45 protein-coding genes and 3 riboswitches (2 of these 48 only partly in view) are annotated in these 57,671 nt (G+C 47.0%); of the genes, 15 read left to right on the plus strand and 30 right to left on the minus strand.

Annotated features, from left to right (window positions below):
* Nucleotides 1-444, minus strand: partial view of a MerR family transcriptional regulator gene (locus PBN151_RS02565; RefSeq protein WP_072727512.1) — the 5' portion only. The gene continues 483 nt to the left of window position 1, outside the view; only the first 444 of its 927 coding nucleotides appear in the window; its start codon is at nt 442-444; the stop codon falls past the left edge of the window.
* Nucleotides 445-644: 200 nt separating this feature from the next.
* Nucleotides 645-747: riboswitch (TPP riboswitch) on the plus strand.
* 128 nt (nt 748-875) lie between these two features.
* Between PBN151_RS02565 and tenA the strand changes: the two genes are divergently transcribed.
* From tenA to thiE, 4 genes are read left to right on the plus strand one after another with little or no spacing between them, the layout of a single operon-like run.
* A complete protein-coding gene (gene tenA, locus PBN151_RS02570) occupies nt 876-1,577 on the plus strand; it encodes a thiaminase II (protein ID WP_072727759.1) in 702 nt (233 codons plus the stop codon).
* Nucleotides 1,574-2,419 (plus strand): hydroxyethylthiazole kinase, encoded by an 846-nt coding sequence (gene thiM / locus PBN151_RS02575; RefSeq protein ID WP_072727513.1) that lies wholly within the window; start codon nt 1,574-1,576, stop codon nt 2,417-2,419. The genes tenA and thiM overlap by 4 nt, the downstream gene beginning before the upstream one ends.
* Complete coding sequence (gene thiD, locus PBN151_RS02580; RefSeq protein ID WP_083544822.1) at nt 2,410-3,234, plus strand: bifunctional hydroxymethylpyrimidine kinase/phosphomethylpyrimidine kinase; 825 nt, start codon at nt 2,410-2,412, stop codon at nt 3,232-3,234. The genes thiM and thiD overlap by 10 nt, the downstream gene beginning before the upstream one ends.
* Entirely contained in the window at nt 3,231-3,914 is a 684-nt protein-coding gene (gene thiE, locus PBN151_RS02585) for a thiamine phosphate synthase (RefSeq protein ID WP_072727515.1), read from the plus strand. Before thiD ends, thiE begins: the two co-directional genes overlap by 4 nt.
* A gap of 274 nt (nt 3,915-4,188) precedes the next feature.
* Here the strand turns inward: thiE and PBN151_RS02590 are convergent, their stop codons facing one another.
* From PBN151_RS02590 to thrS, 4 genes are all read right to left on the minus strand, one after another.
* Complete coding sequence (locus tag PBN151_RS02590; protein WP_072727516.1) at nt 4,189-4,917, minus strand: polysaccharide deacetylase family protein; 729 nt, start codon at nt 4,915-4,917, stop codon at nt 4,189-4,191.
* A 10-nt stretch (nt 4,918-4,927) separates the two neighbouring features.
* A complete protein-coding gene (locus tag PBN151_RS02595) occupies nt 4,928-5,515 on the minus strand; it encodes a YkoP family protein (RefSeq protein ID WP_072727760.1) in 588 nt (195 codons plus the stop codon).
* Nucleotides 5,516-5,782: 267 nt separating this feature from the next.
* A complete protein-coding gene (locus PBN151_RS02600) occupies nt 5,783-6,718 on the minus strand; it encodes a GNAT family N-acetyltransferase (RefSeq protein ID WP_072727517.1) in 936 nt (311 codons plus the stop codon).
* A gap of 48 nt (nt 6,719-6,766) precedes the next feature.
* On the minus strand, nt 6,767-8,680 hold the full coding sequence (thrS, locus tag PBN151_RS02605; protein WP_072727518.1) for a threonine--tRNA ligase: 1,914 nt from the start codon (nt 8,678-8,680) through the stop codon (nt 6,767-6,769).
* Between the two features lie 576 nt (nt 8,681-9,256).
* On the opposite strand from thrS, the gene PBN151_RS02610 reads away from it, so the two are divergent.
* From PBN151_RS02610 to PBN151_RS02620, 3 genes are all read left to right on the plus strand, one after another.
* Entirely contained in the window at nt 9,257-10,705 is a 1,449-nt protein-coding gene (locus PBN151_RS02610; protein WP_072727519.1) for an FAD-dependent oxidoreductase, read from the plus strand.
* Between the two features lie 206 nt (nt 10,706-10,911).
* Nucleotides 10,912-11,433, plus strand: a complete 522-nt coding sequence (locus PBN151_RS02615; RefSeq protein WP_072727520.1) for a TetR/AcrR family transcriptional regulator — start codon at nt 10,912-10,914, stop codon at nt 11,431-11,433.
* A 106-nt stretch (nt 11,434-11,539) separates the two neighbouring features.
* The gene (locus tag PBN151_RS02620; protein ID WP_072727521.1) at nt 11,540-12,712 is read left to right on the plus strand and encodes a YhgE/Pip domain-containing protein; all 1,173 of its coding nucleotides are present in this window, start codon (nt 11,540-11,542) and stop codon (nt 12,710-12,712) included.
* Between the two features lie 111 nt (nt 12,713-12,823).
* Here PBN151_RS02620 and PBN151_RS02625 read toward each other — a convergent pair whose 3' ends face one another.
* The 6 genes from PBN151_RS02625 to PBN151_RS02650 all read right to left on the minus strand — a co-directional run bounded on the left by PBN151_RS02625 (nt 12,824) and on the right by PBN151_RS02650 (nt 17,631).
* Complete coding sequence (locus tag PBN151_RS02625) at nt 12,824-13,921, minus strand: iron-containing alcohol dehydrogenase family protein (protein ID WP_072727522.1); 1,098 nt, start codon at nt 13,919-13,921, stop codon at nt 12,824-12,826.
* Between the two features lie 5 nt (nt 13,922-13,926).
* Nucleotides 13,927-14,772, minus strand: coding sequence for a MetQ/NlpA family ABC transporter substrate-binding protein (locus tag PBN151_RS02630; protein WP_072727523.1), 846 nt, complete (start codon nt 14,770-14,772; stop codon nt 13,927-13,929).
* 167 nt (nt 14,773-14,939) lie between these two features.
* A complete protein-coding gene (locus tag PBN151_RS02635) occupies nt 14,940-15,605 on the minus strand; it encodes a methionine ABC transporter permease (RefSeq protein ID WP_072727524.1) in 666 nt (221 codons plus the stop codon).
* Nucleotides 15,595-16,608: a methionine ABC transporter ATP-binding protein gene (locus tag PBN151_RS02640; protein WP_072727525.1), complete on the minus strand. Its 1,014-nt coding sequence runs from the start codon at nt 16,606-16,608 to the stop codon at nt 15,595-15,597. The genes PBN151_RS02635 and PBN151_RS02640 overlap by 11 nt, the downstream gene beginning before the upstream one ends.
* 104 nt (nt 16,609-16,712) lie before the next feature.
* Nucleotides 16,713-16,820, minus strand: a riboswitch (SAM riboswitch).
* Between the two features lie 132 nt (nt 16,821-16,952).
* Nucleotides 16,953-17,435, minus strand: a complete 483-nt coding sequence (locus tag PBN151_RS02645; protein WP_072727526.1) for a DUF6773 family protein — start codon at nt 17,433-17,435, stop codon at nt 16,953-16,955.
* A 4-nt stretch (nt 17,436-17,439) separates the two neighbouring features.
* The gene (locus PBN151_RS02650; protein ID WP_072727527.1) at nt 17,440-17,631 is read right to left on the minus strand and encodes a helix-turn-helix transcriptional regulator; all 192 of its coding nucleotides are present in this window, start codon (nt 17,629-17,631) and stop codon (nt 17,440-17,442) included.
* Nucleotides 17,632-17,920: 289 nt separating this feature from the next.
* Here PBN151_RS02650 and gnd point away from each other — a divergent pair, with 289 nt between their 5' ends.
* From gnd to gntK, 4 genes are all read left to right on the plus strand, one after another.
* Entirely contained in the window at nt 17,921-18,820 is a 900-nt protein-coding gene (gnd, locus tag PBN151_RS02655; RefSeq protein ID WP_072727528.1) for a phosphogluconate dehydrogenase (NAD(+)-dependent, decarboxylating), read from the plus strand.
* A 140-nt stretch (nt 18,821-18,960) separates the two neighbouring features.
* Nucleotides 18,961-19,638 (plus strand): GntR family transcriptional regulator, encoded by a 678-nt coding sequence (locus PBN151_RS02660; protein WP_028532157.1) that lies wholly within the window; start codon nt 18,961-18,963, stop codon nt 19,636-19,638.
* A gap of 129 nt (nt 19,639-19,767) precedes the next feature.
* A complete protein-coding gene (locus PBN151_RS02665; protein WP_072727529.1) occupies nt 19,768-21,129 on the plus strand; it encodes a GntP family permease in 1,362 nt (453 codons plus the stop codon).
* Nucleotides 21,130-21,163: 34 nt separating this feature from the next.
* Entirely contained in the window at nt 21,164-22,711 is a 1,548-nt protein-coding gene (gntK, locus tag PBN151_RS02670; protein ID WP_072727530.1) for a gluconokinase, read from the plus strand.
* An 86-nt stretch (nt 22,712-22,797) separates the two neighbouring features.
* Here gntK and fabF read toward each other — a convergent pair whose 3' ends face one another.
* Nucleotides 22,798-24,033 (minus strand): beta-ketoacyl-ACP synthase II, encoded by a 1,236-nt coding sequence (gene fabF, locus PBN151_RS02675; RefSeq protein ID WP_072727531.1) that lies wholly within the window; start codon nt 24,031-24,033, stop codon nt 22,798-22,800.
* Between the two features lie 336 nt (nt 24,034-24,369).
* Between fabF and PBN151_RS02680 the strand changes: the two genes are divergently transcribed.
* The 3 genes from PBN151_RS02680 to PBN151_RS02690 all read left to right on the plus strand — a co-directional run bounded on the left by PBN151_RS02680 (nt 24,370) and on the right by PBN151_RS02690 (nt 26,799).
* A complete protein-coding gene (locus PBN151_RS02680; protein WP_072727532.1) occupies nt 24,370-24,978 on the plus strand; it encodes a class I SAM-dependent methyltransferase in 609 nt (202 codons plus the stop codon).
* Between the two features lie 183 nt (nt 24,979-25,161).
* Entirely contained in the window at nt 25,162-26,022 is an 861-nt protein-coding gene (locus PBN151_RS02685; RefSeq protein ID WP_072727533.1) for a helix-turn-helix transcriptional regulator, read from the plus strand.
* Nucleotides 26,023-26,367: 345 nt separating this feature from the next.
* A complete protein-coding gene (locus PBN151_RS02690) occupies nt 26,368-26,799 on the plus strand; it encodes a hypothetical protein (RefSeq protein ID WP_072727534.1) in 432 nt (143 codons plus the stop codon).
* A 259-nt stretch (nt 26,800-27,058) separates the two neighbouring features.
* On the opposite strand, the gene PBN151_RS02695 is transcribed toward PBN151_RS02690, so the two are convergent.
* The 11 genes from PBN151_RS02695 to PBN151_RS02745 form a co-directional block, all read right to left on the minus strand.
* Nucleotides 27,059-27,952: a DUF2268 domain-containing putative Zn-dependent protease gene (locus tag PBN151_RS02695; RefSeq protein ID WP_072727535.1), complete on the minus strand. Its 894-nt coding sequence runs from the start codon at nt 27,950-27,952 to the stop codon at nt 27,059-27,061.
* A gap of 130 nt (nt 27,953-28,082) precedes the next feature.
* Complete coding sequence (locus PBN151_RS02700) at nt 28,083-29,222, minus strand: Ger(x)C family spore germination protein (protein WP_072727536.1); 1,140 nt, start codon at nt 29,220-29,222, stop codon at nt 28,083-28,085.
* Nucleotides 29,219-30,328, minus strand: coding sequence for a GerAB/ArcD/ProY family transporter (locus PBN151_RS02705; protein ID WP_072727537.1), 1,110 nt, complete (start codon nt 30,326-30,328; stop codon nt 29,219-29,221). The genes PBN151_RS02700 and PBN151_RS02705 overlap by 4 nt, the downstream gene beginning before the upstream one ends.
* An 18-nt stretch (nt 30,329-30,346) precedes the next feature.
* Nucleotides 30,347-31,801 carry a spore germination protein gene (locus PBN151_RS02710; protein WP_072727538.1) on the minus strand — a complete coding sequence of 485 codons (1,455 nt, stop codon included), beginning with the start codon at nt 31,799-31,801 and terminating at the stop codon, nt 30,347-30,349.
* 170 nt (nt 31,802-31,971) lie between these two features.
* On the minus strand, nt 31,972-33,621 hold the full coding sequence (locus PBN151_RS02715) for a methyl-accepting chemotaxis protein (RefSeq protein WP_072727539.1): 1,650 nt from the start codon (nt 33,619-33,621) through the stop codon (nt 31,972-31,974).
* A gap of 167 nt (nt 33,622-33,788) precedes the next feature.
* Nucleotides 33,789-34,148, minus strand: a complete 360-nt coding sequence (locus PBN151_RS02720; protein WP_072727540.1) for a protein kinase — start codon at nt 34,146-34,148, stop codon at nt 33,789-33,791.
* A 243-nt stretch (nt 34,149-34,391) separates the two neighbouring features.
* Entirely contained in the window at nt 34,392-41,126 is a 6,735-nt protein-coding gene (locus tag PBN151_RS02725; RefSeq protein ID WP_227774352.1) for a non-ribosomal peptide synthetase, read from the minus strand.
* Nucleotides 41,117-41,809: a 4'-phosphopantetheinyl transferase family protein gene (locus tag PBN151_RS02730; RefSeq protein WP_227774312.1), complete on the minus strand. Its 693-nt coding sequence runs from the start codon at nt 41,807-41,809 to the stop codon at nt 41,117-41,119. The genes PBN151_RS02725 and PBN151_RS02730 overlap by 10 nt, the downstream gene beginning before the upstream one ends.
* Nucleotides 41,810-41,955: 146 nt before the next feature.
* Nucleotides 41,956-42,042: riboswitch (cyclic di-GMP riboswitch) on the minus strand.
* Nucleotides 42,043-42,648: 606 nt separating this feature from the next.
* On the minus strand, nt 42,649-45,741 hold the full coding sequence (locus tag PBN151_RS02735; protein ID WP_072727543.1) for a stalk domain-containing protein: 3,093 nt from the start codon (nt 45,739-45,741) through the stop codon (nt 42,649-42,651).
* Between the two features lie 222 nt (nt 45,742-45,963).
* Nucleotides 45,964-46,170 (minus strand): CatA-like O-acetyltransferase, encoded by a 207-nt coding sequence (locus PBN151_RS02740; RefSeq protein ID WP_072727544.1) that lies wholly within the window; start codon nt 46,168-46,170, stop codon nt 45,964-45,966.
* Nucleotides 46,171-46,194: 24 nt separating this feature from the next.
* On the minus strand, nt 46,195-47,223 hold the full coding sequence (locus tag PBN151_RS02745) for a LacI family DNA-binding transcriptional regulator (RefSeq protein WP_072727545.1): 1,029 nt from the start codon (nt 47,221-47,223) through the stop codon (nt 46,195-46,197).
* Between the two features lie 235 nt (nt 47,224-47,458).
* Between PBN151_RS02745 and PBN151_RS02750 the strand changes: the two genes are divergently transcribed.
* The gene (locus tag PBN151_RS02750; protein WP_072727546.1) at nt 47,459-48,508 is read left to right on the plus strand and encodes a 2,3-butanediol dehydrogenase; all 1,050 of its coding nucleotides are present in this window, start codon (nt 47,459-47,461) and stop codon (nt 48,506-48,508) included.
* A 108-nt stretch (nt 48,509-48,616) separates the two neighbouring features.
* Here PBN151_RS02750 and PBN151_RS02755 read toward each other — a convergent pair whose 3' ends face one another.
* The 7 genes from PBN151_RS02755 to PBN151_RS02785 form a co-directional block, all read right to left on the minus strand.
* Nucleotides 48,617-49,525 (minus strand): YdcF family protein, encoded by a 909-nt coding sequence (locus PBN151_RS02755; protein WP_227774314.1) that lies wholly within the window; start codon nt 49,523-49,525, stop codon nt 48,617-48,619.
* A gap of 288 nt (nt 49,526-49,813) precedes the next feature.
* Nucleotides 49,814-50,920 carry a hypothetical protein gene (locus PBN151_RS02760; protein WP_072727548.1) on the minus strand — a complete coding sequence of 369 codons (1,107 nt, stop codon included), beginning with the start codon at nt 50,918-50,920 and terminating at the stop codon, nt 49,814-49,816.
* Nucleotides 50,921-51,090: 170 nt separating this feature from the next.
* Nucleotides 51,091-52,674, minus strand: coding sequence for a response regulator transcription factor (locus PBN151_RS02765; protein ID WP_072727549.1), 1,584 nt, complete (start codon nt 52,672-52,674; stop codon nt 51,091-51,093).
* Nucleotides 52,675-52,694: 20 nt separating this feature from the next.
* Nucleotides 52,695-54,500 (minus strand): sensor histidine kinase, encoded by a 1,806-nt coding sequence (locus PBN151_RS02770; RefSeq protein WP_227774316.1) that lies wholly within the window; start codon nt 54,498-54,500, stop codon nt 52,695-52,697.
* Complete coding sequence (locus PBN151_RS02775) at nt 54,481-55,857, minus strand: extracellular solute-binding protein (RefSeq protein ID WP_227774318.1); 1,377 nt, start codon at nt 55,855-55,857, stop codon at nt 54,481-54,483. The genes PBN151_RS02770 and PBN151_RS02775 overlap by 20 nt, the downstream gene beginning before the upstream one ends.
* A 425-nt stretch (nt 55,858-56,282) precedes the next feature.
* On the minus strand, nt 56,283-57,038 hold the full coding sequence (locus tag PBN151_RS02780; protein WP_139295255.1) for a hypothetical protein: 756 nt from the start codon (nt 57,036-57,038) through the stop codon (nt 56,283-56,285).
* Between the two features lie 362 nt (nt 57,039-57,400).
* A protein-coding gene (locus PBN151_RS02785) for a hypothetical protein (RefSeq protein ID WP_072727552.1) crosses the window boundary here: on the minus strand, nt 57,401-57,671 show its 3' portion. 218 nt of this gene lie beyond the right edge of the window; 271 of the gene's 489 nt are visible here — the last part of the coding sequence; the start codon falls outside the window, past its right edge — the gene reads right to left on this strand; its stop codon occupies nt 57,401-57,403.

Here is a 57,671-nt window from a genome sequence, read left to right on the forward strand (position 1 = left end):
CTGATTACCCATCGGCATTGCCACCTCATGCTTCATATTTAAATGTAGGGACGGTACATGACTTAATTGCAACAGCAATCGAGCAGTAATCGGTTCATTGATGTACTTGTACGACTGCTCCAACCATTTCTTCAATGTTATTTCCTTCGATATGCACTCATTTTTGTGCTCAATCATCTCGTGTGCATACTGAGTCATTACCTGATGTGCGGTTCGGAACGTCATATCCGCCAACACCACTTTAATCTCTCTAATCCCAATATCGAACCCTCTTAACCAGGCTGTAATACGGATTGCAAGCACAGTCTGTTCATCATACATCCTCCAGCCAGAACAGGTATCGCGCTGACTTGCAAACAACCCCTGCGACTCCCAATGGCGCAGGGTACGGCTCGTCACACCGATTTCCTGCGATAATTTATCGATTCCTATCATGTTGCTCATCACTATCATCAACCTCTGTCACTTGACGTATCATAAGGCGCCTTATGAGGTTATTGTATCAGTTGTCGCAGCGTCAATTGCAATACGAAACTTCGCTCCAATCACTAACAAATTATCGTTTTGACCGAATGGTTCAGAAAACTTACGTTTTACAATTATCTCCATCAATGCTAAAGTAGTTCGTAAGATGAATATGACGTGAAATCCACTAGGGGAGCCGCATAGGCGGCTGAGACAAGAATTCTTGGACCCTTTGAACCTGATCCGGGTAATACCGGCGGAGGGAAGTGGAGCCGGCCTCATGGTCTTTTTGTATGGACATGATGAAGCCGCTCCATTTCGGGGCGGCTTTTTTTGGCTGCCGCGAAGTGCTCCTTGACCAGATTTCAGCATGCATTCATCCCCTATCCAATTATGCGGAGGTGCTGTTCATGCTTACATTTACGGAGGAACTGAGACACGAAGCGGAGCCGATATACGATGCCATTATGGAGCATCCGTTCGTTCGGGGAATTGCTAAGGGTACTGTCAAGAAAGAACAGTTGATTCACTACGTAAAGCAGGATTTTGAATATTTGAATGCCTTTATTCGGATTTATGGCATTGCGATTTCCAAATGCGACAACCGAGAGACAATGGCTCTTTTCAACGAGCAAATCTCATTCGTACTGAATAGCGAGACACACCCCCATCATAATTTTTGTAACGTGGCAGGCGTGACGTTCGAAGAACTGCAAGGCTACCCGCTCGCCCCTTCTGCGAGCCATTATGTGTCCCATATGCTTACCGTGGCCCATGAAGGTACCCTGGAAGATATTATTGCGGCTTTGCTGCCTTGCCCATGGACATATACGGAGATCGGACAACGTTTGCTAAAAGAAGTGAATCCAGATGAGACCCATCCGTTCTATGAGTGGATTCATTTCTATGGAGACCTCGGCGGCGGAGTTACGGACAAAATGCGCCGAATGCTGGATGAATGGGCAGAATCGCTGTCGCAAGCACGCAAGCAGCAGCTGAAGAAGCATTTTCTGACCAGCTGCCAGCTGGAATATATGTTTTGGGACATGGCTTATCAAGTAGAAGACTGGCCGGTAAGCTTGACGGAGAAGACAGAGGTGAAACAAGGATGAATGATATGCCTCTCTTCCCCCAACGTATTAAGGAACGGCGCCCCCTCATACACAATATGACGAATATCGTCGTCGCCAACTTTACCGCTAACGGTCTGCTAGCCATTGGAGCCTCCCCTGTGATGGCTTCAGCCAAGGAAGAGGTAGCGGACATGGCCAAGGCAGCAGATGCGCTCGTATTGAACCTTGGCACGCTCGATACTGACATGATAGAAGCTATGCTAATCGCAGGGCGGTCGGCGAATGTACATGGCATTCCCGTTATTCTCGATCCAGTAGGCGCAGGCGCAACGCCGTATCGGACGAAGGTATCTGTGAAGATGCTTAAGGAATTGCGCGTCTCGATCGTGCGCGGCAACGCCGCTGAAATTGCCCAGCTTATGGGGGAAGCAGGCGAGATCAAGGGCGTGGATTGCGTGGAGTCTGAAAGCTCCCTCCGCTCCCCTGAAGCGTTGTTCGATCTTGCTGCGCGGGCAGCCGATCGATTCGGCACCATCGTTGCCATTTCGGGAAAAGAAGATGTCATTACGGACGGCACAACCGGCTATATCATTGAGGGCGGTCATCCGATGTTAACGAACATTACAGGAAGCGGGTGCCTGCTGACATCGGTAATCGGCGCATTTGCTGCGATTGAATCTGATTTATTGCTGGCAGGAGCCGCAGCGATGTCTTATTATGGGTGCTCAGCCGTCCATGCCTATCGAACAGCGGGCCACCGAGGGCCTGGCAGCTTCCAAACCGCATTTCTTGATGCCTTGGCTGAGATCGACCAATTCGATACAGCAGCATCAACGATCACCCCTCGCCAAGCCTCCGTTAGAAGGAAGGTATGGCTATGACGGTTGCACGAGCATTGACGATTGCCGGTTCCGATAGCGGTGGCGGCGCCGGCATTCAAGCCGATATCAAGACATACCAAGAGCTGAACGTATTCGGCATGTCAGCGATTACGGCCGTGACTGTACAGAACACGCTTGGCGTTCATGGCGTTTACCCGCTATCTCCTGAAGCCGTTGCTGAACAGATAAATGCCGTCGTAGAAGATATTGGGGTTGATGCTGTCAAAACAGGGATGCTGTTCAGTGCAGGCATTATTGAGACAGTAGCGAATCGCCTTGAAGCATTCGGTTTGAACAACGTTGTCGTCGACCCAGTCATGATAGCCAAGGGAGGCGCAGAGCTGCTGCAGCAAGATGCCATAGAGGCCATGAAGAATCGCCTGCTGCCGCTTGCGCTGATTGTCACGCCGAACATCCCAGAGGCAGAAGCGCTTGCAGGAATGAAGATTGTCACCCTGCAAGATCGGTGCAAGGCTGCGATAAGAATTGCTGATTACGGCGCCAAAATGGTCATCATCAAGGGAGGCCACGACATGACGACCGAGCTTGCTGTTGACCTACTCTATGATGGGACTCGCTTCACACTGCTGGAAGACCGCAGAATCATGACCAAGCATACTCATGGCACGGGCTGCACTTACTCGGCAGCGATTACGGCAGAACTTGCGAAGGGCACTGCTCCCAATGAAGCGGTTCGTACTGCGCGGCATTATATTCAGGCAGCAATTGAGGAGACACTCGGGCTTGGCGGAGGCAACGGCCCGACAAACCACTGGGCATATCGGCAGCGGCAGATGGATGAGGTGATCAGATGATAAGTATAGATAGTCGCATTGAAGATGCCCGCATGCGTTCCTATTTGCAGCTGTACCTCGTGCTCGGCAGCGTCAATTGCAAGGCTGACCCTGCATCTGTTGTCGAAGAGGCCATTCGTGGAGGGGCGACGATGATACAATTTAGGGAAAAGGGCGCAAACGCGCTGAAGACTGCAGCTAAGAAAGAACTTGCAATGCGCATTCAGTCGGTGTGCAGAAGACACGACATCCCCTTCCTCGTGAACGATGATGTAGAGCTGGCGCTTGCCTTGAATGCGGACGGGGTTCATGTCGGCCAGAACGACGAGCCTGCGGCGCAAGTCAGGGATCGCATCGGCAATAAAATACTCGGCGTGTCCGTTCATTCGGCAGCTGAGGCTCTGCTGGCTGAGGAACAAGGAGCCGATTATCTCGGCGTTGGGCCGATATATTCGACTGCTTCCAAAGAGGATGCTCTAGAGCCGCAAGGCACTGCAATCATTCAACGGCTAACAGAGATAACATCACTGCCGATCGTAGGCATTGGCGGCATTACGGCAGAGCGTGCGCCACATGTGATTCGAGCTGGTGCAGACGGGATCGCTGTTATCTCTGCAATTACCCATGCGGAAGATAGGTATCAAGCTGCGAAAATGCTCGTTTCCCGTGTAACTGACTCGATTACGCGTAACTTTGCCTAAGTGTCGCACTCTCTCTCATCATATACTTACAACAAAACGAAATTGTACACTTTTACTAGAAATTTATGCGATGAACATGAAAAACAAGAGAAACCCTGTGTCTTTTAACAAAGACAGGGTTTCTCAACAATCTGAGAATCCGCTGAATAAGCGGATTCTTTATGCGTTTCTACTACTTGTTACCAAGCTGCTTCGCGGAAATATCGAAAGAGGCCTTACCCTGTTCACATTCACAAAATCTAGTGATAATACCGCACTTCATCCCATCCCCCCTCTACACCGCATGCTCCAGCTTCATCAGCTCATCCGTCCGCACACATTTCAATCCGCGCCGATGCGTCTCGGACAGTACGTCTCTCAGCACCATTATCATCTGCTTCGGAGCCTCTCGGTCAGCGCCGAACGTATCTCCGCTGTCATGCAGTACTATAACTGATCCGGGCTCGATTCGCTCTGACAACAGCTTGCGCAAGTTGCATTCTCCCGTATCCAGCTTCCAATCCCGCGCAATAATCGACCATAATACGAGCCGATACGATTTGCGCAGCAGGAACAGATCTCCCATATTCAATATCCCCCATGGAGGACGATAGAAGGTTGGCCGCTCCCCTGTAATGCGTTCAATAATGTCCGCAGAACGTTCCACATGCTCGCGCCTGATGTTCCGAGGCGTCATGACCCAATTCGGCATATGCGTATAATTGTGAATGCCAATCTGATGGCCCTCCTCATGCATGCGTTTCACAAGCTCAGGATACTTCTCAGCCTTGCTGCCCAGAACAAAAAAGGTAGCCTTTACGCCCCGCTCGCGCAATAAATCAAGCAGCTCAGGCGTGTAATCAGGATCCGGTCCATCATCGAACGTAAACGCAACATGACGATATGCCCGCTTCCGTCTCGCCTTGCGAAACACGCCCCATCCGCAGATTCGGGTCAATAAGAAAGGAAGCCCCATATAAATAGCGATCAGTACAATTAATATTCCTGCGATAATATTGTCCATGTTATCTCTCCTACTCCTTCACCCTATTCACATATCGATCCATTAACGTGGCACGAGACATCATCAGCATCTTCGGTACCAGCTTCGATCGCTGCTGCTTCAAGCGCTTGGCTCCCTCCGGATTCAGCATGCGGAGCAGCAAACGCAGATATATGGTAGATACTCGCTGCATCCACTTCGTCTCCAGAGGGTGCAGCTCGAAGCCTAATCCATAAGTGATGCCGCGATGAAGCAGTGTTATCCCAGTCAGCGCCTTCACCTTAGCCAATTCCGGATTCGTATTCACAGCATGGCCGACCAGCTTCAATGCATCACGCAGCCTGCGCGCCGTAACAAGTGCAGCCCGATCCGCACCAACGGAGCGAGACAGCTCCAGCACTTCCCGATTATCAAGGTGAATCTCGCATACATAGTCGCCTTTATGAATATAGCTTCCATCCTCACAGCGAATGGAGGTGCCTCGATGCGTCCGTACGACAACTTTACATATTCCGAACTGTGACTGATATACACTTCGAAGAGGCGTGATCAATTCAAATATAGCCTCCCACGTCATCCACAGTGATTGCAGCATTTTGTTGCCCAAGGTGGAGATCATGTACAATCAAATCCTTCCTGTATGAAAATCGTGATCTGCTTGACTTACTTTCATCGTACAGCCTGGAGTTCTCTTTTTTCTTACTCCATTCTTACGAGTTTCTTAAGTAATTGAGGTAAGCAGAGTCCTTTATATCCAGACCTTTCCTTTAGACAACAAAAAAGCAGTACAGCACTTCAAACTCTGTGCTGCACTGCTTATGCTAATTAACGAATCTCTTCGCTCTAACTTATCTAATGCTTCATTACGCTTCGGTTCCAGCGACTATTAGACCACAATATTGTCGGAAGCAGCTTGTTCCACTCTATCCGACGCTAGCTCTAGTACGTAATAGTCATTTATATTGCGCACGTGGAACCCACATGACGTGTATAACCCTAGTGCCCGCTCATTCTCAACTGCAACTTCTAATTCAATCTTGGCAGTTGGCTGCTGCTCCTTCATGCGCTCAATAATACTGCGAAGAATCCAGCGTCCGTATCCTCTGCCTCTGTGCTCAGGTTGAACACTGAAGCCGAATAGAAATGCACTGCCTTCTTCTCGCATAGCATGAATCTTCCCGATAGGCAGCCAATCTCCATTCTCCTGCTGGCAGTCTGCAATAAAAATATAATCCTGCTGCGAGAGCATCGCCGTCTCTACATACCCTCTTGCATCTTCCTCATTCATATCGAATCCGTCCATGTTCAATCGCGTGAGAAGAGCCACATCGCTGGTCTCTGCCTGACGTAATTCGATTTTCGCAGGGGGTTCACTAGCATCTTGCACATGCTCTCCAGTAAGTGTCATCCAATATTCGGAGAAGCTGCACTTCGAACCGATGCTCTCCAAATATTCCTTGCCGGATAAGGAAGGTCGAGCGCAAATGAAGATAAGTTTCTCCACCTGACGTCTCCCACACTCCTGCTGAGCTTCCTTAACAAGCTGACTGAATATGCCTTGACGCCGATAGTCGGGATGCACCATCCCGCTTATCTCTACCTCCGATGCACAGAACTGATAGATACCGAGAAATCCAACAATCTCACCATCTACAACATACACATAGTCGTTAGCGACATCACCCGTGCGTGCACGAAGTGAATCCCAGTTCAACTTCAAAATGATTTGATCGTGTTCATTGCAAATGTCTTCCAACCTGTGCAGTGCTTCAAGCTGGTCAGCATCCAATTGTGTATAGGTTCGCAAGCCTGTATTATTCATGGCTACTCATCTCCTTCGCTTTCAAATGCGAATTCATGAGATTGTATTCTACGCCTTGGCTATTATTTCCTTTGCAATCAGTTCAGCAAGTTGTTGAATTGGCTGCATTCCCAGATCACCCTCGCCCCGCTTGCGGACGGACACGCTTCCGCTCGCCTGCTCCTGCTCTCCTACAATGAGCATGTAAGGAACTTTGCTCTGCTGCGCTTCGCGTATTTTGAAGCCTAGACGCTCATTGCGCACATCCACTTGTACCCGAATGCCCGCCTGTTCCAGCGATTCCTTCACTTCATACGCGTAGTCGGCGAAGAGATCCGATACAGGCAGTACCGCCACCTGAACGGGCGCAAGCCATGTCGGGAATGCTCCTGCATAGTGCTCTGTCAAAATGCCAATGAACCGATCAATCGAACCGTACACCGCACGGTGAATAACAACAGGCCGATGCTTCAGGCTATCTTCTCCGATATAGGACAGGTCGAATTTCTCCGGCATCTGGAAGTCCAGCTGAATCGTGCCGCACTGCCAGCTCCGCTTAAGTGCATCCAGGATGTGAAAGTCAATCTTCGGCCCATAGAAGGCCCCGTCCCCTTCATTAACACGATATTCGACGCCGCGCTTATCCAACACGTGCTGCAATGCCTGCTCCGCCTCATTCCACAGCTCCTCTGAGCCCATCGAATCCTCCGGCCGCGTAGATAACTCGATCTTATACTCGAAGCCGAACACCTTATAGATGTGATCGATTAAGGCCATAACCTTGCCGATCTCCTCTTCGATCTGATCCGGACGGACGAACAGATGAGCATCATCCTGACAGAACGTACGAACCCGAAGCATACCGTTCAAGGCGCCGGACATTTCATGCCGATGTACTTGACCGAACTCGCCAAGTCGAATTGGAAGCTCACGATAGGAGTGCTGCCCATTTTTGTAAATGAGCATATGCCCTGGGCAGTTCATCGGCTTCAGTGCAAACGTCGTATCATCTACTTTCGTAAAATACATATTGTCCTTGTAGTGATCCCAGTGACCCGACTGCTCCCACAATCGGTTGTTCATCATAAGCGGTGTGCGCACCTCGTCATAGCCGCGTCTTCGTTGAAGTCCGCGCGCGAAATCCTCAAGCTCTGTGCGAATCGTCATCCCGTTCGGCAAGTAGAAAGGCATACCAGGCGCTTCCTCGGAGAACATGAACAGTCCAAGCTCTGTTCCAAGCTTGCGATGATCGCGCTTCTTCGCTTCTTCAAGCATATGCAAATATTCTTCCAGTTGATCCTTCTTCGCAAAGGCAGTTCCGTATACGCGCTGCAACATTTTGTTATTCGAATCCCCACGCCAATACGCGCCGGATACCTTCATCAGCTTGAAGGCCTTAATGCGGCCTGTGGACGGAACATGTGGGCCTCGGCATAAATCTACGAATTCGCCCTGCTTGTAAATGCTGATAACCGCGTCCTTCGCCAGGTCATGAATCAACTCCAGCTTCAATGGCTCATCCCGCTCGGTAAATAAGCGAATAGCCTCTTCCCGGCTGACAACCTCGCGCGTAATCGGCAGATTTTCTTGGATGACACGCGACATCTCTTGTTCAATCGCTGTCAGATCCTCTGTCGACAATGGCTTCGCGATATCAATGTCGTAATAGAATCCATCTTCAATGACTGGGCCGATTCCCAGCTTGACTGCATCGGCTCCATATATGCGTTGAATGGCTTGCGCCATTACATGTGCTGTACTGTGGCGAATGATGGAGAGACCATCCTTGCTGTCTGCTGTGACAATCTCGACGAGGCTGTCATGCTCGATCGCAGTGTCGACATCCACGAGCGTCCCGTCCATTTTCCCGGCAAGTGCTTGCTTCTTCAAGCTTGTGCTTATCGATGCTGCAACTTCTTCGATGGTCGTGCCTTGCAAATACCCCCTGTTCGATTCGTCTGGAAATGTTACCTTGATCTCCATGCTTCAGCCTCCCTTTCCTCATAGTCGCAAGTGAATGATGAACGCCATGAGAGAACGCAAAAAAACGCATCTCTCCCGAAAGGGACGAGTGCGTTCTGTCTCGTGGTTCCACCCTAATTCAATCCTGCATTGCGTGTTGGAACGGGATAAGCCGCCATTCGCTGCAATTGCAAGATCCTTCATTGGACATCCGGTAACGAGGATGGGTCGGTGATGCTTACTGCTGAGAAGCGGATTGTAATGGTACCAGTACCATTTCCAAATGCTCACCCTCAGGTTCAACATCACGGCTGCAAAGGGGTAATTCCACAACCGTAACTGAAGAAGCTTGCACCAATCGCTTCTCTCTCTGGACAGCTCGTACTGGAAATCATGTCTTTGGTCATCGCCTGATGAATATGGGAATAATGTTACACACATTCAGGAAGAAAAGTCAAGTTCAATTTTTCCAAAAATAAATTTCCCCTGCTTCGCTACAGGAACCATATTGATCTGCATATAGGGCTGTGCTAGCATGACGTCGTAGGTAATTTTTTCATGTTTTTACACTTTAAGAAGAGGAGGCATCCCGCCTTCATGAACTACGTACAGAAGGGAATACACGCCTTATTTTCCATCCTGATTGCAGCTCTTTTTACCCACACGATTACCCCCGCATCTTCCGCTCAAGCCTCTTTTCAATCCCATTGCGGTACTCTATGCAGCCACTACGATATTGTCGTTATCGGCAGCGAAATTCAAGGCATTCTGCTTGCCAAGGCAGCCCATGATCTTGGCTTGAATGTACTCATCCTGGATCCCCGCAGCAAGCCAGGCGGAGAGCTCATCGAAGGGGAAATGTGGTTCCTCGACGAACCCTTCGACAAGCATGGTCACAGCCTTGTACAAGGCAGCATTAAGACTCTCTTCGACGGGTACGATAAGGGCACGATTCGCAAGCCCGTGGAGTTCGAGAATTATTACGAACACCTCATCCAAGGCATCCCTCTCCGAAGCAGTATTGCGATTCAATCTGTACAATTTGAGCTGGAAAAAAAGGAAAAATCAATCCACTCCCTCACCTATGCTGCTGCAGACGGAAAAATCTATACGGTTCAGTCTAAATATTGGGTGGAGAACACCGACTTCAGTGCCCTCACCAGCAAGCTTGACGAGAAGCGAATTCCAGGCATGGAGAGCCTGTACGACGGCAAGAACAATAAGCCAGACTACATGGCCGCTACGCTGATGCTCAAGTTCAAGCACGTGAATTGGAGTATGCTTCACCAAGCCGTCCTTGCCAGTTACCCTCTCCAGAACCTCATCAAAAAGTACGGTCCCAACACCTATGTGGATGGGAGCGAAGCTACCGGATTCAGCAATATTATGCGTACCTACAAGCCGCACGACAATGGACTTATGCTCCGTGGGATGAACACGGTCTATCAGCGTAATGGCGAGGCCATTATGAACGCGCTGCTCGTATATAACGTTGATCCTGCCAATCCGGCATCTGTGCAAGCCGCCTTATACAGGGCGAAGACCGAAGCACCGTATATTTTGAATTTTCTGCGTCAACATATCTGGGGTTTCTCGAAGGCAGAGCTGAACGGCTTCCCTGATTATTTATACATTCGGGATTACAATCGATTCGAGACTAAATATGTGCTGAATGAACACGACGTCTTGAATGGCAACATGTTCTGGGACAATGTGAGCATCGGCGGGTACTCGCTTGACTTGCAAGGTACAACGCGCATTCGGGAAGGAATCGGATTCGGCCAACCTGATCGCTATGGCATCCCGCTTCGTTCCTTTCTGCTCAAGTCCTACGACAACGTCATCGTCGCGGGCAAAAATATTGGAGCCACCATTAAAGCTTATGGCAGCGCACGCATCATGCCCAACACCGCCCTTGCAGCTGAAGCGATTGGCATCATATTGGGCAAGGAACGGAGTAAACCACTGGCTGAGCTAACGCCTGATGATTTCAAGCGAATCCACTATTATTTACAGACAAAATATCACATTGTACTCGATAAATGAACCGGCTGAATATATGTAGATACTACGTTACGAGTTAACAAGAGACTATCACTTCTATGTGAACGGAAGGGCGAGCTACTAAAGGGATCTTACCTATAGGTTCGTCCTTCTTCGATTGCTTGTTAATACACACTTGACAAATAAACCCTCATGCATTAATTTATTGATTAATAAATAACAAAAATCTGACAAGGTGTTGAACCAACATGTCACCAAAAGACCCATCTCTATCTCGCAAGGATCAAATCATTGATGCTGCTGTCGCCTCCTTTGCGGAACATGGCTTTTACAAGACGACAACCGCCAAAATAGCCAAATCGGCTGGTGTAACGCAGCCATACGTGTTTCACTTTTTTAAATCCAAAGAGGAATTGTTCATCGCAGTTCTCGACCGCGCCACAGAGAAGATTGAAGAGGCCTTCTCCAGCGTGGATGCTCCTCCCGAACAGTTTGTAGAGACAATGGGACGCGCCTTCGGGAAGCTTATTGAGACCCATCGAGATGAGATGCTCGTGACGATGCAGGCATTTACAACTTCAGAGCCAGCAATTCGCAATTCGGTGCGCGACCATTTCACTGCGATACACCAGACGGTCATACGGCGCTTTGAACAAGCCGGGATTCCGAATGCCAAATTCGCAGCCAGCATGTTCATCGGCTCAGGTCTAATTATTACGATGTCAGAAGTGCTTGAAGCGCCTAACTTATCTCCGTGGCCATCTAAATAAAACATAGTGAAATCACTTTCATCTGCTGCCTTTTTGAGGTCGCACTTTTTTTGACATTGTATTTATTGATTAATAAATAAATATTAAAAATGAGGTGTGTTGATTCATGAACAAAATGTCTGTAAAATCCACTTTTCTTCACCTGTTACAGTCGTCGTCGGTCATTATCGGCCTTATTACTGCGCTTACTTTTCAAGTACTGTTCAGCCTGATCTGGCTGACCGGGTACGATCATTTGACAGACAATGTGAATCGGTTAGCCATTGCCGTAGTGAATGAGGATCAAGTGGTTGGCAAGCAAGCGGTGCAATCGATTATGGGGAAGCTGCCATTTCACATGAAAGAGGAATCGAGTCTTAACCAGGCGATGACACAGCTTGAAGAACGGAAGGTGCAAATGGTGATGCATATTCCAGGAAATTTCTCTAAGCAGCTGACGGATCCGACACAGAAAGCTATCATCACGTACGCTGTGAACGAATCCAATCCAAGCATGGTCAAAAGTATAATGCAATCTGTCTCCAGCCAAATTACGACTTCAATCAATGAACATGCGGTTCGTACGGGCATGACTCAAGTACTGGAGCAGGTACATGTTCCACAGTCGCAGGCAAGCATCCTATCCGAATCCATGTCTGCACGCGTCGTAGCCGAAATGAATAACGTTCATCCCATCTCGAACTTCTCGTGGACGATGGTTCCCATGATGATGCTGCTGGCTTCCTTCGTTGGCTGCATGCAGTTCACCATGGAAATGAATAAGGCTGCCAAAGCTATCAAACAAAAATGTGGCCAATGGACACTCCTGACAGTTCGCTCCCTGCTCAATATTGTCGCCTCCCTGATCATTACAACGGTTGGCACGGGAATGGTGGCGCTGATGGGGGTTCATTCCGAACAAGGCTTCGGTATGATGTGGCTGTTCCAACTCGCTTACGTCATTACGTTTCTATTTGTCGCTCAGCTGTCCTTTTACATCTTCAGCGATGCTGGTGCATGGGTCAATATTGCGCTGCTGTCGATCCAATTGATCACATCGGGAGCTCTGCTTCCGCGCGAGCTGCTGCCATCTTTCTATCAGAAAATCAGTGAATTCTCCCCTGGCACCTATGCCGTAACTGGCATTATGAACCTAGTGAACGGGGGCCCAGCCATATCGGATTCAATCCATGCGCTCTTGCTTATCTTGACTGTGGTCATCCTGCTGACGACTGTTATTGTTGGAGGGGTACAGTTATTGCCGCGCAAACCGAAAGAACATGGACAGCTAGCTTCGTAAGCAAACTTATTTATGATGCGTAGACACAACGAGATACCGCGTATTCGCATTACATGGCAATGAAGCGCCATCCGCCGCATTTTTACGGACAGATGGCGCTTTATTCCTTCCTCACGATACAATTTTCTCCAGCTTCACGATTGCCTCATATACCTCGTCCGAAGTTACGCCTTCTGGCCTCATCAGCTGTATGGATTCCTGTGGGAGAGTCGCTTGCCGCGCAATGCTCTCCAACGTTGGACGGTCTTCCGCAGATAATCCAAGGTCACCTAGTCGATAAGGTAAGCCCAAATCTTCGTAGAACGGCAGCAAATTCTTCACTTCCGCAACATTATCCTCCAGCACCAATTGAACGAGGATGCCGTACGCGACCTTGTCGCCGTGCAGCAAATGATGTGTCGCTGGCGCAGCAGTGAGACCATTATGAACCGAGTGTGCTCCAGCTATTCGACCAAGATGATCGCCGAAGCCGCCAACAAGGCCGCCTGTCATAATGATCGTCTCCGCTACCTCTACGAACGCATCGGATAGCTGCTTCTGCTCTGCGTCGTGAATGCTCTGCCGTCCATGCTCCAGAAGTGCAGTCTGGCATAGACGAGCCGTAAGATGCGCAACCTGCACAGCGGCTGAACGATGCTTCAAACCACGAATGAGTACATCCGCCTCATACCATTTCGCTAATGTATCGGCAATCCCTGCGCGCAGATAATCAACAGGTGCATGCAAGGCTATGCGTGGTTCAAGCAGCACCATAAGTGTGCTTTTCGGAAATACGGTATAGCGTGTGAATTGTCCTTCTTCGTTATAGAACACGCTGAGCGGCGTCCATGCTGCGCAATTCGAGGCGAGCGTCGGCACGAGAATCGTATCCAGCCCCGATGTATTGCCTGCTGCCTTGACCAAGTCCATTACCTTGCCGCCGCCGAGTCCAAGAATGGCATCCGCTCTTTCGGCCTGTGCATAGCATGCAATCCGATGCGCTTCCTGCAATGTGCATTCCCCTTGATAACGGAGATATAACAGCGTTGTGTTCGTCTCCTTCGGCCAATAGGGCTGCGCCGCCTTCAAGGAGCGATCGCCATGCACGACGATCACCCGTTTGTATTGATACGGTGCCAATAATGTATCTAGCTTGTCCAAGATGCCCGCTTTACAATGATAGATTGCCGGTGTGCCTCTAACGACGATAGATTGCTCTTCTTTCGTCATCGATGTCACTTCCTTTTCAGCATCCACTCTGGTTTGCCGAAGCCTTTGAACTGTTCATCTATTGTTTTCTCGAATTCGGCGGATTCAACAGCTTCCTTCAAGTCCTTTGCGAATTGCTTGTCCAAATCAGCTGTATTCACAACGACACGATTGCGGTAATCATCCGGCATATTTTCGAGCTTCAGAGCATCGAGCAGGTTCATTTTCGCAGCAAGTGCGAAGTTGCCCGGAACAAGAGACAGGTCAGCGCTGTCTACTGCGCGCGGAAGCTGAGCAGCCTCGATTGGCTGTAGAACAAGATGCTTCGGATTGTCCTTCACGTCCTTCTCCGATACACGCAGTGGATCGATGTCCTTGTTCACGGTAATGAGTCCTGCGTCTTGCAGCAAGCCCAATGTACGCGCCAGGTTCGTCGGATCGTTCGCAATCGCTATTGTACTTCCGTCAGCAACTTCATCCAAAGATTTGAACTTGGACGAGTAGATGCCCATTGGAGCCGTCGGTACGGAAATAAGCTCGGACAACTCAATTTTATTTTCTTTCGCGAAGTTCTCCATGTAGATTTTGTGCTGGAACAGGTTCGCATTCAAATCTCCATTCGACAATGCCAAGTTCGGCTGCACATAATCTCCGAATTCAACCAACTCAATGGAATAGCCTTTCTTCTCCAATATCGGCTTAATCGCCTTCGTTATCATATCGCTATAAGGGCCTGCTGTTGCGCCGATCTTGATTGCTTTGCTTTCTTCCTGCTTTGCGTCTCCTGAACCCGTTGATGCGTCTTTGCTGCCGCATCCAGCGAGCAAGCCAATTGCTAGAATAAGAGATAGGACGAGAGCTGCTTTCTTCATAAATGATGACCTCCGTATGGATAATATTTTTGTATCATTTCGGTGCATTAAGACTGGTTTTCAGCACCAAGTAGGTTGCAGGAACTCGAACCATGCTTTCGAAGTAAGTGCAAGATTCGATGCCGCGTTGCTTCCTAGGTATGACTTTTTGAACAAAAGCGAATGCATTATCGCTTGTCTACTTTCTTTGCAATAAAGTCTCCTCCGTACTGAATGATCTGCACCAAGCAGATTAGAATGATTACCGTGGTAAACATTACAGTGTTGTCGTAGCGATAGTAGCCGAACCGAATCGCCAAATCGCCGATTCCGCCTCCACCGACTGTACCAGCCATTGCCGAATAAGCGACAAGACTGATTGCCGTAATGTTCACGCCTTGAATGATGCCTGGCTTCGCTTCAGGGAGAAGTACATCCTTAATGATCATCCACGGTGTTGCACCAATGGAGATTGCCGCTTCGATGACACCTTTGTCAATCTCGCGCAGCGCCGTCTCTACCAAGCGGGCGAAGAACGGAATTGCCGCAATCGAGAGCGATACCGAAGCAGCCGTCGGGCCTATCGTTGAACCGACAATGAGCTTCGTCAGCGGCAGCAGTGTCACCAGCAAGATGATGAACGGAATTGAGCGAATCATGTTGACGATGAAGCCTAGCACATTTTTCGTAAACGCATTTTCGAGGAATAGCCCCTTATCGGTTACAAATAATAGAATTCCAATGGGAAGACCCAGAATTATGGCAGCAAACAGCGAAATTCCAACCATATAGAGCGTCTGGACAAATGCTTTGCCCAAGTCCGGCAGCAGTTGGATGATCGAATCACTCAGCATGATGGATGACCTCCAATCGATAGATTCGTTCTTTGATGTAGTCGAGTGCTTGCCGCAGCTCTGATACTTCTCCATTCAGCTCCAAGATCAGAATGCCTAGCGGGTTGTCATGGATGTATTCAATTTTGCCATGCAAAATATTTGCTCTAACCTTGAAGTTCGTCATTACATCAGTAATGATTGCTTCCTCCGCTTGCGGCGCCACGAAGTGAATCTTCACGATCATTCCTTTGCAATGCTGAATCAATCGTTCTGGAAGATTGAATTGGAACAGACTGCTGATGAACGAGCGCGTCATCGGATGCTGTGGATCAGAGAAAATGTTATATACCGGCCCCTCTTCTACCACATTGCCGTTCTGCATCACCGCCATCCGGTCACAGACGTCCTTCACCACTTCCATTTCGTGCGTAATCAATACAATCGTCAGGTTAAGCTCGCGATTGATTTTCTTCAGCAGCTCCAAGATTGACTGAGTCGTCTCAGGATCCAGCGCAGACGTTGCTTCATCACACAGCAGCACATGCGGTTCATTGGCCAGCGCTCTGGCGATACCTACTCTCTGCTTCTGCCCGCCGCTGAGCTGAGCAGGATATACATCTCGCTTGTCAGCCAAGCCGACCATTTCAAGCAATTCAAGGACACGCGGTTCAATCTCTGCCTTCGACTTGTTGTTGGCCTTCAGAGCAAATGCAATATTCTCAAATACCGTCTTGGAGCGGATAAGATGAAAGTGCTGAAAGATCATGCCGATCTTCAGTCTTGCCTGTCGCAAGCTCTCTCCTTGCAGCTTCGTCAAATCAACGCCATCGACGAGTATACTCCCAGATGTAGGTTCCTCCAGCAAGTTGATGCAGCGCAGCAACGAGCTTTTCCCAGCACCGCTTCGTCCGATAATCCCGTAAATTTCTCCCCTATTGATTCGAAGAGAGACGTTATTTACGCCGATGACGGTCGATGTCTTGCTTCGATACTCCTTAACCAAACTCCGAATTTCAATCATTTCACACACCCCGCCATTCTGTTGCTATCACCTGGATGAAAACTAAAAAAACTAAAAAGCCTCTTTCCCTAAGAGAGAAAGAGGCTGAATTGGCAGTATCGCCACACTTATCTCTCAGAATGGAATCATTCCGTAGGATTTAGCACCGTTTACTCACAGGTAAGGTTGCCGGACGTCATAGGGCCTAGTCCCTCAGTCGCTCTTGATAAGGTAGTATGAAGTTGTCGTTTGTTGTTGAAGATAATACATCTGAAAATATGAGTTGTCAACAATATTTTCATTTCATTTTCAAAAAAGGTAATGAAGCATGATCCATCATACTGCCTTACCTCACATTACAGCCTTTACTTCGTATCATCGAATATTTCCTTATTTTTCGCATACGACCTTCTCAAACTAAAGTAGTTGCCCGCGGCGAGAATAATCAAGAACAATACAGAAGGGCCAATGACGTCCATCCAAGGCTTGTCCGGTCTAAATAACAACTTCTGTCCAATCGTTACAATGAAAAAGATGCCGAATGCACTGAGTGAGATCATCAACACTTCTCGCCGCTTTTTGCGATACCCTCTATCTGTTGTTACATCCCGGTACTCCAATCCAGTGAATATATAGCGGAGCATAAAATAGATTGCATAGAAAAAGACAATTCCTAAACTCATCAGCACATTCTCTGAATAATCCCCCATGAGGATGCCACGAATCCCATTCAGAAGTAGCAAGCCGATAATCAGATAGAGCGCTTCAATTTTGAACTTATTTTTCTTCTGAATCACATACTCATCATTGCTCTGGTTGCTGGATGTAAACCATTTGTTGATTTTCATGCTGTTACCCCTCCCAGAAAAGTTCATCTAAAGTCTTGCCTAACGCCTTCGCAATCGCAATGCACAGCTGGAGAGATGGATTGAATTCCCCCTTCTCAATCAGACCAATCGTCTGCCGGCTCGCGTTGACTGCGTTCGCTAATTCCTGCTGTGTCATGTCTTTCTCCACACGCGCCATCTTTAACTTCTGATTCATGCTCGACCCTCGTCCTTCATCAATCTCGCCAATACAATGTAATATATATATGTCATTATGTAATGTATATTTTACAATTTAATTAATTTCTGTGCAACCTATTCGCAGATACATAATTCCCACCTCATGGAACCATTCTAAATGAGACTGCACTTGCTACGAACAATGATATAGCGCTTACAATTTCCACTTTACAGATAGGCAAGAAGACAGTAAGATAAGATCACACTAAGTTGTATACAAGTATACTTGTTGTACTTTACAGCATGATCACAGGAGTGAATACAGCATGAAATTAGGCATGATTGGCCTTGGAAAAATGGGTTTCAACCTCGTAGATAACATATTGCAGCACAAGCATCAGGTAGTCGCTTTTGATGTAAATGCTGAACAACGTCAAAAAGCAGCTGACCTAGGAGCAATTCCTACAGATACAATTGAAGAACTCGTATCGAAGCTGGATGCTCCAAAGATCATCTGGATGATGGTTCCAGCTGGAGAAATCGTGGATCAAGTGGTAGACACTCTGCTTCCTCTTCTCTCTCCAGGAGACATTGTCATTGACGGAGGAAATTCACATTATAAACAGTCCATCACTAGAGGCGAGAAAGTGCATGCACTGGGTGCCCATTACTTCGATATCGGAACATCCGGCGGAGTATCTGGCGCAGCTGAAGGCGGCTGCTTCATGATTGGCGGCAACCAAGAAGTATTCGCTACACTTGAGCCACTGTTCAAGGACATTGCGGTAGATCAAGGATATTTGTATGCAGGCAAGAGCGGAAGTGGACATTTCCTGAAAATGGTTCACAACGGTATTGAATATGGAATGATGCAGGCGATCGCGGAAGGCTTTGAAGTATTGGACAAGAGCGACTTCGATTTCGATTACGAACAAGTTGCACGCGTATGGTCCAACGGATCGGTAATCCGCAGCTGGTTGATGGATCTGACGCAAAATGCTTTCTCCAAAGATCCGAAGCTGGACAGCATTCGCGGCGTTATGCAAAGCTCTGGCGAAGGCAAATGGACAGTGGAAACTGCACTGGAGCTGCAAGCAAGCGCACCCGTTATCGCGATGTCCCTCTTCATGAGATATCGTTCGCTTGAGTCCGATTCCTTCCATGGTAAGGTAGTTGCTGCACTGCGTAATGAGTTCGGCGGACATCAAGTGGTAACGAAGGAATAGTCAGTTCCTATTTCGATAGCGAAGATAGAATCACCACAAGCCCGATGGTCGCGCCATGCAGCACTGTGGTACAATCAGAACCAAATCTCTAAAGTGAGATATGGGTTCAGGAAACCAATCATGAGGAGAGTTCACGCATGATACACTATCCGAAACAGTGGCTGCAGGGCGCATCCCTTGGGGAATCCATCGCCTGTGAGCTGCGATTGCAAATTATTAACGGCTCCATCAAGCCGGGCGAAATTATATCGGAGAATCGAGTGGCTGCCGACTTCGGCACCAGCCGCTCTCCCGTTCGCGAAGCATTGAAAACGCTCTCTAACGAAGGGCTTATCCGCTTGGAGCGCATGGGTGCTGTTGTCTTAGGGCTTAGTCTTATCGATGTCGAAGAGCTGTACGATGTTCGCTATCTCATTGAGAGCTTTGTCCAGCAGCGGCTCGCCATCGTGAACACAGATGGTCTGATTCTGACGCTTCTGCAGATTATCGACAAGATGGAACTCGCGGTTAAGTACAATGATGCCGTTGAATTCGCTTATCAGGATTTATCGTTCCATGAAGCGATCATTGCTGCAGCGGAGCATAAACGCATCATGCATCTGTGGACGAGCATTCGACTGATCGTGAAGACCGTCATGCTGATGACAACGGAAGAAATATTCTCTGAGGGAGAAGCGAAGCTGTTCACTGTAATTGAGAAGCACCGTACGATCGTAAGAGGACTCCAGTCGAAGGATACTCATACGATCCAGCAGGTTGTCTCAGCCTACTTCGCCGACTCGAACCGTACCTTGCATGTCAGCTTGCCGCATTCGTAACGGCAAGCTGCAAGGATACAAAGCTTTTTTAATTTTAAGTTGTCGACAAGTATTCAAGTTTGTTTTGGAAACGCTATATTTGGAATCATCCATAACAATCGGCACTTTTCAAAAGGAGGCTCGTACATCATGAGCACACTATTCGGAATGAGTCACAATGTGACATTACTATTTTGGACACTGCTTACCATCGTATTTCTCATTGTGTTCATTGCCAAGCTAAAATGGAATCCTTTCGTTACGTTGCTTATATCAGCATTAATGCTCGGTCTGTTAACAGGCATGAAACCGCAGGATGTTGTGCAATCGATTACACAAGGCCTTGGCGGCACGCTTGGCACGATAGCCATCGTCATTGCGCTCGGTACCATGCTGGGCAAGATGATGGCGGAATCCGGCGGTGCAGAGCAAATCGCCACTACCCTTATTGATAAATTCGGAGAATCACGCGTTCACTGGGCAATGCTCCTTGTTGGTTTTATTGTAGGTATCCCAGTATTTTTTGAAGTTGGCGTAATTTTATTAATTCCAATTGTGTTCACTGTAGCACGCAAAACAAACAAATCATTGCTGCAGATCGGCATTCCAATCTTGGCGGGGCTATCTACCGTACATGGACTCGTACCACCGCATCCGGCACCGATGATTGCCATCGACGCTTATCAAGCGGATCTCGGTCGTACGATTCTCTACTCTCTGCTCGTCGGAATACCAACAGCAATTATCGCAGGGCCGCTATTCGGCAAGTTCATTGGCAAGCGCATTCAATTACAGCCGCCAGCAAAGCTCGCTGAACAATTCGCGCAAAAGAGCGATCGGCCGCTCCCAAGCTTCGGCATTACGCTGTTCACCATTTTGCTGCCTGTCATTCTTATGCTGATTGGCTCCGTCGCAGACATTGTCGATCCTCAGGGCTTAAGCAGCTTAGCCGTACTGTGCAAATTCATCGGCCATGAAATTATCGCGCTTCTGATTGCAGTCGTCTTCTCCTTCTTCTCGCTCGGTTATGCGCGCGGCTTCAAGAAGGAAGAGATATCCCGCTTCACCAGCGAATGTCTCGCTCCTACCGCAACGATCATTCTTATCATTGGCGGTGGCGGTGCGTTCAAGCAAGTACTCATTAACAGTGGTGTTGGCGGTGCGATCGCAGAGCTTGCCACTCAAGCGAACATTAACGTCATACTATTCGCCTGGTTCGTCGCAGCATTGATTCGTGTCGCAACTGGTTCTGCAACCGTTGCCATGACGACCGCTGCTGGTATTGTTGCTCCAGTACTGGCGATGACTCCAGGTGTTCCTGTAGAATTGGTTGTACTGGCAACTGGCGCAGGCTCGATCGTTCTGTCCCACGTCAATGATGCAGGGTTCTGGATGGTGAAGGAATTTTTCAACATGTCCGTCCCAGAGACACTTAAGTCATGGACAGTGATGGAGACGATTCTATCTGTCGTCGGATTAGCATTGATTCTACTGTTGAGCACAGTAGTGTAACATATATGGCAATGAAAGAAAGAAGGTTAACCCTATGAATCATCCCAACTACATGATCGGAATCGATATGGGAACGACGAGCACGAAGGCAGTCGTATTCGAAGAGAATGGCAAAGTCATATCCACCGGCAGCCAAGGCTATCCACTGCATACACCGAACGCAACGATAGCCGAGCAGGATCCAGAACGGATATTCCAAGCCGTTGTCTCTTCTGTCAAGCAAGCGATGAGCGCTGCGCAAGCCCAGCCTGAGGATGTACTGTTCCTGTCCTTCAGTTCGGCGATGCATAGCCTCATCGCCGTCGATGCAGAAGGCCATCCGCTCACCCCTTGCATCACGTGGGCAGACAATCGGAGCAGCAAGTATGCAGCCCAGCTCAAGAAGGATCCGCAGGGACATGCCTTATATTTGCGGACAGGCACTCCCATCCATCCGATGTCCCCGCTTACGAAGTTGATGTGGATGCGGCATGAAGCTCCGGAATTGTTAAATAAGGCGGCTAAATTCATTTCTATTAAGGAATACGTACTCTTCAAGCTGTTCCATACGTATGTTGTCGATTACTCGATTGCGTCTGCTACCGGGATGATGAATTTGCAGCAGCTCGCTTGGGATGAAGAAGCGCTTGAACTTGCGGGCATATCGACTGACAAGCTATCCGAGCTCGTTCCTACTACGCATCAGCTAACAGGAATGGATGAAGTCTACGCGCGGGAGATGGGACTCTCCCGTGCTACCCCAACGATTGTGGGAGCCAGTGATGGTGTGCTCTCCAATCTTGGTGTAAATGCGATCGAGCCTGGTGTTGTTGCAGCAACAATTGGAACGAGCGGCGCAATCCGTACCGTTGTGGAGCAACCGCTTACCGATCCGAAGGGCAGAATCTTCTGCTATGCCCTGACAGACAAGCACTGGGTCATCGGCGGACCTGTGAACAATGGCGGCATGCTGTTCCGCTGGGTACGCGATGAACTGGCTGCTTCCGAGGTTGAAGCAGCGAAGCGGCTTGGCATTGATGTCTATGATCTGCTTACTCGCATTGCCGAGCAGGTTCAGCCGGGGGCAGATGGACTGCTCTTCCATCCTTATCTAACTGGCGAACGAGCTCCGCTCTGGAATGCAGACGCGCGCGGCTCCTTCTTCGGCCTCACTATGCATCACAAGAAGGAACATATGATTCGTGCCGTGCTGGAAGGCGTCATCTTCAATATGTACACGGTGTTGCTTGCAATGGAAGAGCAGATGGGACGCCCTAGCAAGATTCACGCTACTGGCGGATTCGCTCGTTCACCGCTCTGGCGGCAGATGATGGCCGATATCTTCGATCAAGAAGTTGTCGTCCCTGAGAGCTATGAGAGCTCCTGCCTTGGTGCTGTCGTGCTTGGTCTATACGCAACTGGAAGAGCCGATTCACTCCGTATCGTATCTGATATGGTAGGCGCTACGCACAAGCATGAACCTAATCCAGAGCATGCAGCGATTTATCATGAGCTGCTTCCGATCTATATCTCGATATTCCGCAAGCTGGATGAAGAATACGAAGCGATTGCCCGCTTCCAACGTAAGCGTCTTGAATCCTAAGCCTGCTGATAAACGCCAAGCCCCTGAATTTGCGGATATGCCGCAAGTCAGGGGCTATTTTGTACCGAACCGATTATGCGTCTCAATCACTCATACTTCTTCAACACGATCACGGCATTATGACCGCCAAAGCCGAAAGAATTAGATAGTCCCACCTTCACATTGGCCTTGCGTGCTTCATTCGGCACATAATCCAGATCACAGTGCGGGTCAGGGTTCTCAAGGTTAATCGTCGGCGGAATCATTCCCTCCTGTAAGCTCTTCACGAGCGAAATGGCCTCTACTCCCCCAGCAGCACCTAGCATGTGACCCGTAATGGACTTATTTGCTGTTATCGGAATCCGATAAGCATGCTCGCCGAACATTCTTTTAATCGCCGTTGTCTCTGCCAGATCGCCAACCTCCGTACTCGTTGCATGCGCGTTAATGACATCTACATCCTCGGTAGACACAGATGCATCCTGCAGAGCCGTTCTCATCGCAAGATAGGCACCTCGCCCTTCAGGATGGGTCGCAACAATATGGTAAGCATCCGAGCTTATCCCATATCCAATAACCTCCGCATAGATTCGTGCCTTTCTACGCAAGGCATGCGACAATGATTCCAGAATGAGTATGCCCGCGCCCTCAGACATGACAAATCCATCCCGCTCAGCATCGAAGGGCCGACTGGCCTTCGTCGGATCATCATTCCTTGTTGATAATGCCGTTGCATTACCGAAGCTGGCTAGCGATAAGTCGGTAATAGCAGCTTCCGTTCCGCCTGCAAATACAATGTCTGCTCCTCCCGAGCGAATGAGCCGGAACGCCTCGCCAATCGCAGTATTGCCGATCGCACAAGCAGAGACATGGGACATCGTAGGGCCCAGCGCTCCCCATTTGATACTGATCTGTGCAGACGCTGCATTAGCCATCATGGCTGGCACCAAGGTCGGACTGACCCTCCCTGGACCCCTGCTTCGCAAAATATCGACATTTTCAATCAAGGATTCAATACCGCCAATGCCTGACCCCACGTAGACCCCTAAGCGCTCAGGGTCAATCTGATCCAGCACCAGCCCAGAATCCGTCCATGCCTGCTCTGCGGCAGCAAGTGCAAATTGAGTAAAGCGATCCAGCCGTCTTGCCTCTTTGCGTCCAAGAAGTCCATCTGCATCGAACTCGCGCACAAGACCGGCAATTTTCGTTTTATGACCACTCACGTCAAATGTATCAATAGAGGATATTCCTGATTGTCCAGCAACTAAGTTCCTCCAAAACGTCTCTACATCATTTCCTATCGGGGAGATAACCCCCATTCCTGTAATCACTACGGGTTCCAACTCTAATTCCTCCTCACAGATCGTGATCGCACAAGCCTCTATAACGACACTGTCTTCATTGTGAAATATGAATCTACCTAGCTAATTGGATCATCCATGAGTCGCCTCATGCTTATTCATTGGTTTACGATATTGTCACACAGGATTTATCCTATTACAAGTTGTTGGTTATACTAGTATAATTACTACCTGACTCCAGCAGTACACAATAAATATCAGCCATATCGAGCACTCCTCTGCCGCTCTCTTGCATCATTCGTTTACATAATTAAGAATCCTTTTCTATAATAAAGAAAACAAATGTTCGTAATATACTAGCAAAAAGGAGCAGATTTCATGTCCAACTTCAAAGCTGCACTAGCCCAATCGTATGATCAGGATGCCCAGAGGAGATCCAGCAGATCCTTGTCTTCTTGGAAAATAGACGAAAGAAAGAAATTTCGTGAGCTGATAAGCCGTGAGGGGAAAACAACTATACTAGAAATCGGTGCGGGAACAGGGATCGACGGCGTTTATTTTCAACAAAGCGGAATGCAGACAACCTGCATCGATCTATCCAGTGAATCGGTGAAGAAGTGCATCGAAAGAGGCTTGAATGCGAAAGTAATGGATTTTTATCAGTTGGACTTTGCCGATCATAGCTTTCAAGCTGTCTATGCGCTAAATTGCTTGCTGCACGCGCCGAAGAAGGATCTGGATCAGGTCTTGCAAGAAATGCATCGAGTGCTCGCTCCGAATGGACTACTTTTTATTGGATTATATGGTGGATACGACTCAGAAGGAGTATGGGAGGCGGATTGGTGCAAACCGCAGCGATTCTTTTCCTTTCACGCGGACAGTTCCATTCAGAAGACCTTATCCCGCTGGTTCCAAATCGTAGATTTCCACACTGTCCCATTGGATGATGACAACTTGCACTTCCAATCGATTACGCTGCGGAAATGATATACTAGATAAGGCAATGGACCCATGCTTCGGCATGCAAGTTGGGAATCACAAACAACCATGTAACCTTTCACAATTATTCCTGATCCGTTGTGAATCCTCTGCTGATCTGGTTATTCACTCTACATAGTCGATATAAACAAAACTAAATGTACAACTGGCTTGCAGATAGGAGGAATAGCCATGTCCAACCAGACGAGATTAGAAGCCCTGTCCACCTTCCTAAAGTCCAAGCGCTCAAGCATTCAACCGCAGTCCGTAGGGCTGCCTGCCGGTACTAGACGTCGAACACCTGGCCTGCGCCGAGAAGAGGTAGCGCAATTGGCAGGAGTCAGTACGACTTGGTATACCTGGTTGGAGCAAGGGCGTGACATCACCGTGTCTCCATCTGTTCTGGACGCGGTAGCTGCCGCTCTGCAACTGAATCAGGATGAACGGAAATATGTGTACGACCTTGCACTTGAGAAGCATATTAGTCCACCACAGCAGGAAATGAGCATTGCGAAAATTCCGCCATCGCTTGGGAAAATATTGAATGAGCTAACGCATTGCCCAACCATCATTACAGATAGGCACTTCCACATTGTTGGCTGGAATGCCGCTGCGGCATATGTATTTCTCGATTTCGATCAGGTTCCATTAGAGCAGCGGAACTTGATTCGACTTGTCTTCGTCAGAAAAGAGCTGCGCTCATTAGCCGTCAATTGGGAACACTTCGTCAGAGGCTTCCTCGCGATGTTCCGCGCCTACTATGGTCAGTACGTGGGAGATGAATGGTATACAGACTTCGTAGTCGAAATGTCAGCGCTTCATCCCGAATTCCATGCACTATGGGAAGCAAGCCAAGTCAGCATTGCCCCCGACGTTACGATCGAATTCCGTCACGCGAAGGCAGGCAAGATGCTGTTCAACCTTACCTCGCTTCTCTTGCAGGGGAACATGGACTTGCGGTGCAGTGTATTCACCCCAATTGAACACTCCTCTACCGAGGAGAAGCTAGTCCGTTTTATGAGAAGAGATGAACTACTGAATGAAACTGAATAAATAGCCCTGCCGTAACTAAATTCCAGCAACGAAAGCAACAATAAACCGAATAAATATCGAACGAAAGACCCCAAGCAGATTTCTGCCGCTGCTCAGGGTCTTGCCTCATCCGAATATCGGAACTTTATTTTTCAGGTAGAGATCTGGCAGTAGTTATTATACATAACGTATAAGGGACAGCAATTAATGCTGTCTTTTTTTACGTAGAACTAGTCATTTTACCACTAGAAACAGTAATGATACTCCCCTGTTTATTTGATTTGTTTATAGCTACAATAAACTCAACTTCAATAGTTCACTTCAAACTTATTGACTCAAATAACATTAAATTAGGAGGAACAGTTAATGAAAAAGTCATTAATTCTTATGACTGCGGCTGCTACGCTCTTGATGGCTATCCCAGCATATGCACAACCATCTATTTCAAATGTGGCTCATGCTAAAAGCTCTGTTACCCCCGTAAATTACACGTGGGGTTTTGAAGTCAGAGTACGTAAAACACAGTCTTCTGGCTCATTCTATCCAACTGGTGACAGATTAACTTTAAAGGCGACGCAATCCAGTGACGGAAACACAAAAATTGAATATACGCTTTATGAAGAAACAAATCGTAATAATGATACTGAAATAGCCAGTAAGACAGTGCGGGGAGACCATGATGAGAAACTTGTATTTGATGATGTTCCAGTTAATAAAAATAAGAAACACTATGTAGTGGCTCACAACTTAGGTGATGAAACAACAAAAGGAGTAGCATACATCTCCCGCTCAAATTAATTCTATTGAAGCCCGTTATCCCCTTTTGTGGGAAGTGGGCTTTTTATTGGTTCATTATGCAATAAGGGGTGTTCAATGTAATGACATAGCCAATTGGGAGTAGCGAGTGTAAGATAAAAGCATTTGTTCACGAACCGCGTGTAGTGCAGTAGTTGTACAGAGAAAATAAAGTACTATATTTTCTCTGTATCAAATTTATTTTTCAGTCGAGTACTTTATTTCTTTTAACATTAAGAGCCTTACAAATCAATCGATAATCCTACACCATGCCGCTCCCCTGTATGATGGTCTCCGTCGGCAGCAGGGTCGCTTCATAAATAGATACATGGTTCCTCTTCAAGAAGGACTGTACAACATGATAGCCAACCGCATACCCGGCCCCCGCAGGTAATCCGACTGCCGGATAACCATCACGCGCAGCAGCTTCATCGCCGAACATATAGCTGCTCACCTCAGCGAATCCCTTCGTATCCAATGCTCCTCGGATTACCTCCAAGCAATAATCCAGCTCCTTGCCCTGTATATTCGCCACCCATGGACCAAGCAGCTTCTCTCCATACATCTCAGTTGCAAAAGAATCTGCCAAGCCCTCAATGATAATATAGTCGCCCAGTGTTACATTTCCATGGTTCCAATCGAAATAGGAGAAGCGAACGTTATGGTGGAACTCATGAGCGATCAGCGCCGGCAGTCGCGGAATATTGTAGCTGTTCGGATCCAGGATAATGAGGATATATCCTGGAATACCGCCAAATCCGGTATAACCCTGATAACTGCTTAACTTGTCAGGATCAGCAAGATACGCGCCAAATATCAATTCCTCTGCCTTGACTGCCAGCCCCGCTGAGTCTATTCGGTGGATACATCCCAACAAAGTCTCCTTCGCGAGTTCCAGAATGCGAATATCCTGCAGACGCTTCCCCGCCTTCTCGATTCCTTCCTGATGTTGAAGCGGAAGGAAGCCCATCATTTGAGTGGCCATTACCACATCATAGCCGTTCGGCTGCTGCGCTGTTATAGGTACATGAATGGTCTCCCACATCGATCGAAACGGCTTCATCATTGTATGCCTGAAATAGTCATTTCTCTGCTCATTTGGCATGGTCAACAATGCTTCATACTGACGTAACGTGTCTTCCATGTGAATGTTCATTAGGTTCACCTGCATTTCTTCATGGTAAGTTCCTCTCCGACAAAGTCGGAATACCATTAGGCTACACGATCACGTTACGTGAGAGTCAACCGGTCAACGTATATTAACTCACACAAAATTGTGAGTCCGATTACTCAATTGTACCTGTTCGGACAATGTTCACCTCGACCTGAGATTGAATGCTTGCCTCAGGGAACATCTTCTTCCACTTGTCAGCTGTCAGTTTGGAGTGCCTTACCGAGCTGCGGTAGACCTCGCCGAAGCCAATCGGATCCGAACCGAGGTGCTGGAGCTTTTTAATAAGCGCTTCGGTTTCCTTTGTTAATGTCTCCCCTATTTTCTGTTGAAGCAGCTTACTGGACTGCGGTTGGCTGAAATCATATTCATCTGTAATTTCCTGCAGCTCCACATTGATATGTAAATTGGTTTGGAATTTCAGTGGAGATGCCGAGAGGAGACGGATATGCTTCTTGCTTCCAAGGGTCGAGATGACCACCCGCACACGACCATCTGCCTTTCGATTCTCATGCAAATAAGGACGAAGCTCCTCACGATCGATTATAAGCTCTTTTAAAGTTGCTAGTTTCCCAAGAAGCAGCTTGAGCAAATAACTCTCCCCCGCCCCGATCGTTCCGACTACCCTATCTTCCTGAAATAAGGCCAGACTATAAATTTCAACTCCATTAGACAGCTTGCGCAGCATTGGCAGCACCGGATCTCTACCGGCACTATAAAAGGCGCTTCGATAATCATGAACTGTACAAGAAGGCACCCAATCATCCTGAATATGCTGCTGCAGCATTTGATACAAATACGTTCCGATATTCGGAATTTGCTCATAATTGTGATGCAGCAGTTCATGAGACGGCCCTTCACTTACAGCCAGAAAAATCATATCTCCGAAGAACGGATCCCGAGTCAAGTTCTCGACGACATCTGTTATTCCTTGCTTGCCCAGCTTATCATCAAAAACAACGACGCGAACCTGCCCGTTTACAAGTGTATGGGACAATTGGCGGTTATTATTAATCCGAGCCCCCTTGCTGCTGCTCGCGATACAAGATACTATCTTGGTTTTCTTCTTCGCCTCAGGCTCAGGGTTTGTAAGAACTGAAGTTACTTTTAGCTTGCCTTCAGGCAATGCATCGTACCCGATCGCCACGCTTAGCCCCAGCTTCTCCAGTACGCTAGTCTGTACACAGCTAGTAAGAAGCACCAGCATGGTGAGCGCACACACCGCCTTGAACAAGTATTGAAATAACAGCTTCACTGAGCATCACTCCCCTTCCCTCGTTTTCGCCACTGTACAACATACGTCATGACGTACAAGAGGAGAGGATAACAATACGAGACAAGAACAGAGTACAGTCCAATATAATCGTTCAGCTGATTTACTTCACCCCGATTATGCAAGAGGTTGGATACCGCTATGACAATGGCGGCCGTGGCATACAACGTCAGCTTCTCATTCCAGCCGAATAGCTGGACAGTGCCGCGAAGTATATTCCAAGCCAGCTGCATAATGCCAGGCAGTACAACCAGCATCCAGAAGGGAATGGCGATGAACTCAATCCGCTCCAAGAAGGGATATTTAATAATTTTCAACAGATTAATGGAGCCCCAGATCGTGCGAAGCATCTGATTCTCACTGAAGTAGATAATCGACACGACCATAATAAACAAGTACAGTATGTTAGTGAAAAGCACACTCGCTTGAGCGTAGCGCATCACATTGTCTTTATCCTTCACATGACGGTAGAGCATATAAATAACCTCGAACCCAGTAATCGAAAAGCCCATTTTAATAGCCCCTACCGCAATATGCTGAACAGTTGTATCATAAATCGGCAGTATCCGGCTCCACTCGACATATCGGATTGGATAATTGAACAAGAGTGAGGTAGCAATAATCAAGAAAAAGCTGATAAAGCTCATCTGCAAAATAATCCGAATCCCCCCCAAGCTGCCATACACCATAAGCACAAGCAATATGAGCGAGAGCAGCCATGTCGGAAAGTCAGGGAAAATCCAAGACTGAATGGCTTCAATATACGTCCTGACAATTGTTATCATATTAGTAAGAAAATAGAGCATCATGCAAATACCCAATACTCCGCCAATCCACTTGCCAAACAACATCTGCTGGATGCCGTACAGGTCGAGTGTTTGATGCATATCCAAGGTTTTGACCATAATCCAAACAATCAAGTGAGTGGCGATCCCTACAAGCAGAACAGACATCCAGGCATCATGTCCAGCCTCCTTATATATGTACCGTTGAAATCCGAATATCCCTACACCAATCTGCACGTTGCATACGAGGAACAGCAGCATGTAGGCCTTGAATTGATATTTGTGGGGTGTTCCGCTATTCATCTTATCACCTCCAAATGACTAATCATCGATTTTCCCCGTCCACAACGAACGGATGGAGATGGATCGGATATATTTGCGAAGCTTGTGCCCTGTTGAAGTCAAGCCATCCGGTTCAGGAAGCAGTACCTCATCATAGGCTAAGTCAGAATGCTTAATAGGGTGAACTGGTGAGAAATAAGGTCTTCCTAAGCTCGTCTGACGGATCAAGTGTATCATTACCAAAGCTGTTACAAACACAATGCCTATGCTGCCCCAAATGCCTGCAAAGAGAACCATCGGGTATCGGACAAGCCGTAAGCCGCTGCTCATCAAATAATCTGGAGTTGCAAAAGAGCCCAGTGCCGCAAGTGCTACCAGCATAATTAGTATATTGCTCGTAAATCCAGCTTGAACTGCTGCTTGCCCAATGACGATACCGCCAACAATCCCCATCGTCTGTCCAACCTTAGTCGGCAGCCGGGCACCGGCTTCCCGCAGCAGCTCCATCGTCACTTCCAGGATCAACGTTTCAAATAAAGGAGGAAACGGGACTCTGGATCGTGATTCAATCAAGGACACGAGCAAGGAGGAAGGAATCATTTCATAATGAAAAGTGAGTGCTGCAACATAGGCCGGTGTCAAAAATACAGAGAGGATTAACGCAACCATTCGCAGTGCACGAATAAATGTCCCGATTCCCCATCCTAAATAGCGATCTTCCATCGACAAAAAGAAATCAATGAATTCGCTCGGACCTACGATTACCAGCGGACTCCCGTCCAACAGAATGATGATTTTGCCTTCAAGCAGAGAATGGCTCGCTAAATCAATACGTTCTGTCAGCATCAATTGCGGAAAGACACTCAAATCATTATCTTGGATCATATGCAAAAGCTCTGAGCTGCCCGTCACATCATTGAGGCGAAGCCGCTTAATGCGATGACGTACCAGTTCAAGCCGCGCCTGGCTCACTCGATCTGCCATGAACATGAGATTGACCTGTGTATTGCGCTTGTTGCCAATTTTAAATTCCTCGCTGCACAGATCTGTGTCCGGAATGGAATTCCTCAGTAGAGTCGTATTCGTTCCAATTGACTCTGTAAAGGCAAGCATTGGTCCTAATATGGTCGTTTCATTCTCTGGTGAGGTAAGAGAACGCTTGGGTAGGTTCGCCACATTCGCCATAATGCCAGCCTGAGGCGTCGCAATATAGACCCATCCCTTCACAATCAGAGGTGCGCAATCCGGGATAGACGAAATATCCTTGATTTCTCCGATAGGAAGCGAACTGCGAAGATCCTCGATCGTCGGTGTCTGCCCCAACTGCTGCAGCGGAGATAGAATAGAGGTGTGAAGCTGCTTCGTATCGACATGCTGGGGCATATAGCATATGGCAACTGACGGCGAAATACTTCTTACCACAAGATGGACGCGATGATGAAACAATGCCGATATTTGTTCTTGCAGGGAAGCTGCGAAATCAAAGTCCGCCATAAGTCAACCCCTCCTGTAATCACTTTGAAGATGACAAACATGTTGGATGATCAGACAAATTATTCCCTGCTGCACGCAAATTCATGCGAGAATCGCCATGACATAAAAAAACCGATACCTAAGTCAGGTATCGGTTCAAGTACGGTATAATCTAGTTGTTAAAATAAATTTTAAAATTTAAATTTCGTCAATGAATCCTGCAATCCCATTGCCATGCGCTTAAATTCCTCGGCTGAGCTTGCCAGCTCTTCCATAACCGCATTCTGCTCTTCAGTAGCAGCGGCAATCGATTGTACACTTGAGGCGGATTCCTCCGAAATGGCCACAACCCCCTGAACACGCTCAAGCATGTCTTGAGAGCTAATATTGACCTCCTGGACGATCGCCTCGACCATGCTGGCTAGATTGGATATTTCCTGCATCATCGCCACAATGGCATGGAAGACGTCCCCCGTATCATTTACACTTTGAATGCCGGATTGGACGAAATGATGGCTCTTCTCCATTGTCTCGACTGCATTGCCCGTCTCGGATTGAACTTCTGCAATAATCTGCTGAATTTCGAGAGCGGCCTGATTCGATTGATCAGCCAGCTTGCGAACTTCATTCGCCACAACCGCGAAGCCTCTGCCATGTTCCCCTGCCCGAGCAGCTTCAATCGCGGCATTCAGTGCAAGCAGATTTGTTTGCCCCGCAATATCCGTAATAATCGCTAGAATTTCGCCGACCTTATCGGATTTTTGCTGCAGGCTGCTCATCATGCCAGCACTTGCTTCCACATTATCAGATAGCTGTCTCATATGGGTGATCGTTTTATTGACGATTTCATTGCCATGCACAACCTTATCATTGGCCTTCGTGAATTCGCCTGTAATCGTCTTCACCGTTTGATCCACTTCGCCAATTGCCATCGTCACATCCTCGATCATTTGACCAACTTCAGCAAGCTTCTTGGCCTGCTCGTCCACGCCCATTGATATATCCTGCAGCGAGATTGTAATCTGTTCCGATGATTTACTTGTTTCCTGCGAGCTGATTGCAAAGTCATTCGAAGTTGTATTAATGTTCTCGCTCGTATCGACAACTTGATCGACCAATTCCTTCAGATTGCTATGCATGCTCGAAAAGCTGCGGGCTACATTTCCCCAAATATCCTTGCGCTGCTCAGCTATTCCAACACGATGGGTAAAGTCCCCAGACCCTATATGCTCAACGGTACGTGAAACCTTGTGGATTGGTTTGACAAACAGACGATTCACAAGCATCCAAGTCACACTCGTGATAATGAGCAAGGATCCAATGGTAACCGCCCACATCAGCCAATTGTAAGAATCAAGACTGCTGTCAAAATCATCAAATCGCGAGATTACTACTGCGGTATAATCTCCAGACTTCGCTGCGTATGCGTATCCACCGAGTCCAATGTCCAACTTCATTTCATTCTGCTCGCCAGTGTAAAGTGCATGCAGACTATCTTCGATCTCACTGGACAGCTCCTTACCAAATCGGGCTATCACCTTGCCATCTTTCACAAGCAATGAAGTGCTGTTATCCTTGTATGCAACCATATTCAATACAGCCTTTGGATCGTCCTTGCCGTGCTGCACTACGAATTTCCCAATTTGCCGAACTGCCGTCTGTGTGTCTTCGATCATCATGTCAGTAACGACACTTCGAATAAAGCTGGCATTCACCATGCTGGTCGTTATAATGACAAGCAGAGTAATAAGACTGATAGGCAATAATATCCGCGCTAACAGTGATTGAAAACAGTGATTCCATAACGCCCGTATTCGTTCGTTGATAGATTGAGATTTCATTCCTGTCACACCTTTTATGTAATAGGGTATCTTCCGATACCACGCGTTGTCCTTCATTGCACTTGCTCAAGCTTGCTCGTCACAAAAAAAAGACCTGCCCGTCCGGGAACGGGCAGGTCATATCATTCAGTATCCTTCAATAAGATGAAAAGATAAGAACTATAAGACTACAAGCTGTCCAAGTAGCGATCTGCTTCTTCGTAGCTTTGAGCTACGCCGTATGCACCGCCGAGATCTTTAACCAAGCGAGACAATTGCAGCTTCGTCAGAGCGGAGCTTACGATCATAGAAGATCCCTTTGTTTTTTTGTTTGCCATGTAGTCGCGCAATCCTGACAAATAATCGTTCACATCAGCTGGTGCTGGTTGCGCCTTCGCCATATCGATGCAGAATGTGTAGCCTTCCTTCGCTTTATCAACTTCACGACGAACAGCTTGATCGTATTCTTTGGCCTCTTCAATTGTCATCATACCTTCAAGCTTAACATACACACGGTTTTTAGATGCTTCGTATTTCGTTTCGAACATGGAAAATCTCCTCCTAGATGTAATAAATTCATAAGTATGGTGTTACTGATTGTCTACTTCACATACTGAATATTACCCAATATGTCGTTTCATGCCAATGCTTTTTGGTCTTTTTGCTGATTGACGTATGCCTATCAAGTTATGATAGGGCGCTCTTCGAGCTGCATATAAACCGCAATCAACCCTCTTCTGCCATTCTCGATGCCATCCCCCCTGCACATAATATCGCTCAGAATTGCTGGCCTACTTGTTCGTAAGAGTTAGGAAGCCAACTTCGAACCCGTGTCGCAGCATATTCGTGACTTGAGCTTCACCAGGTACAGTCCAGGAAAAGCCTAATGCAGCAAGCGTAGATACCGTCCGTTCTGCAGTTAGCTCGAACGCTGTCAGCGCAGCGCCTTCATCCATCCACCCGTTATGCAGCATCACATTCTCGACTGCCTCAAGCTTCGCCCCCTGTTCATACTGCTCGAACAGATAGGATAGGAACTTCTCCATTGGCAGCTTCGCAACCTGAACATCATTCCGCCCAGCCAGCATTTCGGACATGCTGATCAGATGAGGATTATAGATATGGTAGATCTCATCATGCAGGGCAGGCTTGTCATGCAGTGTAATAATCGCACGGCTCACCTGATCTACGAAGGATAAGTCTGTATCCTGACCGGAATCAGGAACGGCCCCCAATTGGATGAAGGACTTCATCGTCTTGTAGAACGCATTGTCCTGGATATTCTCCTGGAACTGACCGCTCTCTGAGTGACATACAATGTTACCAACTCGGTAAATGTTCGTATGCAGCCCCTGCAGACGCGCCTGTTCTACCAACTGCTCCGCTTGGAATTTCGTCTTTACATAATAGTTGTCATGCACTTGTCCGATGTCCAAGTCATCCTCCGTGAAGAGAACGGCTTCCTTGCCTTCAATCGTTCCCATCCCGACCGACATTGTAGAGACGTGGTGGAATCCCTTCTTCGTGCCGGTTGCTGCCAATTCCAACAAGCGCTCCGTCGCCGTAACATTGTTCAGTACGAATTCAGAATAGTGGCCATAATGCTTCACATTGGCCGCAGCATGGATGATGCATTCCACTTCATCTGCCAGCTTAGCATATTCGTGTTCAGCGAGTCCGAGATGTTCGTCACTCAAGTTCGCGTTAACGACTTCGATTCGATGTCCGTGCGTGTCTGTCAGTGCTGCACCGAAATAATAGGCCAGCTTCTCGTACAATCTGTGTCGAGCCTGCTCCGGAGATGTCCCGCGAACAATAGCAACCACCTTGCTGTCAGTGCAATGCAGAAGATCGCGAAGCAGGTAAGCACCCAAGTATCCTGTTGCACCTGTAAGGAGAACCTTAGCATAGTTCAACTGCTGCGATAGCTCTCGATTGTGATAAGCTTCGTTGCGGCTGCGATACTGCTTCCAAGCTTCCGTTACAGCCTTATCCTCCACGACCGCTACTTCCTCTGCATACATGGCACGAATCCGCTCCAGCTTATCCTTCATATGGTTCGGACGATACTTCATCCGCAATGCCAATTCTCGAATTGTCGGATATGCGAATACATCGCTGACGTCGACCTCGTATTCCTGCTTCAACTGCGCAACAAGTGTAATTGCCTTCAAGGAATGGCCGCCTAGCTCGAAGAAGTTGTCGCACACGCCGACCGTTGTTAGGCCAAGCAGCTCCTGCCATAGCTCGGCAAGCTTCATCTCCGTCTCACTGTCAGGCGCTACATAACCGGCTCCTGTCCACTCTTGCTTCGATGGCGCAGGGAGCTTCGCGCGATCGATCTTGCCGTTCGTTGTCAGCGGCATCTGATCGAGGAACGCATAGTAAGTCGGGATCATATAATCCGGCAAATGATCAAGCAGATGCTGACGAATATCTGCAGCTGTCACCGTACCTTCCGTTACAATGTACGCACAGAGCGCCTTTTGTCCTGGCGATTCCTCAATATCGGTAACGAGTGTTTCCTTCACGAGCTCATGAGTTCGGATTTGCGCTTCAATTTCACCAAGCTCCATGCGATATCCGCGAATTTTCACTTGATGGTCTTTGCGTCCTAAGAACTCAACTGTTCCGTCCGGCAGCCAGCGAACAAGGTCGCCTGTCTTATACAGCTTCTCTCCAGCCTTGAACGGACTGTCGATGAACTTCTCGTTCGTCAAGTCCTCGCGATTCAAGTAACCACGCGCCACGCCATCGCCACCGACCCACAGCTCGCCCGCTACGCCAATCGGCTGCAGCTTGCCATAGTTGTTCACGACATAGGCTGTCGAGTTCGCAATCGGCGCCCCGATTGGGATCGATCCGTCCTGCTCCGCTGCAATATGGTGGCAGCAGGAGAAGGTCGTATTCTCTGTCGGTCCATATCCGTTCACGATTTGAATTGGCGCACAGGCATGAAGCACCCGGTAGATATGCTTCGGAGACAATACATCTCCGCCAACGAGCAATGTTCGCACAGGTTCGAATAAGCGCTCATTTTTCTCAACTAGCTGTGTGAATAACGGTGAAGTCAACCACATCATAGTGATGCCATGCCGCATAATCGCTTGTTCTAACTGCTCAGCATCCAAAATTGTCGGCTTGTCAACGAGTACAAGTCGAAGTCCGTTCAGAAGGGCTCCCCATATTTCAAATGTCGAAGCATCGAATACGAGAGAACCAGTCTGCAAAATGCGATCATCCTCTTGGAATGATACGAAATTCGTATTCTTCACAAGGCGAATCACGTTGCGATGGGTGACCATAACTCCCTTCGGCTTCCCTGTCGATCCCGATGTGTACATTAAGTACGCGATATGCTCAGGATTATTGAGATCATCTATGTTTTCCGTTGAATGTACAGCTAGTTCCGAATCCGTGAAACTGATGCTGCTCAGTCCTTCAGGCAATCGTTCAGCCAAATGGTCGCTTGCGAGTACGATATTAACACGGCTGTCCTCCAGCATATATTGAATCCGTTCCTGCGGATAATCTGGATCGATCGGCACGTAAGCACCGCCAGCCTTCAAGATTGCGAGTACACCGATAATCATTTCTGGTGTGCGCTCTGTGAACAGACCAACCGGCTGTTCAGCCTTCGTCCCATGCTTCTGCAAATAATGCGCCAAACGATTGGCCTCCGCATTCAGCTCCGCATAGGTAATTTCACGTTCACCAGACACAAGCGCAACGCGATCAGGCGTTACACGCACCTGTTCCTCGAACAGACTGTGTACAGTCGCATGGCGAGGATAGTCGGCAACCGTATTATTGAAGTGGTGCACGATTTCTTCCCGTTCCCGATCCGTAATCAGTTCAAGTTCTCCAATGCTGCATGACGGCTGCTGTGCCGCCTGCATAGCAAGCTGCTCGAAATGCCCTGCCATTCGTTCAACAGTTGCCCGTTTGAACAGCTTCGAACAGAATTCAAAGTTGCATTCGAGTTCCTCTTCACGCTCGATTGCCTCCAGCGTCAGGTCGAACTTCGATGTGCCGTTATGATAAGGCAGCTGTGTGAAGCTGGCATCTCCTGCTTGAAGCGAAAGATCCCCCATATTCTGCATGACGAATACGGTATCGAACAATGGATTGCGGCTTACATCCCGCTTCAGCTGCAAGCGTTCAACCAGGCTGTCGAGCGGGTAATCCTGATGCTCATAGGCAAGCAGAAGCGTATCCTTCATCTCATTCAAATAAGCAGCAAAGGCCTTGCCGCCCTCAGGGAAGCTGCGAATCGGCAAGGTGTTGACGAACATGCCCATCATTCGATCTACATCAGTATGTGTTCGAGCAGCAATCGCACAGCCGACAATCATATCCTCCTTGTCCACATATTTGGACAAGAGCACATTATATACCGACAACAGCACCATATAGAGTGTAGTTCCTTGACGGAGAGCCAGTTGCTTCAAGCCTTCCACCGTCTTGGCAGACAATGCTATACGCACCATATCGCCTTCAAATGACTGCACATTCGGACGAATATAATCGTACGGAAGATCCAGCAGTGGGATGTCCCCTTCAAGCACACTCAGCCAATACTGTTCATGTGCTTGTTCATCTTGTACACGCGTGGACTGCCATTCCGCATAGTCCTTATATTGCAGCTTGATTGGAGCCAGCTCCTCGCCCTTATAGAGTGCAGCCAGTTCTTCAGCAAACACACTGAGCGAGGTTCCGTCGAAGACGATATGGTGAATATCCAGCATCAGTATGTAGCTGTCTGCTGCCACTTTCGCAATCGCAGCACGTAGAAGCGATTGCTCCTCCAACTGGAATGGACGGACGAATTCATTCGCCAGTTCAGCAGCAGTACGGCCCTCGGCCTCTATAATCGGCACATCGAATGCAACTGTCTCATGCACCTTCTGTACGATCTGTTCCTCTTCCCAATGGAATGAAGTACGGAATGCTTCATGGCGCTCTACGATTTGGTGTAGAGCCTTCTTCAGGCGGCCGGTATCCAATTGGCCATTCACTTCGTACACGAGTGGAATGTTGTAGGCCATGCCAACTCCGCCCCGCTGTTGCAGCGCGAACATACGCGTCTGTGCTGGCGCGAGATGATAATGCGCCTTCTTCTCGGCTGGCGTTATCGATTCGTATTGTTCTTGCGCTCCTTCGTCGATAATTGCAGCAAGCTTGCCGACATATGGATTCGAGAACAATTCCTTGAAGGACAACGAGATATGGAAGTCAGCTGCGATGCGTGCTTGCAGCTGTGCCAGCTTCAACGAATGCCCGCCAATCTCGAAGAAGTGATCCGCTGTGCCAATTGGAGAGATGCCAAGCAGTTCCTCCCAAATCGCCGCAAGCTTTTTCTCCGTATCCGTTACTGGAGCTTGATATTCGGTAGATATGCGCTCCTGCTTCTCCGGCTGAGGCAGCTTGGCCCGATCAATCTTGCCGTTGATCGTAAGCGGCATGCGCTCCAAGAACATGAAGTATGCCGGCACCATGAACTCAGGCAAATGCGAAGACAAGTACTCGCGCATTGCACTCGCTGTCATGCCTTCTTCCGCTACTATATAAGCACAAAGGGCCTTCTGGCCAGGAGACTCTTCAAAAGCTGCAACCAGCGCTTCCGTTACTTGCTCGTGCGTATGAATCTGCGCTTCAATCTCACCGAGCTCCATGCGATAGCCGCGAATCTTCACTTGATGATCTTTGCGTCCGACGAATTCCAAGTTGCCATCTGGCAGCATGCGCACAAGGTCACCTGTTTTATAGATTCGTTCGCCAGCTACGAATGGACTATCCGCGAACTTCTCACGCGTCATCTCATCCTTATTCAAGTATCCGCGTGCTACGCCTTCACCGCCGACCCACAGCTCTCCTACAGCGCCAATCGGCTGCAGCATGCCGTAATCATTGACAACATAAGCGGTTGAGTTCGTAATTGGCGTACCGATAGGAATTGTCCCGTCTCCCTCTTCCTTCATCAGATAAGAAGTAGAGAAGGTTGTATTTTCAGTAGGACCATAAATATTCGAAATCTCAATCGGTGCACAGTCCTTAGCCGCTCGATAGAAGTGCTTTGGCGACATCAGCTCTCCACCGACGAGCAATTGGCGAAGCGGCGCAAATATGCGCGGATTGCGATCAACCAATTGAATGAACAGCGCCGTCGTCAAGAACATAATCGTTACCTGATGGCGGATGAGCGCTTGCTCCAGCTGCTCAGCGTCTAGTATCGTCGTCTTATCGATGAGCACGAGCCCTAAGCCATTCAACAAGGAGCCCCAGATTTCAAAGGTTGAGGCATCGAAGACAAGCGATCCCGTCTGCAAAATACGGTCGCCTTCGCCAAACTTCACATAATTCGTGCGCTTTACTAGGCGAATGACATTGCGATGAGTAACCATGACGCCCTTAGGTCTTCCTGTCGAACCGGACGTGTAAATGATATATATAAGATCTTCTGGCTGATTCACAGATACCAGATTATCGCTAGATTCATCAGCAAGGCTCGGGTCATCCATATGAACCTGCTCGATGGTATTCGGCAAATCTATATCTGACGATCTGCTAGTCAGTACCAGCTTCGTACGACTGTCTTCCAGGACATATTGAATGCGATCCTGAGGGTGATCGGGATCAAGTGGAACATAAGCTCCTCCCGCCTTGAGAATCGCTAAGATACCGACAACCATCTCTGCACTTCGCTCTGCCATAATACCAACAGACTGTTCCCGATTGATGCCAAGCTTCCGCAGCCTGCGCGCCAATTGATTCGCACGAGCATTCAACTCGCAATAGGTCAACTCGCGATCATCTTCGATAACAGCTACTCGATCCGGATGCAGCTGAGCCTGTTCCTCGAACAGCGCCTGAACCGTGAATGTATGAGGATATTCAGCTCGCGTCTGATTCATCCCCTCAATTAACTGGCGCTTGTCCTGCTCTGTCAGCATTTCCAGCTCGCCAATACGCTTCTGAGGATGCTTCACAGCTTCATCCAGCAGCTGCAAGAAGTACTCACCCAGCTTTTCTACTGTCGATAACTGGAACTGATTTTCCTTGTAATACATTGTGAACATCGGTAATGCGCCCGTTCCAGCAGCATGCTGAATGCAGCCGTGCAGGTCACATACCTGCTCTCCCTCTGGAAGCACGGGCCGAACATCTTCTCCGTACCAGCAATACGTTGCCACATCACTGTCAGAAGCTATTTCAGAGCAAGTCAGGTTACGTCCTTCTGCGCAAGCCGACAAGCTGTTATGAATGCTCATAATTCCTTGCAAGGTTACGTCATCCTGACTGACTACGGTATGGTTTGCATTGCCGTGTCCCGCTTGAACGGCATGAAGAGTTACTTGCTGCGAGTTGTAGAACCGGGACAACAGCGTTGCCCACGCACTGAACATGACGGATTCCAACTTGACCGAATGCTCGGCCGAATGCTTCTTCAGAAGACGCATTGTCTCCTCAGGCAGCTCGATAGAATGTACGTCATAGCCTGCCAATCGTTCTACTGTTAATTCCATGAAAGCCAATTCTCGTCCTCTCCTTTATACGATCCAACCCATTTCGTAAACCTATGAGTCAACTGCTCCCATGTGATGTACTCTATTTGCTTGGCAAATTCCATATGCTGTGCGCACACAGTCATACTATAGCCTGTTACAGGAACGACATATTGCTTTACATAATTATGATCAACATTCCATAATTGATTATCCTGTATAGGTACAGCTGTCTCCTGCACAATCTCGAATGTGCTAGGAGGCAGGCTGAGACCTGTTCCTAATGCCTTCAGAACACTTTCCTTAGCCGTCCATATGTAAAAAAACAATTCCTGCCGCGCACGACTGTCGTTCGTATTTGCAAGCAATTCCAACTCACGCGGCGAGCATATCAGCCTAGCCACGTCCATGTTCCATTCTCCTGCTTGCTCTATATCAATCCCGATTGGCGCTTCATCCAATGCCACTGCTATGAACGCACCGGCGTGAGAGATGTTGAAAAATACTGGATCACCCTCCACATATGGCTTGCCGAAGGGATGAGTGTGAATAACAAGTTCGTTATTCGAACATTTCAAGGTTCGACATAGCAGCATGCGGGCCAATATGTCAGCCGCAACCGTGCAATAAAGATCTTCACGGTTCCGAAGTCTATCTAACCTTTTGTATTTTTCAGGTGTAACGAACGGGATAAATCGATCCATCAATGAATCTATGTCTTCGTAGGAAGTACACTCGTCCCATTTTAGCAACACAATTTCCATCATTTACCCCAGCTTCTGTGCGCAAAAAAAAGGCCATTCTGCATAGCCTTGTCACCGAATAACCGTTGTGTAGTTACCGCAACATTAATGGCAACCCGGCCGCCGTAATCCGTGAAGATGTTAGGCCCGCGGCTTTGCGTCCTCATCTTTCGAAGAGTTTGCCTTTCAATCCTGATGTTGTTCTTCTTGATGTATCCATTGCGTGTTGCAGATCGATTATCAGGCAAGAATGTCATAGCAATGTTACGCACTAGTTCTTGTGACATGTATCGCGTGAATAGGTCTAAAGTACATATTACATATCAGCATGTTGGACGGTCGCATCCCCTATCCAACTCAAGACCCATATTTTATATCGGTTGCTCGAATGAAAAGATTAATACTTTTTCATAACACTTTTCAATTTTTCGACACGAAAAATCATTTTTTGTCATTTTATAGTCATCTTCAAGGTTGTTTCACCCTATTTCCGACAAAAACATCCCTATCCTCTCCATCCTTGCTCCCATAGATTCGTGCAATCCCCTCCAACTGCTCGACACATTTGTCGATTTTCCTATAGAGCCACTACTGCTTAGCCCCCCCTCTCCCCTACCAATTACCTAATAGACAGCACTGAAGTCATTTCTTACTCATTACACAACTCTCTTGTACTCTTGGTGATACATAAAAAGCCTCGGAAATCATTCCGAGGCTCTTATTGAATGCCATCTATCTATCTATCTATCTATCTATCTATCTATCTATCTATCTATCTTCTCTATTTCACATCATGGGGATTAATATCCGTCACCAACTGTCATTTCATTGGATGCGGTGGACAGTGCATTCACTGTTGCATTGCGCCCATCCGCTACGGACATAACGAATACTTTATAGGCAACGCCGCTGCGAATTGGATTTCCATATGCATCATTATCTGACAGCGAGAACATTCTAGATTCTTCGCCAATTACGCTTACTCCTCTTAAACGATTCGCCTGATCCAGGTTGAAGGAGTTCGCTGAGCTAGAAGGAACGACCATCAATGCATAATAGGCAATCCCGCTGTCGTTGCTTGGCTTCGAGAAGGAGGCCTTGAAGTTATTCCCCCCTTCTCTTGTCAAAAACACATTCGTAGGTGCCTGCACGAATTGATCTACCAAGGCAAATTCACCAGAAGGCGAAGACAAGGCATTTGAGGAGCCGCTTCTATTGTCAGCTACCGTAAGCACAAATACCCGGTAAGCAACACCTTTTTGAATGTCGTTGCCTTGAACATCCCGCAAGCCGCTTGTTAGCGATTGTCTTACATAGCCACTCTGATTCCCAACCCGAATGTAGCTGGATGATCTCACCTGTCCCGCACTATATGCGTCGAATGCATAGGACTGATCTGCGCGGACAACCATAATACGGTATTCATTTACGTACGAATTACTGGATGGTGCATTAAAGCCTACTTCAATGTCGCTGGCATTACCGTTTTTGCCAATAATCTTCGCTTCTACATTCGTCACGACATCAACCGAGGCATTGCCTTTAAGCGTCACCTCTGGAGATGGAGCAGACAACGCATTGTTCGCTTGACTATTGGAGCTTACAGACAGAACAAATACCCGGTAGCTGTTGCCGTTGCGAATCGGTGCTCCATCTACATCTCTTGCATCCGCATCGAATACATACGACAAGCTGCTGCCACTCCGATACACGACAGATGAGTTCCAATTGTTAACTCGATTGGCCTCTGTTAGATTAAAACGGCTTGCATTGGAAGACTTCACAACCATGACGCGATAATGGTTCACGTTCGATTCATCTGCAGCACGGTTGAATGTTACACTCAGGTTCCGTCCATCATTGTAGTTTCCACCCAAACTGCTTGCCGATACGTTCGTTGCAGGGTACACCGTCGAATTGTTAGACAACGTAATCGTATCTGAGGAGCTGGACAGGGAATTCACATAACTACCGCGTCCAACAGAAAGCACATATACTTGGTAGCTGGTTCCGTTACGGATTAGGTCCCCATCTACGTCTCTCGCAGTAGAGCTCAGCTTGAGGCTAACGTCTCTGCCATTCGGGTTCATCGACGTATAATTGTAGCTGGATACGTTGTTCGCTTCGGATATATCAAAGCGGTACGATCTGCTCGTCTTCACAACCATTATTCGATACTGGCTAATATTCGATTCGTCCGATGCCCGGTTGAAGGTAACCATCATATCGCGGCCGTCATTATAATCTCCGACATCGCTTACTCTTACATTGGAAGCACTGTACACCGTTGAGTTATTCGAAATATTGATGGAATCAGATGCGCCCGACAATGCATTGTAATCAGAGTTGCTATTCGAAACTGACATGACGAACAGACGGTACGTTTCCCCTCTGCGGATTAGTGAGCCATTCACATCACGCATATTAGATGGCAATGTTGAAGTAATGCTATAGCCATTCTTCGAGACATCATAATAATTGCTAGATGAAACCCGGTTTGCTTCAGTCAAATCAAAGCGATAAGCATCCGAATATTTCACTGCAAAAATCCGGTAGTAGCTTACGCGCGATTCATCGGAGGAGCGATTAAAGCTGATCTGAATATCGCGTCCATCTCCATAATTGCCCACTTGGCTAACCTTCGTAATCACTGGAACACCAGCTGATTGTCCAAGCGTGATCGAAGATGAGCTGGAGGATAGCTTATTAGCATACGAGCTCGTATTGCTGACAGCTACGACAAATACGGTATAAGGTACGCCATTGCGAATTAAGTCACCCGCTGTATCTCTAGTTGTCGAACTCAAGGTTGTCGTCAACGTCGAGTTGCTGGACTTCGGTACGGTCGTATAATTATTGCTGGATACGCGGTCTGCTTCATAAGCATCGAAACGAGATGCATCCTTCGTTTTGACGACCATAATCCGATAATTTTGAATTGGGCTGTCGTTAGAAGGACGGGAGAAGCTGACCTGCATATCACGGCCGTCGTTATAATTCGCCACATTGCGCACTTGCACATTCGTTGCCGCTGCAACCGCGTTGTCGCCTAACGTAAAGGTTGAAGATGGGTTCGAGAGCACCTGTTGGTTGCTCGTTCTGCCCACTGACAATACATAAGCTTCATACTTCACATTCGTACGGATGTAGTCTCCATCTACGTCACGTGCTCGGGAATCCAATCTGACTACAGGATCGTCACCGCTCTTGTTCACTACGGTATAATTGTTGGAAGATACCGAACGAGCCTTGTTCAAATTAAAGGAGTTCGACGCTTTAACAATCATGACGCGATATTGATCAAGGTTATTTTCATACTGTTCCTTGGAGAAGCTGACACGAATATCGCTTGCATCTCCGGATTGGCCTGAGATCTGTGTTGTCACATAATTGACGCCTCTAAGATCGCCGGAGTAGTCGGGCTCATCTGGATATGTCGGACGATCCGGATATGTTGGTGTGTTGCCTGAAGTCACACGCACGACTTTTGCATTATTATCATAGTTAATTGTTGCGCCCAACGATTCACTAACGAAGCGTACCGGAACCATCGTTCTGCCCTGCATTGTATTGGCTGGAACATCCATATAGACAGTTTTGCCATTGACCGTTGCCGCTGAGGAGCCTAGTTTCAGAATTACTGAGGTGCTCCCTTTGTAAGCTGATACCTTCTTCGTTTTGTAATCGTAGCTTACACTGGCGCCAAGCGACTGGAAAATAACTGCCATCGGCAACAACACACGACCCTGCGTGTATACCGGTGGCTGATCGGTACTAATTTTGCTTCCGTTCACATATACGGTGTAAGTTGCAGGCGCTGCTTGCACAGCTGTGGGCGTTACCACCGTAAAGCCAAGTGCCGCAGCAACAAAACCTGATACTAGTTTCTTCACTTTTTCATCCTCCTAAGTTGCATTCATATCCAAGTATAAAATTACCACCTTCAACTTAGATGCATCAAATGAGGAAAATGTTTCATACTCCTTTATAAAATTTATTGGATTGTGACAAAATTGTGTCAGATCATCATTTACCGATTCCACATCAATGAAAAAAGCCGTTGGAACAACGGCTAATTATGGCCTTCTTTCCAACGGCTTCATTACTTTGCTCAATCATGTGTATTCCTTCGGATCATTTATCCATTCCTTGCTATAATCAGCCAATCGCTGCAGCTCGCCAACTAATAAGCCTGCATGATACCCGCCGCACACCGCATGATGCAGCTGCAAGGATACGGGCAGCAGGACTCGACCCGTTTGCCCGAAATACTGTCCAAATGTGATGATCGGCAAATACGTTCCCTCATTGAACACATTCAAATTGAATGTACATCAAGATATAGATCAGTCCAACTGCTGCGAGCTGCGCGTCATCGCCACACTAGAATCCCTAACAATGAGACGAGGCTCAAACTGCACTCGTTCATATACACCGCGCTTCTGTTCGATGATCCGATTAAGCAGCAGTTCGGTCGCTACTCTGGCAACCTCTGCTCCCATGATCGACACAGAGCTAAGCCGCGGCGTCGTAATTGTTCCCCACAAAATATTATCAATGCCAACAATCGCAATGTCTTCGGGCACGCGGATCCCCAATTCCTTGAATCGGTTCAGCAGTCCCATCGCAATCATGTCATTGCCCGCATAGATCGCATCCGGCATTTTCGTTAGACCTGCGAAATAATCGGCTGCCTTCAATCCCGTTTGCATCGAGAAATCATCTCCGAGATAGACCAGAGAGCTGTCTACTTGCGGGAGGGCATCCTCGTAGGCAAAGAAACGCTCCTCAATGATATGCTTCGGCGCACCTGCGTACGCAATCCGCGTGCGGCCTATGTTCATGAAATGCTCCATGACAAGTTTGCCCTCTTGCGTAGATAGACTGACGATATCCGCCTTCACATCGTCACCGAGCTTCTTCCCATAGTTAATAACGGAGATCGGAATGCTCGATTTATTAATCAAGTCAGGCAGCGTTGCAGGGTAAGCTAGCGGCAGGACAATCAGACCGTCTACATGAAGCTTCTTCACTTCCCTAAGTATTTCTAGCTCTGCTCGTGCATTCCCTAATGTATTGATCTGCACGACACGGTAGTCGTAATTTTTGGCCGCCTGCTCGACGGAATAGGCAATCTCCGGAACGAAGGCATTCCGAATATCGGGAACGGCTAGCGCAATTTGCTTCGTCTGCCGTACCTTAAGGCTGCGCGCGAAGGAGTTCGGTACGAAGCCCAGCTCTTCAATCGCCTGCATCACCTTGGCCTTCGTCTTCGGACTAATGCCATCTGCGTCATTGATTGCACGCGATACGGTGGCCAATCCGACCCCTGCACGCTGTGCAACGTCCTCGATTGTGACTTTTCTCTGAACCAATGGTACATCTTCCTCTCGTTACAAGTGGAATTGCTTCCACCATTCCAACCAAGCCTTATTTCTGTATCATACCATCTGCATTCATATTATTCACCTGATCTTCCTACAATAGAAGACTGTGATTGACATCACGCTAATAGTGTGACATATTTAATATCGGAAACGTTTCCGAAAATATTTTCCCGTTTCCATTTCATACAGTATTTCATTTCTATACTTCTGGGGAGATGAGCACATGAAAGCATTAAGATGGCATGGCGTCAAAGATTTGCGCGTGGAGAACATTGCAGAACCAGCAGTCGGTAAAGGTAAAGTAAAAATTAAAGTTGAATGCTGCGGCATCTGCGGCAGCGACTTGCATGAATATACGGCAGGACCGATCTTCATTTCAGACAGCACTCCCCATCCTCTAACTGGAGAGAAAGCTCCAATCGTTATGGGACATGAATTCTCTGGACAGATCGTCGAGATCGGAGAAGGTGTAACCAAATTCCAGAAGGGCGATCGCGTTGTTGTAGAGCCGATCTTCGCATGCGGTGAATGTGAAGCCTGCAAACAAGGCTTGTATAACCTCTGCGACAAGATGGGATTCCTTGGTCTCGCTGGCGGCGGTGGAGGCTTCTCCGAATATGTAGCAGCAGACGAACACATGGTGCATAAGATTCCAGACAGCGTTTCTTACGAGCAAGGAGCGCTTGTTGAACCTTCCGCAGTAGCTCTCTATGCAGTTCGACAAAGCAAGCTTCAAGTTGGGGATCGAGCAGCCGTATTCGGTACAGGCCCAATTGGACTGCTTGTTATCGAAGCATTAAAGGCTGCCGGCGCATCGGAGATCTATGCAATTGAACTGTCCGAGCAGCGTAAGCAAAAAGCAGCAGAACTCGGAGCCATTGTACTTGATCCTTCGCAAGTCAATGTCGTGAATGAGCTTCGCGAACGGACAGGCGGCGGCGTGGATGTCGCTTATGAAGTAACGGGAGTTCCTGCTGTACTGAACAATGCCATTGATGCAGCCAAGCTCGGCGGTGAAGTGATGATCGTCAGCATTTTCGAGCGAGAAGCTACTATTAAACCGAATGCAATTGTAACGAAGGAACGCACAATGAAAGGCATCATCGGTTACCGCAACGTATTCCCTGCGGTTATCAAATTGATGGAGCAAGGCTACTTCCCAGCAGAGAAGCTGGTAACGAAGCGCATCCAATTGGATGAAGTCGTTGATCATGGCTTCGAGGCGCTCTTGAAAGAGAAAAACCAAGTAAAGATTATGGTGAAGCCGCAATAATCCGTAAACAAAAACACGAAGCCTTAGGGTGCTTCAAAGTCATACTGAAATAAAACAAAAGATCGAGTCAGGGGTTAATCAGCTCCCCCTTGCTCGATCTTTTCTCCATCATAATGCCGTTCTCAACAGCAAGACGGTAAAACATACGATCATTGATACCACTGCAAGATGCCACCATCTGTACATCATAATGATACCGATATACTCGCGGATGAACGCACTTGGCATGTAATATCTTGCTGTCTTCGCGCCAACACCCTCACACTTCTTCAATCCCGCGAGCCGCGCATAAATGCTTGCCCGAAATACATGATAGTTGTTCGTGACGAAGATGCTTTTATGATTGGGTTTCATCTCGTCCATAATGGCCTTCGAGAACAGCATATTTTGCATCGTGTTGCGAGATTTGTCCTCCATAAGCACGTCCTGCTCTGGAACTCCCTTCGCCACGATATATTTCTTCATTGCCTCTGCTTCACTAAGCAATTCATCCGGCCCTTGGCCGCCCGACACGATAATTTTAGGCACTTGATGATACTTCATATATTGTTCAATGCTTTTATCCAAACGTGACGCTAGAAGCGGCGGGACTCGTTCCCCTCCGATTAGACCAGAGCCAAGCGCGATGATGAAATCGGGCTTGTACCATATTTTCCAGTAATGATAGAAGATCGCATACGCCAGAAAGCTGACGAATACAAAGGAAAAGTACATGAAGATGAGCAGCGTCCCGAGATAAAAAACAGCAAATTTATCATTATACGAAATAAAGAAAATGTAGAAAAACATGCCGATCATCGCAAAGATCAGGAGACTTAATAATAATGACAACATATTCGCAAGCTTCTTGCTTTCCTTCTTCAGCATAATTCGTCCGTTAAGCAGCAAATATATACTCACAAACAGTACGCTCAAAGGAATAGAGGCAAGGATAACCGCGGCTATAATTAAGTTCACCCACGGAATCTGGTTAGAAAAGGCCACCACATCCAAGAATAAATTTGCTACAGCCGCCATGAACAGGAATGAAAGACTGATCCGTCTTTTTTCCCTGATAAATAAAAAAACAAAAAGCCCAAATAGAATCAAACTAAAAAAGCTCATCATACACTCCCTTTCCAACCTTACTATTGTAAGCAATTCATTCCTTTTTGCAACCCTTTTCCCCCGTTCATTATTGAAATGGATCACGATGAGACATTCATGGCTTTGCCAACGATAGGATGCAGGTAGTCCCAAACAATCCTCCGGCCAAAAATAAAACAAGCCAATTCCTTCACAATAGAGGAATCGGCTTGCATAAACTCATTTTGTATAGAATTCGTTTACTTTATCTAGTATTTCTTTGAAGTATGGAATATTAAATCGATTTATTAAGCCTTTAGATCCCATGTAAAAGCTGAATCGCCCTTTTTCGCCTAGAAGTTCCTTGAACTTATCAACTGTCTGGTCATACCTTTCTCTTTTCCCTGTATCGGTAAAATACCCTGAATCAATCTCCATTTGAATTCCGATTTTCGTTTTATCTAAATGGTTCTTAGCAATCAGTCTACCGCCGTCCCCATATACTCTTCCTTCTCTTACGCTATCGTAAATCGGCTGCAAATTTATTTTGTAGTCTTTGTCAAAATAATAGTGGGGTTGAATATACACATCATCAAAGATCATTGTCTCGTCCACGATGTATGCAATTGTTTCCACTATTTTTTCCCTATGAGGGCCAAATCCATAATATGGAGCCCATGCAAAAGAAGTAGCTCCGTCTACGTCGTCACTGTTCTTTATATACTCCGAAAGTTTTTCCAACAACTGAATTTGCGATTGATTTTCAAGTTGCGAGTAGCTGTAATTTTGAGTCCCGTAGAAGTATATGGCTTCGTTTGGATAATAAAATCCCGTTACCGAGTCCCAATTTGGACCAAGCTTTCGTTTTAACTCCTTTATATAGCTTACATATTCATCGAATAACTGATCAACATTTAACTTGCTCGAGACATCGTGTGCTGGCAGAGAAACAAGCACTTTATATTCGCTGTTCGTGTCCACGATTGTCTGAACCGTTTCATTTATATCATCAATCATATTTCTCTCTTTATAATTGTCAATTTTGTTTGTCTTATTATCTATCGCAATAACAAATTGCCTCACCGTATCCAAACGTTCAAGCTCTGCCGATTCATATGGAATGTACCGTTGACCGTCTCCAAAATGACCGCTGTATAAAAACACCATATTTCTTTCTGACAGGTCACTTCGAGCCATCGCAATGCTATCCATTTCATTCTCTTCAACATCTTTTGCCGCTCTAATCACTGGTGTCGAGAACAAATTGACGAATAAACTTAAGGCAAACGTAATCGTCAGCACCCCTGCAAACCAAGCCTTTCTTTTCTTTGCTGGCTTCGTGTTCATATCATCGACTCCTTCGTTTAGTAGTTTCACAACAATTCACTTAATCCCCTTTATGAACCATTTAATTGTTTCTACAGAAGCATACAAGGAGTTACGAGACTCTGGAACTAGACAATGATGACAATATTCGGTTGAAAAATGACATTCAGCCTATTCACTAGAGTAATAATTTATTTCTTTACACTGCTTGGCGTTACGCCCCAGTATTTACGGAATATTTTAGTAAAGTAGCTGACGTCTCGATATCCGATCATGGCGGCAGCATCATACACTCTCGCCCCATTCATCAACGCCGTCCTCGCCCGTTCCATCTTGCGTTCCAGAACATATGAGGTAAATGACATTCCTATTTCTTGCTTGAATAAGCGACTTAAATAGGAGGCGTTCACATAAAAACGATCAGCGATCGTATGCAAGGTAAATTCCTGATCCTGTTCCGCCTCAAGCAGCTCGATAATCGCTTGAACAGTGGTATGGGTAACCTTCCTGTCATGGCTCTCTGCATATGTGATTATGCTTCTTACAGCACGATGCAATACATCGTACATATGCTCTGGCGTCGTAAGTGATTGTACATTCGAGAGAAAATCGAAATCCGCTCCTGTCACATCCTGTACAGACCATCCGCGTTTGCGGATAAAGAGCGTCAACACGCCAACGATGTACATTAACTGCTCCATCATGATTTCATACGAAGCAGAGTTGTTCTTCGCCGCCTCGCACATGTTCGAAATCATTCGCATGGCAAGTTCTTGATCCATCGTCTCCAATGCCATCTCTAGCTGCTTGTCCTCGTGCTCGTAATCCGGACGATTATTGAACTCAGCTTGGAGCGGCTCATCATATGGAATTGCGATTCCTGTTCCATAAACGACCCGATTTTGCAGCGCCTTTTTGGCTTGAATATATAATGGCAGCAGTTCGTCTATCTTTCCGCTTCCTCCACTAATTCCCGCGCTTACGACAATGCCAAGACATTGCTTGATGTTGCGAATCAGCTTCTCCATCGCCACGTGAATCCCGAGCATCTGCTGTGGAGTATGTTCCAGCGCTCCCGTATTCCCTATCACAATAATGGTTTTATCCTCTTCCGTGCATACATAAAAATCAGGAGTCGGCAGTATATCTCGAATAACATGCACGAGATTATCCAGGGTCATGCCATCTTCATTGCTGGAACAGACATATTCGTCCACGTCCAGAACGATTACCGCATAACGAGATTCCATGTCTATATGAAGCCCTAATGAAACACAGGAAGCTTCCAGCTCTTCTATCTGATACCGCCCATATGCTAGATTACGAATCGTATGCTGATGCAGGACGGGGAGGTACTGCGTCCATTGCTCCTGCATCATTAGTTGACGCGTTCGCTCCATCAACTCTGCTTGAATGCATCGGGCTGCGTCCGTTACAGCCTGGAGAATGTCCATTTCAGCAGCAGGCTTGAGCAAATACTTGTATACGCCAAGCTCCACCGCCGTCTGCGCATAGGAAAAATTGTCATGACCGCTTAAAATGATGATTTTCGTGTTCGAATAAGCCCGAGCCACTTGACTCGCCAAGGAAAGACCGTCCATTTCGGGCATTTGAATATCCATTAAAATAATATCGGGCTGCTTCATTTGTATCTGAGCGAGAGCTTCAGCACCGTTATTCGCCGACCCTACTACTTCGATATCGTGTTCTTCCCAGGGCATGTGAAGCAGATTTTGCAAAAATCTAATTTCATCTTCTACAATAAGAAGATTCAAGCGATCCTCTCCTTATTTCATTATTCATCTGTCGTACTTGATAAAGGCAGCTCTAGAGTTACTGTTGTACCTACTCCTAACTGGCTTTCGAATCGGATGCACGCTTCAGGGCCGTAGAACATCCTCATCCTAGAACAAACGTTGCGCAAGCCATATAGCTCCGTTTCTGGTGATTCCAAAAAAGATAAAGGAACCGACTTGCCGTCGATTTCCTGAATCACTTGATGAATGGATTGCAGGCGCTGCTCACTTATTCCGCTTCCGTTATCTTGCACCGTTATCATCAATTTCCCCTGCTGCAGGAAGCTCGAAATGACTAACAATCCGTTGCTCTTCATCTGCTCTAGTCCATGAATAACCGCATTTTCAACCAAGGGCTGCAAAAGCAGCTTTAATACGGGTATCGTTTTCGTTTCTTCGTGTATCTCAAACACGACCTGAAAGCCATGTAAAAAACGAATCTGCTGGACGCGTAAGTAGTAGTTTAGATGGGTAATCGTTTCCTCTACCGTGAATGTATCCTGCCCTTTATGAAGACTTAATCGAAAAAAGTGGGACAGGTTCAGCACCATCTCGCTTATTTCCTCTGCCTCGTAGTTTTGAGCCGTCCAGTATATAGAGTTCAGCGTATTATATAAGAAATGCGGATTAATCTGAGATTGCAAAAATGTAAGTTCCGTACGGGCAATGCGAAGCTGCTGCTCATAGTGATCCTGAATCAAATGCCTCTGATGCTCGGCCATTCGATTATATGAGTCCATCAAATAACCGAATTCATCCTTCCGCCTTGTGTGTAACCGGATATCATAATCTCCTCCGATTAACCCCTTCATCGCATTCTTTAATTGGCCTAAAGGGGAAGCTATGCGGTTGTAAACACCCCAAGATATAAGCATGGAAAGCACAAAACTGCACGCTATGATTAAATAGGTAAATTGCCTCATCGTTTTCGTTTCTTGATAAATTTCTTCGATTGGCCGAAAAACTTCCAACCGGATTGGGTAACTAGACGACTCCGCGCTCACTTGGAGCATATCCCTATCTCGGTTTCCTCCTGAATCGGTAGTAGGAATGGACAGAATCGTTTCTCCTTCTCTATTCTTGATCTGCAAGCTGGTTAGTTCGGAATTCAACAGCGGGCTTATGAGGATCCGGAGCGTATTTTTATGTAAAGTCACAATTAGTAAACTTGCTTTGTCCTCATCAGGGAAGGCATTCATCCTTCTGACAAGAGATATGGAATTGGCCTCCACTAAATCTGTAATTACTGGCTCTACTCCCTCTGTCGGTTGGGGGATCAAGAACGTACCCGCTTGATCCGCAAGCTGATTTAAATAGGCGAAACTGTCCCGCTCGGTCGCAGATTCGATCCTTTTCCCTCCATATTTCGTAGATATCATCGTATGGGTCTCCATCTGATAAATCGTGATCTGGGAAGCCACCAGGCTCACCGCCGAAATATTCCACAGCTCTTGCAGCAGCTCCGAGTACTGGACAATTGTGCGAGGCGACATCCCCGTTCCTTGCACCTTCAGCTTCTCATTAATTTTATGGTTCGCCGCAATTAGATTGGTTAATGTCTCAAAATGATGCAACGATAATTCAAGGTTATTCATGACAGACTCCACCTTATCTTGAGTCTGTTCTGTCGTCTTTTGCATAATAATTTGGTTTGCTCTGTTATTTACGTATAAACTAATGATCACTAGCGGCAGAAGCACGATGAAGAAATAGATGCTGAGCCGTAATTGCGAGGTTTGCAGAAACTTATGATATGCATGTTGGAATAGTTTCATGGCTACATCCTTATTTTTTATGCGATTCATGCCAATCGTTTACTTCCTTCGTAACTTGTGCGCCTCCACTCTCATACCATCGTTTCACGTAGTCGTCGAAAGAATTCGTGGATTCTAGGCCGAGAATGATTTTTACGAAAACTTCCTGCAATGAATAAAGTTCATTCCATTTTCTTACCAAGGTAGGTGGGGGCGGGCCGCCATATGCATCTTGTACGATATGCTTTTCCAATTTTTCAATGTTCTCGTTGAGACGAAATTTTTTGTCGTAGGAATCCATGCGTGCACGCAACAACCACCGTTCGTCCACATTCACCAGTGCAGAATATATGCCTCTGTACAGGTGCTTGTCATGTTCATTAAATTCACTGACAATTTTCCCATCTTTCCAATCCCACACTTGATTTTGAAATCCTAGAACTAATGAGGTTCTGCCTCTACCTGCAATGAAATTTAAAAATTGAATGACTTCGCGAGCATGACTGCTCCCTTTTGGAACCACTTGATGCCCGAAAACTGGATTCAATGCACCTACTCCCTGCTTCCCTTTCTTGCCAATCGGATAGTCAATGGTTATCCAATTCGCTTGCGGATCTTTCTTTAGGCTTTGAGCAATTACCCCGCGCGTATCATACCAAGCTCCGGAAAACATTCCGATCTTTCCTTCTATTATTTTTTCGTTCATAACATTACTGCGGTAGATAGGGAAATCCGGATCAATCCATCCATGCCGATATAGCTCGGCAAAGAATGATAGCGCTTCCTTCATTTCCGGCAAAACGTTGGCATAGACGAGCTTCCCTTCACGTTCCGTCCATTGATTCAATTGAACTCCGAACGCGCCAAAAAGCGGTGAAGAATGATACAGATCCTTCATCATCGTATAGCCGTATGTATCTCTCTTTCCGTTTCCGTTGGGATCGCCTTCCGAAAATGCTTTTATTACTGCCTTATAATCTTCAAGCGTTACTGGTATCGGTAGGTTCAGTTTATCCAGCCAGTCTTTCCGGATGTAGATGATTTCTTTCCCCTTCACCAGCTGGCTACTCGGAATTGCATAAATCGAGCCGTTATACCGAACTCGGTTCCATAATTCCTCCGGTATGACACGCTTTAAATCTGCTCCGTATGCGTCTATCCAATGATCGAGAGGTTGGAGCTTGTTTTGCGTTACGAATTTGGCAAATTGGATCGGGGAATTGATAGTGATCATATCAGGGAGATCCTGTTCCGTCGAAATGATGGTGTCGATCGTTTTTTCATAACTGGGTACGGGCGGCAGTTCGACACGGACATTCAATCCGACATGTTTTTTAATGTAATCCAAATAAGGATTTTGATTTTCATCCAAACCTGCCGGGAACGGAAAACTCAAACTATTGATCACAATGGCTATGCTGTCTCCATCCCGCAATTCTTTATTCTCAGAACTGATTGAAGTTGGGTTGAACTTGGGTATAAAAAATAGGCCTAACACAAGAAGGGTTAGCATGTAAATTATCAGCATGAATCTATTTACAAATTTACCGCTGCTCAACACTACAAAAATCATCCTTTCGATTTTTTTTATTTCCCCATGTAATTGAGAAGCTTCTACGATCCCTCCTACAGAACCATTTCGATTGCGACACAAGTCCTAATTCAAATTATAGTATAGAATTTGAACTTCAAACAATATTTCTCAGCAACATTTATATTATGTATGATACAAATACAAAAAAAACTCTTCCCGGCCTAATTGAAATAGATACCGAAAAGAGGTTTTGCGGTCGTACAATATGCTCTTCTCCTGATTACAGCCACCATCGAGTCCTACAACTTCCAATCCAGATACTCTGCCCAGGTTGAACGTAAAAGAGTTTTTATTTTAGCAGTAGGGATATGAATAATAACTACATTAGAAATGCTATTCGCATACATATTGGTTAATAGATACTTTCCATCAGGAGATGGTTTATATGGCAGCACACCTTGCGTATCAACCCGTATCGTAGAATGATCATTACCTGATATGGAATCAATATGGACAACGTTCGTTTCGTTACTCTGCTGGTATGCAATATATTTTTTATTGTAGGAAAGTGAGGGATTAGAAGCATTCGATTTATACTCATCTAGTTGATGATTCGTAAGATTGAACGACATAATGTGCGGAGACTTTTGTTCATCTTGTGCGGTAAAAAGAACCCGATTGGAATCAAGCCAATCATAGTATAGATATCCACTATCAAGCGAGGCTATGGAAGTTAATGCCCCCGTGTCTCTATCATATACCTTCAACTCGCCTTCTTCTATAAAGCTAATGGCATGACGGTCAGGAATTGACTTTGGAAATTGAATGTTCTTTCCCGCTATTATTTTCTCTCTTTTCGAGTAACTAGCATTATCATCTTCAATTTCATAAATATCTTGCTCATCCCCGTTTTGAATGACAGCAAGAAGCTTATTCCCATTATTAACACTATAATGCGGTTCGAAAAAATTATTATGAAACGGTAAAAGATCATCTGTCTGCAGATTAAACTTGTACATAGGTGTTTCAGTCGGATTCATTTGCTGCATGATCATGATCTCTCCCTCCATTGATGAGAAATCATTTGATTCTGAATAACTCTGCCATATCAGAAAAGTAACGAAAAACACACATATTGTTGCTACAAGTAGGATCAGCCTTCTTTTCAATTCGTGCACCTTCCTCCTTTTATAGTATGGGGTTACAAACCCAATGATATCAGAGGAGTTACTCTTCCCCCTTCACTGGGTCTATTACTATGCGTTCATATCGTTCGATTTATTCGTAGAATTATGGCATTCATCATCTAATTTATGGTCTTCGTAGACATCGAAAAGGCAAAAAATATTCCCGCTTTGGCTCTGCAGATTTCTCAGATCCTAAACGGAAATTCCTCTTCCAATCTGGATATTCCACCTCACTCTTCAGTAACTTCTATTTTTTTATGATCGGTTTCTATTGTGTAAGACTTACTACTCCCGTCTTTATTTACCGTAAACTCAGCGACCGCCGAGATTTCATATATACCCGGCTTTTTAATCCTATATTTATAATTCTCTGAAATAACCGTCTCACCTGAAAGATCGCGAATCACTCCTCCATCCGTGACCGCATAGGAGTTAATCTGTTTTCCACTGCTGTCCTTAATCAAATAAACGAACAATTGATTTCTACTCGTAATCGAGAAT

Source organism: Paenibacillus sp. NAIST15-1 (genome assembly GCF_001894745.1).
In the GTDB taxonomy this organism is placed as follows: Bacteria; Bacillota; Bacilli; order Paenibacillales; family Paenibacillaceae; genus Paenibacillus_B; species Paenibacillus_B suaedae.

Excerpts from the sequence above, each read along its gene's own strand:
- tenA (WP_072727759.1), top strand. The coding sequence starts at position 876 with ATGCTTACATTTACGGAGGAACTGAGACACGAAGCGGAGCCGATATAC.
- thiM (WP_072727513.1), top strand. The coding sequence starts at position 1,574 with ATGAATGATATGCCTCTCTTCCCCCAACGTATTAAGGAACGGCGCCCC.
- thiD (WP_083544822.1), top strand. The coding sequence starts at position 2,410 with ATGGCTATGACGGTTGCACGAGCATTGACGATTGCCGGTTCCGATAGC.
- thiE (WP_072727515.1), top strand. The coding sequence starts at position 3,231 with ATGATAAGTATAGATAGTCGCATTGAAGATGCCCGCATGCGTTCCTAT.
- PBN151_RS02590 (WP_072727516.1), bottom strand. The coding sequence starts at position 4,917 with ATGGACAATATTATCGCAGGAATATTAATTGTACTGATCGCTATTTAT.
- PBN151_RS02595 (WP_072727760.1), bottom strand. The coding sequence starts at position 5,515 with ATGATCTCCACCTTGGGCAACAAAATGCTGCAATCACTGTGGATGACG.
- PBN151_RS02600 (WP_072727517.1), bottom strand. The coding sequence starts at position 6,718 with ATGAATAATACAGGCTTGCGAACCTATACACAATTGGATGCTGACCAG.
- thrS (WP_072727518.1), bottom strand. The coding sequence starts at position 8,680 with ATGGAGATCAAGGTAACATTTCCAGACGAATCGAACAGGGGGTATTTG.
- PBN151_RS02610 (WP_072727519.1), top strand. The coding sequence starts at position 9,257 with ATGAACTACGTACAGAAGGGAATACACGCCTTATTTTCCATCCTGATT.
- PBN151_RS02615 (WP_072727520.1), top strand. The coding sequence starts at position 10,912 with ATGTCACCAAAAGACCCATCTCTATCTCGCAAGGATCAAATCATTGAT.
- PBN151_RS02620 (WP_072727521.1), top strand. The coding sequence starts at position 11,540 with ATGAACAAAATGTCTGTAAAATCCACTTTTCTTCACCTGTTACAGTCG.
- PBN151_RS02625 (WP_072727522.1), bottom strand. The coding sequence starts at position 13,921 with ATGACGAAAGAAGAGCAATCTATCGTCGTTAGAGGCACACCGGCAATC.
- PBN151_RS02630 (WP_072727523.1), bottom strand. The coding sequence starts at position 14,772 with ATGAAGAAAGCAGCTCTCGTCCTATCTCTTATTCTAGCAATTGGCTTG.
- PBN151_RS02635 (WP_072727524.1), bottom strand. The coding sequence starts at position 15,605 with ATGCTGAGTGATTCGATCATCCAACTGCTGCCGGACTTGGGCAAAGCA.
- PBN151_RS02640 (WP_072727525.1), bottom strand. The coding sequence starts at position 16,608 with ATGATTGAAATTCGGAGTTTGGTTAAGGAGTATCGAAGCAAGACATCG.
- PBN151_RS02645 (WP_072727526.1), bottom strand. The coding sequence starts at position 17,435 with ATGAAAATCAACAAATGGTTTACATCCAGCAACCAGAGCAATGATGAG.
- PBN151_RS02650 (WP_072727527.1), bottom strand. The coding sequence starts at position 17,631 with ATGAATCAGAAGTTAAAGATGGCGCGTGTGGAGAAAGACATGACACAG.
- gnd (WP_072727528.1), top strand. The coding sequence starts at position 17,921 with ATGAAATTAGGCATGATTGGCCTTGGAAAAATGGGTTTCAACCTCGTA.
- PBN151_RS02665 (WP_072727529.1), top strand. The coding sequence starts at position 19,768 with ATGAGCACACTATTCGGAATGAGTCACAATGTGACATTACTATTTTGG.
- gntK (WP_072727530.1), top strand. The coding sequence starts at position 21,164 with ATGAATCATCCCAACTACATGATCGGAATCGATATGGGAACGACGAGC.
- PBN151_RS02680 (WP_072727532.1), top strand. The coding sequence starts at position 24,370 with ATGTCCAACTTCAAAGCTGCACTAGCCCAATCGTATGATCAGGATGCC.
- PBN151_RS02685 (WP_072727533.1), top strand. The coding sequence starts at position 25,162 with ATGTCCAACCAGACGAGATTAGAAGCCCTGTCCACCTTCCTAAAGTCC.
- PBN151_RS02690 (WP_072727534.1), top strand. The coding sequence starts at position 26,368 with ATGAAAAAGTCATTAATTCTTATGACTGCGGCTGCTACGCTCTTGATG.
- PBN151_RS02695 (WP_072727535.1), bottom strand. The coding sequence starts at position 27,952 with ATGAACATTCACATGGAAGACACGTTACGTCAGTATGAAGCATTGTTG.
- PBN151_RS02705 (WP_072727537.1), bottom strand. The coding sequence starts at position 30,328 with ATGAATAGCGGAACACCCCACAAATATCAATTCAAGGCCTACATGCTG.
- PBN151_RS02710 (WP_072727538.1), bottom strand. The coding sequence starts at position 31,801 with ATGGCGGACTTTGATTTCGCAGCTTCCCTGCAAGAACAAATATCGGCA.
- PBN151_RS02715 (WP_072727539.1), bottom strand. The coding sequence starts at position 33,621 with ATGAAATCTCAATCTATCAACGAACGAATACGGGCGTTATGGAATCAC.
- PBN151_RS02720 (WP_072727540.1), bottom strand. The coding sequence starts at position 34,148 with ATGTTCGAAACGAAATACGAAGCATCTAAAAACCGTGTGTATGTTAAG.
- PBN151_RS02725 (WP_227774352.1), bottom strand. The coding sequence starts at position 41,126 with ATGGAATTAACAGTAGAACGATTGGCAGGCTATGACGTACATTCTATC.
- PBN151_RS02730 (WP_227774312.1), bottom strand. The coding sequence starts at position 41,809 with ATGGATCGATTTATCCCGTTCGTTACACCTGAAAAATACAAAAGGTTA.
- PBN151_RS02750 (WP_072727546.1), top strand. The coding sequence starts at position 47,459 with ATGAAAGCATTAAGATGGCATGGCGTCAAAGATTTGCGCGTGGAGAAC.
- PBN151_RS02755 (WP_227774314.1), bottom strand. The coding sequence starts at position 49,525 with ATGGCGGCTGTAGCAAATTTATTCTTGGATGTGGTGGCCTTTTCTAAC.
- PBN151_RS02760 (WP_072727548.1), bottom strand. The coding sequence starts at position 50,920 with ATGAACACGAAGCCAGCAAAGAAAAGAAAGGCTTGGTTTGCAGGGGTG.
- PBN151_RS02770 (WP_227774316.1), bottom strand. The coding sequence starts at position 54,500 with ATGAATCGCATAAAAAATAAGGATGTAGCCATGAAACTATTCCAACAT.
- PBN151_RS02780 (WP_139295255.1), bottom strand. The coding sequence starts at position 57,038 with ATGATCATGCAGCAAATGAATCCGACTGAAACACCTATGTACAAGTTT.